Origin of the sequence: Actinoplanes xinjiangensis (genome assembly GCF_003148685.1) — a bacterium.
GTDB lineage: Bacteria > Actinomycetota > Actinomycetes > Mycobacteriales > Micromonosporaceae > Actinoplanes > Actinoplanes xinjiangensis.
Genome location: NZ_QGGR01000006.1, coordinates 168,186 through 225,856 on the forward strand (window position 1 = coordinate 168,186; position 57,671 = coordinate 225,856).

General features: G+C 71.6%; 45 protein-coding genes and 3 tRNA genes (2 of these 48 cut by a window edge). 21 read left to right on the forward strand and 27 right to left on the reverse strand.

Features of this window, described 5'->3' with window-relative positions; translation table 11 throughout:
* From BC793_RS15415 to BC793_RS15430, 4 genes are all read left to right on the forward strand, one after another.
* Positions 1 to 235, forward strand: the end of a protein-coding gene (locus BC793_RS15415; RefSeq protein WP_109593209.1) for an RCC1 domain-containing protein. The gene continues 1,115 nt to the left of window position 1, outside the view; the window shows 235 of its 1,350 coding nt (coding positions 1,116-1,350); its start codon lies off the left edge, out of view; its stop codon occupies positions 233 to 235.
* A 35-nt stretch (positions 236 to 270) separates the two neighbouring features.
* Entirely contained in the window at positions 271 to 2,616 is a 2,346-nt protein-coding gene (locus BC793_RS15420) for a glycoside hydrolase family 65 protein (RefSeq protein WP_109593210.1), read from the forward strand.
* Positions 2,617 to 2,680: 64 nt separating this feature from the next.
* Entirely contained in the window at positions 2,681 to 3,604 is a 924-nt protein-coding gene (locus BC793_RS15425) for a hypothetical protein (RefSeq protein ID WP_109593211.1), read from the forward strand.
* A 9-nt stretch (positions 3,605 to 3,613) separates the two neighbouring features.
* Positions 3,614 to 4,828, forward strand: a complete 1,215-nt coding sequence (locus BC793_RS15430) for an alpha-amylase family protein (RefSeq protein WP_109593212.1) — start codon at positions 3,614 to 3,616, stop codon at positions 4,826 to 4,828.
* Here BC793_RS15430 and BC793_RS15435 read toward each other — a convergent pair.
* The 3 genes from BC793_RS15435 to BC793_RS15445 form a co-directional block, all read right to left on the reverse strand.
* Positions 4,749 to 6,437 carry a sensor histidine kinase gene (locus BC793_RS15435; protein WP_109593213.1) on the reverse strand — a complete coding sequence of 563 codons (1,689 nt, stop codon included), beginning with the start codon at positions 6,435 to 6,437 and terminating at the stop codon, positions 4,749 to 4,751. The genes BC793_RS15430 and BC793_RS15435 overlap by 80 nt on opposite strands.
* Positions 6,438 to 6,548: 111 nt before the next feature.
* On the reverse strand, positions 6,549 to 8,780 hold the full coding sequence (katG, locus tag BC793_RS15440; RefSeq protein ID WP_109593214.1) for a catalase/peroxidase HPI: 2,232 nt from the start codon (positions 8,778 to 8,780) through the stop codon (positions 6,549 to 6,551).
* Positions 8,777 to 9,211, reverse strand: coding sequence for a Fur family transcriptional regulator (locus BC793_RS15445; protein ID WP_109593215.1), 435 nt, complete (start codon positions 9,209 to 9,211; stop codon positions 8,777 to 8,779). The genes katG and BC793_RS15445 overlap by 4 nt, the downstream gene beginning before the upstream one ends.
* Before the next feature lie 195 nt (positions 9,212 to 9,406).
* Between BC793_RS15445 and BC793_RS48815 the strand changes: the two genes are divergently transcribed.
* Positions 9,407 to 9,598, forward strand: a complete 192-nt coding sequence (locus BC793_RS48815; protein ID WP_146246295.1) for a hypothetical protein — start codon at positions 9,407 to 9,409, stop codon at positions 9,596 to 9,598.
* Here BC793_RS48815 and BC793_RS15450 read toward each other — a convergent pair.
* Both BC793_RS15450 and BC793_RS15455 read right to left on the reverse strand, forming a co-directional pair.
* Positions 9,595 to 10,254, reverse strand: a complete 660-nt coding sequence (locus BC793_RS15450; RefSeq protein ID WP_109593216.1) for a DivIVA domain-containing protein — start codon at positions 10,252 to 10,254, stop codon at positions 9,595 to 9,597. The genes BC793_RS48815 and BC793_RS15450 overlap by 4 nt on opposite strands.
* A gap of 109 nt (positions 10,255 to 10,363) precedes the next feature.
* Positions 10,364 to 11,284, reverse strand: coding sequence for an AEC family transporter (locus BC793_RS15455; RefSeq protein ID WP_109593217.1), 921 nt, complete (start codon positions 11,282 to 11,284; stop codon positions 10,364 to 10,366).
* Between the two features lie 179 nt (positions 11,285 to 11,463).
* Here BC793_RS15455 and BC793_RS15460 point away from each other — a divergent pair, with 179 nt between their 5' ends.
* Positions 11,464 to 11,889 (forward strand): DUF6188 family protein, encoded by a 426-nt coding sequence (locus tag BC793_RS15460; protein WP_158319265.1) that lies wholly within the window; start codon positions 11,464 to 11,466, stop codon positions 11,887 to 11,889.
* An 84-nt stretch (positions 11,890 to 11,973) separates the two neighbouring features.
* Here BC793_RS15460 and BC793_RS15465 read toward each other — a convergent pair whose 3' ends face one another.
* From BC793_RS15465 to BC793_RS15470, 3 genes are all read right to left on the reverse strand, one after another.
* The gene (locus tag BC793_RS15465; protein ID WP_109593485.1) at positions 11,974 to 14,778 is read right to left on the reverse strand and encodes a S8 family serine peptidase; all 2,805 of its coding nucleotides are present in this window, start codon (positions 14,776 to 14,778) and stop codon (positions 11,974 to 11,976) included.
* A 139-nt stretch (positions 14,779 to 14,917) separates the two neighbouring features.
* The gene (locus BC793_RS52665; protein WP_307784573.1) at positions 14,918 to 15,187 is read right to left on the reverse strand and encodes an MFS transporter; all 270 of its coding nucleotides are present in this window, start codon (positions 15,185 to 15,187) and stop codon (positions 14,918 to 14,920) included.
* Positions 15,132 to 16,520 carry an MFS transporter gene (locus BC793_RS15470; protein WP_307784572.1) on the reverse strand — a complete coding sequence of 463 codons (1,389 nt, stop codon included), beginning with the start codon at positions 16,518 to 16,520 and terminating at the stop codon, positions 15,132 to 15,134. Before BC793_RS15470 ends, BC793_RS52665 begins: the two co-directional genes overlap by 56 nt.
* A 46-nt stretch (positions 16,521 to 16,566) precedes the next feature.
* Between BC793_RS15470 and BC793_RS15475 the strand changes: the two genes are divergently transcribed.
* The 5 genes from BC793_RS15475 to BC793_RS15495 all read left to right on the forward strand — a co-directional run bounded on the left by BC793_RS15475 (position 16,567) and on the right by BC793_RS15495 (position 19,864).
* Complete coding sequence (locus tag BC793_RS15475) at positions 16,567 to 17,214, forward strand: hypothetical protein (RefSeq protein ID WP_211340639.1); 648 nt, start codon at positions 16,567 to 16,569, stop codon at positions 17,212 to 17,214.
* A 67-nt stretch (positions 17,215 to 17,281) separates the two neighbouring features.
* Entirely contained in the window at positions 17,282 to 17,473 is a 192-nt protein-coding gene (locus BC793_RS15480) for a hypothetical protein (RefSeq protein WP_239170039.1), read from the forward strand.
* Positions 17,460 to 17,927, forward strand: coding sequence for a hypothetical protein (locus BC793_RS15485; RefSeq protein ID WP_239170038.1), 468 nt, complete (start codon positions 17,460 to 17,462; stop codon positions 17,925 to 17,927). Before BC793_RS15480 ends, BC793_RS15485 begins: the two co-directional genes overlap by 14 nt.
* 168 nt (positions 17,928 to 18,095) lie before the next feature.
* Positions 18,096 to 19,199 (forward strand): sensor histidine kinase, encoded by a 1,104-nt coding sequence (locus BC793_RS15490; RefSeq protein ID WP_109593220.1) that lies wholly within the window; start codon positions 18,096 to 18,098, stop codon positions 19,197 to 19,199.
* Positions 19,196 to 19,864: a response regulator gene (locus tag BC793_RS15495; protein WP_109593221.1), complete on the forward strand. Its 669-nt coding sequence runs from the start codon at positions 19,196 to 19,198 to the stop codon at positions 19,862 to 19,864. Before BC793_RS15490 ends, BC793_RS15495 begins: the two co-directional genes overlap by 4 nt.
* Positions 19,865 to 19,903: 39 nt before the next feature.
* Here the strand turns inward: BC793_RS15495 and BC793_RS15500 are convergent, their stop codons facing one another.
* Positions 19,904 to 20,725: a patatin-like phospholipase family protein gene (locus BC793_RS15500; RefSeq protein WP_109593222.1), complete on the reverse strand. Its 822-nt coding sequence runs from the start codon at positions 20,723 to 20,725 to the stop codon at positions 19,904 to 19,906.
* A gap of 208 nt (positions 20,726 to 20,933) precedes the next feature.
* On the opposite strand from BC793_RS15500, the gene BC793_RS15505 reads away from it, so the two are divergent.
* Positions 20,934 to 22,112, forward strand: coding sequence for a glycosyltransferase family 4 protein (locus tag BC793_RS15505; RefSeq protein WP_109593223.1), 1,179 nt, complete (start codon positions 20,934 to 20,936; stop codon positions 22,110 to 22,112).
* A gap of 206 nt (positions 22,113 to 22,318) precedes the next feature.
* Positions 22,319 to 23,893 carry a glucuronyl esterase domain-containing protein gene (locus BC793_RS15510; protein WP_275416183.1) on the forward strand — a complete coding sequence of 525 codons (1,575 nt, stop codon included), beginning with the start codon at positions 22,319 to 22,321 and terminating at the stop codon, positions 23,891 to 23,893.
* A gap of 53 nt (positions 23,894 to 23,946) precedes the next feature.
* Here the strand turns inward: BC793_RS15510 and BC793_RS15515 are convergent, their stop codons facing one another.
* From BC793_RS15515 to BC793_RS15545, 6 genes are all read right to left on the reverse strand, one after another.
* A complete protein-coding gene (locus BC793_RS15515) occupies positions 23,947 to 24,927 on the reverse strand; it encodes a glycosyl hydrolase (RefSeq protein WP_170167241.1) in 981 nt (326 codons plus the stop codon).
* 18 nt (positions 24,928 to 24,945) lie between these two features.
* Positions 24,946 to 27,612: a glycoside hydrolase family 2 protein gene (locus BC793_RS15520; RefSeq protein ID WP_239170036.1), complete on the reverse strand. Its 2,667-nt coding sequence runs from the start codon at positions 27,610 to 27,612 to the stop codon at positions 24,946 to 24,948.
* Positions 27,609 to 28,421 carry a carbohydrate ABC transporter permease gene (locus BC793_RS15530; protein WP_109593225.1) on the reverse strand — a complete coding sequence of 271 codons (813 nt, stop codon included), beginning with the start codon at positions 28,419 to 28,421 and terminating at the stop codon, positions 27,609 to 27,611. The genes BC793_RS15520 and BC793_RS15530 overlap by 4 nt, the downstream gene beginning before the upstream one ends.
* On the reverse strand, positions 28,418 to 29,290 hold the full coding sequence (locus BC793_RS15535; protein ID WP_239170035.1) for a carbohydrate ABC transporter permease: 873 nt from the start codon (positions 29,288 to 29,290) through the stop codon (positions 28,418 to 28,420). The genes BC793_RS15530 and BC793_RS15535 overlap by 4 nt, the downstream gene beginning before the upstream one ends.
* On the reverse strand, positions 29,287 to 30,594 hold the full coding sequence (locus BC793_RS15540; RefSeq protein WP_109593489.1) for an ABC transporter substrate-binding protein: 1,308 nt from the start codon (positions 30,592 to 30,594) through the stop codon (positions 29,287 to 29,289). Before BC793_RS15540 ends, BC793_RS15535 begins: the two co-directional genes overlap by 4 nt.
* 152 nt (positions 30,595 to 30,746) lie before the next feature.
* Positions 30,747 to 31,595 (reverse strand): LacI family DNA-binding transcriptional regulator, encoded by an 849-nt coding sequence (locus tag BC793_RS15545; protein ID WP_239170034.1) that lies wholly within the window; start codon positions 31,593 to 31,595, stop codon positions 30,747 to 30,749.
* A 79-nt stretch (positions 31,596 to 31,674) separates the two neighbouring features.
* Here BC793_RS15545 and BC793_RS15550 point away from each other — a divergent pair, with 79 nt between their 5' ends.
* Positions 31,675 to 32,835: an ROK family transcriptional regulator gene (locus tag BC793_RS15550; protein ID WP_109593228.1), complete on the forward strand. Its 1,161-nt coding sequence runs from the start codon at positions 31,675 to 31,677 to the stop codon at positions 32,833 to 32,835.
* Positions 32,836 to 32,894: 59 nt separating this feature from the next.
* Positions 32,895 to 33,602 (forward strand): DUF4190 domain-containing protein, encoded by a 708-nt coding sequence (locus BC793_RS15555; protein WP_146246296.1) that lies wholly within the window; start codon positions 32,895 to 32,897, stop codon positions 33,600 to 33,602.
* A gap of 82 nt (positions 33,603 to 33,684) precedes the next feature.
* Here BC793_RS15555 and BC793_RS15560 read toward each other — a convergent pair.
* The 4 genes from BC793_RS15560 to BC793_RS15575 all read right to left on the reverse strand — a co-directional run bounded on the left by BC793_RS15560 (position 33,685) and on the right by BC793_RS15575 (position 38,234).
* Positions 33,685 to 33,768: transfer RNA gene (locus BC793_RS15560), tRNA-Tyr, on the reverse strand.
* 22 nt (positions 33,769 to 33,790) lie between these two features.
* Positions 33,791 to 33,863: transfer RNA gene (locus BC793_RS15565), tRNA-Gln, on the reverse strand.
* Between the two features lie 9 nt (positions 33,864 to 33,872).
* Positions 33,873 to 33,946, reverse strand: a tRNA-Trp gene (locus tag BC793_RS15570).
* Positions 33,947 to 34,163: 217 nt separating this feature from the next.
* Complete coding sequence (locus BC793_RS15575) at positions 34,164 to 38,234, reverse strand: PAS domain S-box protein (RefSeq protein ID WP_109593230.1); 4,071 nt, start codon at positions 38,232 to 38,234, stop codon at positions 34,164 to 34,166.
* Between the two features lie 72 nt (positions 38,235 to 38,306).
* Here BC793_RS15575 and BC793_RS15580 point away from each other — a divergent pair, with 72 nt between their 5' ends.
* The gene (locus BC793_RS15580) at positions 38,307 to 40,394 is read left to right on the forward strand and encodes an ATP-binding response regulator (RefSeq protein ID WP_109593231.1); all 2,088 of its coding nucleotides are present in this window, start codon (positions 38,307 to 38,309) and stop codon (positions 40,392 to 40,394) included.
* A gap of 77 nt (positions 40,395 to 40,471) precedes the next feature.
* Here BC793_RS15580 and BC793_RS15585 read toward each other — a convergent pair whose 3' ends face one another.
* Positions 40,472 to 42,502 (reverse strand): cellulose binding domain-containing protein, encoded by a 2,031-nt coding sequence (locus BC793_RS15585; RefSeq protein WP_109593232.1) that lies wholly within the window; start codon positions 42,500 to 42,502, stop codon positions 40,472 to 40,474.
* A gap of 140 nt (positions 42,503 to 42,642) precedes the next feature.
* Positions 42,643 to 44,100 carry an MFS transporter gene (locus BC793_RS15590; RefSeq protein ID WP_109593233.1) on the reverse strand — a complete coding sequence of 486 codons (1,458 nt, stop codon included), beginning with the start codon at positions 44,098 to 44,100 and terminating at the stop codon, positions 42,643 to 42,645.
* 97 nt (positions 44,101 to 44,197) lie between these two features.
* Between BC793_RS15590 and BC793_RS15595 the strand changes: the two genes are divergently transcribed.
* Together BC793_RS15595 and BC793_RS15600 are read left to right on the forward strand one after the other, a co-directional pair.
* Positions 44,198 to 44,824: a TetR/AcrR family transcriptional regulator gene (locus tag BC793_RS15595; RefSeq protein WP_109593234.1), complete on the forward strand. Its 627-nt coding sequence runs from the start codon at positions 44,198 to 44,200 to the stop codon at positions 44,822 to 44,824.
* Positions 44,825 to 44,898: 74 nt separating this feature from the next.
* Positions 44,899 to 45,939 (forward strand): helix-turn-helix domain-containing protein, encoded by a 1,041-nt coding sequence (locus BC793_RS15600; protein ID WP_239170033.1) that lies wholly within the window; start codon positions 44,899 to 44,901, stop codon positions 45,937 to 45,939.
* Positions 45,940 to 46,039: 100 nt separating this feature from the next.
* On the opposite strand, the gene BC793_RS15605 is transcribed toward BC793_RS15600, so the two are convergent.
* Positions 46,040 to 46,609: a pyridoxamine 5'-phosphate oxidase family protein gene (locus tag BC793_RS15605; RefSeq protein WP_109593490.1), complete on the reverse strand. Its 570-nt coding sequence runs from the start codon at positions 46,607 to 46,609 to the stop codon at positions 46,040 to 46,042.
* Between the two features lie 128 nt (positions 46,610 to 46,737).
* On the opposite strand from BC793_RS15605, the gene BC793_RS15610 reads away from it, so the two are divergent.
* Positions 46,738 to 47,280 carry a hypothetical protein gene (locus BC793_RS15610; RefSeq protein WP_109593235.1) on the forward strand — a complete coding sequence of 181 codons (543 nt, stop codon included), beginning with the start codon at positions 46,738 to 46,740 and terminating at the stop codon, positions 47,278 to 47,280.
* Here BC793_RS15610 and BC793_RS15615 read toward each other — a convergent pair.
* From BC793_RS15615 to BC793_RS15635, 5 genes are read right to left on the reverse strand one after another with little or no spacing between them, the layout of a single operon-like run.
* On the reverse strand, positions 47,247 to 48,059 hold the full coding sequence (locus BC793_RS15615) for a class I SAM-dependent methyltransferase (RefSeq protein ID WP_109593236.1): 813 nt from the start codon (positions 48,057 to 48,059) through the stop codon (positions 47,247 to 47,249). The two genes, BC793_RS15610 and BC793_RS15615, sit on opposite strands and share 34 nt — an antisense overlap.
* Before the next feature lie 56 nt (positions 48,060 to 48,115).
* Positions 48,116 to 48,778, reverse strand: a complete 663-nt coding sequence (locus tag BC793_RS15620; RefSeq protein ID WP_109593237.1) for a response regulator — start codon at positions 48,776 to 48,778, stop codon at positions 48,116 to 48,118.
* On the reverse strand, positions 48,775 to 50,016 hold the full coding sequence (locus tag BC793_RS15625; protein ID WP_109593238.1) for a sensor histidine kinase: 1,242 nt from the start codon (positions 50,014 to 50,016) through the stop codon (positions 48,775 to 48,777). The genes BC793_RS15620 and BC793_RS15625 overlap by 4 nt, the downstream gene beginning before the upstream one ends.
* A gap of 19 nt (positions 50,017 to 50,035) precedes the next feature.
* Positions 50,036 to 52,297, reverse strand: a complete 2,262-nt coding sequence (locus BC793_RS15630; RefSeq protein ID WP_109593239.1) for an FtsX-like permease family protein — start codon at positions 52,295 to 52,297, stop codon at positions 50,036 to 50,038.
* Positions 52,294 to 52,977: an ABC transporter ATP-binding protein gene (locus tag BC793_RS15635; protein ID WP_109593240.1), complete on the reverse strand. Its 684-nt coding sequence runs from the start codon at positions 52,975 to 52,977 to the stop codon at positions 52,294 to 52,296. The genes BC793_RS15630 and BC793_RS15635 overlap by 4 nt, the downstream gene beginning before the upstream one ends.
* A 307-nt stretch (positions 52,978 to 53,284) precedes the next feature.
* On the opposite strand from BC793_RS15635, the gene BC793_RS15640 reads away from it, so the two are divergent.
* Positions 53,285 to 57,055 carry a GTPase gene (locus BC793_RS15640; protein ID WP_109593241.1) on the forward strand — a complete coding sequence of 1,257 codons (3,771 nt, stop codon included), beginning with the start codon at positions 53,285 to 53,287 and terminating at the stop codon, positions 57,053 to 57,055.
* On the forward strand, positions 57,052 to 57,671 hold the 5' end (the start) of the coding sequence (locus BC793_RS15645) for a GTPase (protein ID WP_109593242.1). Its footprint extends 955 nt past the window's final position; 620 of the gene's 1,575 nt are visible here — the first part of the coding sequence; its start codon is at positions 57,052 to 57,054; its stop codon lies beyond the right edge, outside the window. The genes BC793_RS15640 and BC793_RS15645 overlap by 4 nt, the downstream gene beginning before the upstream one ends.

Consider the following 57,671-nt stretch of genomic DNA (forward strand, 5'->3'; position numbering starts at 1 on the left):
CGGTGACGGCGGCACGGCGGACCGGCACACGCCGGTGCGGGTCGGGTCGAAGGCCGGGTGGATCGGTGTGAGCGCCGGCCTGGAGCACACCTGCGGCATCCGAAGTGATCACAGTCTGTGGTGCTGGGGATCCGACGCCGCCGCGCAGCTGGGCGCGACCTTCCCGGTCCGGCGGCTGGTCCGGATGCCGGGGCGTACAGCAACTTCGCAGTTTCCCGGGGGTGTTCAGCGGTAATCGAGGGAGGTCATGAACAGCACGGGCCGTACCGCATGATCGATGAAGAGATCTGTCCCGCCGATCCGTGGCAGGTCCGGGAGACGCGCCTGGAGACCTCGCTGCTGGGGCCGATGGAGTCGGTGTTCTCGCTGGCCAACGGCTATCTGGGGCTGCGCGGGAACCTGGACGAGGGCGAACCCTACGAGATCTCCGGCACCTACCTGAACTCGTTCTACGAACAACGGCCGCTGCCCTACCCGGAGGGCGGCTACGGGTATCCGGAGCAGGGCCAGACCGTCGTGAACGTGACCGACGGCAAGCTGGTGCGCCTGATGGTCGACGACGAGCAGTTCCACGTCGAGCGCGGCGTGCTGCTGCGGCACGAGCGGGTTCTGGACCTGCGGGCCGGCACGCTGCGGCGCGACGTCGAGTGGGAGTCCCCGGCCGGGAAACGGGTCACCGTCCGCAGCCGGCGACTGGTGTCGTTCACCCAGCGTGCGGTGGCCGCTATCGCGTACGAGGTCGAGGCCGGTGACCAGGAGGTGCGGATCACCGTGCAGTCCTGCCTGGCCGCCGACGAGGAGCAGGTCAAGGTCTCCGACGATCCGCGGGTGGCGGCGGCGCTGAGTGATCCGCTGCAGGCGGTCGAGCAGGACACCGAGCAGCACGGTGCGGTGCTGCTGCACCGTACCCGCCGTAGTGGGCTGCTGCTGGCCGCCGGCATGGACCACATCGTCGAGGTCGACGGTGACCACCGGGAGGAGACCGACGTCCGCGAGGACTGGGCGCGGACCACCGTGGTCACCGTGCTGCCGCCGGGCGGACGGCTGCGGATCGTCAAGTTCCTCGGGTACGGCTGGAGCACCTCCCGGTCCACCGAGGCGCTGCGTGACCAGGTCGCCGCCGCACTGAACGGCGCCCGCTACGCCGGCTGGGACGGTCTCGTGGCCGAGCAGCGCGCCTATCTCGACGACTTCTGGGACTCCGCCGACGTGGAGATCGACGGCGACGCCAACCTCCAGCAGGCGGTCCGGTTCGGGCTGTTCCACGTGTTGCAGGCCGGTGCCCGGACCGAGCGCCGGGCGATCCCGGGCAAGGGCCTCACCGGCCCGGGCTACGACGGGCACGCGTTCTGGGACACCGAGGGCTACGTCCTGCCGCTGCTCATGTACACGACCCCAAGGGCCGCGGCGGACGCGATCCGGTGGCGGCACGCGATCCTGCCGGAGGCGCGGGACCGGGCCCGGACCCTGGGCCTTGCGGGCGCGGCGTTCCCGTGGCGGACCATCGGCGGGCAGGAGTGCTCGGCCTACTGGCCGGCCGGTACGGCCGCGCTGCACCTCAACGCGGTGATCGCCCGCGCGGTCGACCGGTACCGTCTGGTCACCGGCGACGACACCCTGGAACGGGAGTGCGGGCTGGAGATCCTGGTCGAGACGGCCCGGCTGTGGGTGTCGCACGGCCACCACGACGCGTCGGGGGTGTGGCACGTCGACGGGGTGACCGGGCCCGACGAGTACAGCGCCGTCGCCGACGACAACGTGTTCACCAACCTGATGGCGGCGCGGAACCTGCGTGCCGCCGCCGACGCCTGCCACCGCCACCCGGAACTGGCCGCCCGGCTGGGGGTGTCGCCGGAGGAGCCGGATGTGTGGCGGGCCTGCGCGCACGCCGTACACATCCCCTACGACGAACGGCTCGGCGTGCACTCCCAGTCGGAGGGCTTCACCCGCTACGCCGCGTGGGACTTCCCGGAGAAACGGCCCGACGATCCGCTGATGATGCACGCCCCCTACTTCCAGCTCTACCGGCGGCAGGTGTGCAAGCAGGCCGACCTGGTCCTGGCCATGCACTGGTGCCCGGACGCGTTCACCGACGAGCAGAAGGCCCGCAACGTCGACTACTACGAGCGGATCACCGTGCGGGACTCGTCGCTGTCGGCGTGCACGCAGGCGGTCATGTGCGCCGAGGTCGGCCATCTGGAGACGGCACACGACTACGCGTGGGAGGCCGCCATGGTGGACCTGCGCGATCTGCACGGCAACACCCGCGACGGGCTGCACATCGCGTCGCTGGCCGGGGCGTGGTCGGCGATCGTCGAAGGCTTCGGCGGGCTGCGCGAATGCGAGAGCGGCCCGGTGCTGTCCCTGGCGCCGCGACTGCCGTCCGGCATCAGCCGGTTGCGGTTCAACCTGCGGCACAGCGGCGTGCGCCTGGAGGTCGAGGCCGACCACGAGGCGGTCCGGCTGCGGCTTCGCGAGGGGCGGATGACCCTCATGCTGTACGGCGAACGCGTCGACGTCTCCGCGCAAGAGGTGGTGTCGCGTCCCGTCGTACCGCTGGAACCGGCTCTGCCCCCACCCCGTCAGCCACCCGGCTACGCGCCCCGCCGATCGTAGGCGGCGCGACAGGCCGACCGGTGCCGGCGGGCGACGGGGCACCGCGGCGGCTAACGTGCCTGGTGTGTCGATGCCCGACCGGCTGCGCCTGCACGCCGCACATCTGGACGAACTGCGCGTCCGGCTGGGACGGGTGCGGCTCCTGGTCCAGCGGTTCGAGAAGGATCAGGCGGCTTTCGGGGCGCTCTGCGGCTGGGTCCTCACCGGACTGGGTGAACGGCACCTCCGCCACGACGAGTTGATCGCCTATGTGGAGGAGACGTTCGTCATCACGGTGGCCGGGTTACGCGACGTCGCCGACGGACGGCAGAGCCTGGCCCGGTTCGTCGGTGAACCGGACGACGGCCCACGGTCGGCGACCGAGATCGTCGACGGAGTGCTGGCCACCGTGGCGAGCCGCGAGTGGGTGGAGCCGCTGCTGGCCGGGTCGGCTCCGGTCGCCGAGTTCGCGGTGCCGCTCGACGACACCGAGGCGGCGCTGCGGGCCGCCGGGCTGGCCGTGGCGATGGCCCGGATCCCGCCGCTGCGCCGGATGGTCGACGACCTGGCCGGGATGCCGGACGTGGTGGCCGAGCAGGCCCGGCTGTGGGCGGACATGGCCGGTGATCTACGGGCGATCGGCGGGGACCTGCAACGCCGCCTGGACGACGACCTCCGCGGTGCCGACGGCGCGGACGTGCGGGCGTACCTGACGTTGATGGGCAACAACGTCGAAGCGCTACGAGGCCTGGTCGCCACCTGCACGGCGATGACGGTGATCACGAAGGCGGCCGGCGACCTGATCCTGCTGGCCCGCGACATCGTCCGCGGTCTGATCGGCGACCTGGTGGCCCGGGTGAGCGGCTGGGTGGCCGACCCGGCGGTGGTGCCGCTGCCGGTGCTGGTGTCGCGGCTGGGCACGGTGGTCGCGACGACGTGGCGCATCGACGCCTACCTGACCGCCCTGGTGACGAGCATCGCGAACCTGTCGCGCACCATCGACGGATAGGGTCGGATCATGCGCAACGACTGGGTCGGGCACGTCATCTGGTGGCATGTGTACCCGCTGGGGTTCGTCGGGGCGGAGCCGGAGGCCGGGCCGTCGACCGGGGTCAGCCACCGGCTCGGGCATCTGGAGCAGTGGCTCGACCACCTGATCGGGCTCGGCTGCAACGGTCTGGCCCTGGGGCCGGTGTTCGCGTCCGGCACCCACGGCTACGACACCGTCGACTACCGGCGGATCGATCCGCGGCTCGGTGACGACGCCGACTTCACGGCGCTGGTGACGGCCTGCCGCCGGCGGGGCATCCGGGTGCTGCTGGACGGAGTGTTCAACCACGCCGGCCGGGAGTTCGCGCCGGTGCGGGCGGCGCTGGACGGCACCGGGCCACGCGAGTGGGTGCGGTGGAGCGGGGAGTATCCGTACCTGTTCGAGGGCCATGACCGGCTGATCACTCTGGACCACTCGTCGGCCGTGGTGCGCGACCTCGTCGTCGAGGTGATGTGCCACTGGCTGGAGCGCGGTGCGGACGGCTGGCGGCTGGACGCCGCCTATGCGATCGACCCGGAGTTCTGGGCCGCGGTCCTGCCCCGGGTGCGGGAGCGGTTCCCGGACGCCTGGTTCGTCGGCGAGATGATCCACGGCGACTACGGCGACTATGTGAAACGGTCCGGCCTGGACGCCGTCACCCAGTACGAGTTGTGGAAGGCGATCTGGTCGTCGCTGAACGACCGGAACCTCTTCGAGCTGGCCTGGGCGCTGGACCGGCACCGGGCGTGGGCCGCGGACTTCCTGCCGCTGACGTTCCTCGGCAACCACGACGTCACCCGGATCGCCAGTCAGGTCACCGACTCCCGGCACCTGGGTCACGCGGTGGCGCTGCTGTTCTTCCTGCCCGGGGTGCCGAGCGTCTACTACGGCGACGAGTTCGGCCTCCGGGCGGTCAAGGAGGACCGGCCCGGCGGTGACGACGCGATCCGCCCGCCGATGCCGCCCACCCCGGGCGACGGCGGCGACGACTACCGGCGGCTGATCGGCATCCGCCGCCGCCACCCGTGGCTCACCGGTGCCCGGATCGGCACCGACGGCCTGACCAACGAGACCCTGGCCGTCGTCGCCGAGGGTCCCGCCGGTGAGCGTCTGTCGCTGCTGCTCAACCTGGCCGACAAGCCGTTCGCGCACGGCCCGCACGACCCGGTCGCGCCGCACTCGTGGGCGATCGTGGAGGGCTGACGGCCGGCGGCAGCCGGATCTCGAAGGTGGCGCCGGCGCCCTCGGTGCTGTGTGCCGACACGTCGCCGCCGTGGTCGCGGACGATCTGCCGGACGATCGCCAGGCCCAGCCCGCTGCCGCCGCCGCGGCCACGCGACGGTTCGGCCCGCCACAGCCGGTCGAAGACCAGCGGCAGGTGCTCGGCGGCGATGCCGGTGCCGGTGTCGGTCACCCGCAGCACCGCCCGGTCACCGTCGAGGCCCGCGGTCAGCGTGATCGACCCGCCGGCCGGGGTGGCCCGCAGCGCGTTGCCGACCAGGTTGCCGACGACCTGCCGGATCCGGTCCGGATCCACGTCCGCGATCACCGGTGCGCCGGCGGTCACGATCAGCTCGACGCCAGCGGTGTCGGCGGCGGCCCGGTGCGCGGTCCGGGCGGTCTCCATCAGCTCGGCCAGGTCGGTCGGGGACCGGTGGTAGATCAGGGCCCCGGCCTCGGCCAGCGCCAGCTCCTGAAGGTCGCCGACGATCCGCTGGTTGAGGATCACCTCGTCGTGCAGGGACGCGAACAGGTCCGGGGACGGCTCCACCACACCGTCCTGAAGCGCCTCCAGGTAGCCGCGCACATTGGACAGCGGGTTACGCAGCTCGTGGGCCACGTCGGCGATGAGACGCCGCTGATCGTCCTGGGCGGCCCGCACCGACTCGGCCATCTGGTTGAAGGCGCGGGCCAGCTCGGCCAGTTCGTCGCGGCCGTCGTCGGGTACCCGGCCGTCGCGGTCGCCGCTGCCCAGCCGCCGGGCGGCGGCGGTCAGGGTGCCGATCGGGCGCAGCACCCGGCGGCTGATCAGGAGAGACCCTCCGGTCGCCAGGGCCGCGACCACGAGGGTGATCAGCAGGACCGGGCCGGCGTCGAGGGTGCGTACCGGCTCATTGCCCGCACCGATGGTGAGCAGCAGCGGCGCGGGGGCGACGTCGCCGGTGGTGATCTGCCGCCGGAAGGCGGCCTGGAGGCAGTCGGCCTGTACCGGACCGCACTGCCGGACCTGCGCCAGGTCGTCGGCGCGCTGCCAGAGGGCCGGTGGCGCCGGACGGCACCGCCCGGTGCCGGTGGGCACGCCGCCGTCCGCGAGCGAGTGCCGGTGCACGCCGTCGAGTCCGGGCGTGACCACCAGCTCGTAGCCGTGGCGGTACAGGCAGGCCGCCCGCAGCGTCTCGGCCCGGTAGACGTCGATGGCGGCGATCGTCGCCTGCCGCCGATCGCCGTGGTCGGCCACGATCAGCTCGGGCAGCGGGTCGACGAACACCGCGACCGATCCGGGTGGCCGGGCCTCCCGGCGGTCCATGTGGTCGGTGTCGGCGATCACCTCGCCGTACGGGTCGACGAGCCGGAGCCGCTGCCCGGTCATCCCGCGCAGCCGCCGCAGTGTCTGGTCGACGCCCTCCCAGGTGCCGTTGCGCAGCGCCTGCTCCCGGAGCTCCCGCTGGATCAGCTCGGTGGTCTCCCGCGACGCCGACGCCGCCTCGCTGACCTGGTCACGGGCCTGCCACCAGGTCAGCGCCACGGTGGCGCCGGTCGCGCCGAGCGCCACCAGCGCCATCAGGACGAAGACACGGATCCGGAAACTCACGAGGACTCCGTGAGGCGGGGGCCGTGGCCGTGGACGATGTGCACCCGGTGATCCAAACATCGGCCGGCAACCCGTCAGACGGGTCGCCGGCCGATGGGCACATTATGGGGATCAGTCCAGGTCGAACCGGTCCAGCTCGGTGACCTTCGTCCATGCCTTGACGAAGTCGTGCACGAACTTCTCCCGGGCGTCGGCGCTGGCGTAGACCTCGCTGAGAGCGCGCAGCTGCGAGTTCGAGCCGAAGATCAGGTCGACCGCGGTGGCGGTGAACTTCACCTGGTCGGTGGCGAGGTCGCGGATCTCGTACACGTGCTCGCGGTCCTTCGACGCCGCCCACCGGGTGCCCGGGGAGAGCAGGTTGACGAAGAAGTCGTTGGTGAGCACGCCCGGCTTATCGGTGAGCACGCCGTGCTCGGCACCGGCGACCACCCGCAGGCCGCCGATCAGCACGGTCATCTCCGGGGCGGTCAGGTTCAGCATGTACGCCCGGTCGACGAGCAGCACCTCCGGCTGGGTCTTCTCGCCCGGCCGCAGGTAGTTGCGGAACCCGTCGGCACGCGGCTCCAGGACGGCGAACGACTCGACGTCGGTCTGGTCCTGGGTGGCGTCGGTGCGGCCCGGGTGGAACGGCACGGTCACCTCGACGCCGGCGTCCTTCGCGGCCTTCTCCACCGCGGCGTTACCGGCCAGCACGATCAGGTCGGCCAGCGAGATCTTCGTGTCACTGGACGCGTTGAACTCCTGCTGGATCTTCTCCAGCGTGTCGATCACCGGGATGACCGGCTGGTTGACCTCCCACGAACGCTGCGGTTCGAGGCGGATCCGGGCGCCGTTCGCCCCGCCGCGCTTGTCGGTGGACCGGTACGTCGCGGCCGACGCCCAGGTGGCCTGCACCAGCTGCGCGACGCTCAGACCCGAGTCCAGTACCTTCGCCTTCAGCGCGGCGATCTCGGTGTCGCCGACCAGCGGGTGGTCGACGGCCGGGACCGGGTCCTGCCAGAGCTGGGCCTCCGGCACCCACGGGCCGAGGAACCGGCGGACCGGGCCCATGTCGCGGTGCAGCAGCTTGTACCAGGCCTTCGCGAACGCCAGCGCGAACGCGTCCGGGTCGGCCAGGAAACGGCGCGAGATCTTCTCGTACGCCGGGTCGACGCGCAGCGACAGGTCGGTCGTCAGCATCGTCGGCTTGTGCTTCTTCGACGGGTCGTGCGCGTCCGGGATGATCGCCTCGGCGTCCTTGGCGACCCACTGCTTGGCGCCACCCGGGCTGGTGGTGAGCTCCCACTCGTAGCCGAAGAGGATCTCGAAGAACCGGTTGCTCCACTGGGTCGGCTTGTCGGTCCAGGTGACCTCCAGGCCGGACGTGATCGTGTCCGGGCCCTTGCCGGTGCCGTGGGTGTTCAGCCAGCCGAGGCCCTGCGCCTCCAGCGGCGCGCCCTCCGGCTCCGGGCCGATGTGGTTGTCGGCGACGGCGGCGCCGTGCGTCTTGCCGAAGGTGTGACCGCCGGCGATCAGCGCCACGGTCTCCTCGTCGTTCATCGCCATCCGGGCGAAGGTCTCCCGGATGAAGTGGGCCGCCGCGAGCGGGTCGGCGTTACCGCGCGGGCCCTCCGGGTTGACGTAGATCAGACCCATCTCGGTCGCGCCGACGCCCTCGGCCATCGACTTCTCCGAGGCGTACCGCTCGTCGCCGAGCCAGGTGTCCTCCGGGCCCCAGAAGATCTCCTCCGGCTCCCACACGTCGACCCGGCCGAAACCGAAGCCGAACGTCTTGAAGCCCATCGACTCCAGTGCCACGTTGCCGGCCAGCACCAGCAGGTCGGCCCAGGAGATCTTCTGCCCGTACTTGGCCTTCACCGGCCACAGCAGGCGGCGCGCCTTGTCCAGGTTCGCGTTGTCCGGCCAGCTGTTCAGCGGGGCGAACCGCTGACCACCGTCGCCGGCGCCACCCCGGCCGTCCTGGATCCGGTACGTACCGGCGGCGTGCCAGCTCAGCCGGATCATCAGGCCGCCGTAGTGACCGAAGTCGGCCGGCCACCAGTCCTGCGAGGTGGTCAGCACCGTGACGATGTCGGCCTTGAGCGCCTCGACGTCGAGCTTCTTGAACTCCTCGGCGTAGTCGAAGTCCGGCGCGAGCGGGTTGCCCTTCGACGAGTGGGCGTGCAGCACGTTGAGGTCGAGCTGGTTGGGCCACCAGTCGCGGTTGGTGCGCGGGCGCCCGCCCGTCTTCGGCGTCGGCGAGTCGATCGCCGGGTTCTCGCTCTCACTGCCGTTCGCGGTCACCGAATCGTGGGCGACCGGGCATTTCTCGGCGATGGTGTTGTGGTCCTGAGCGTCGCTCATTGATTTCCTTCCGAACGGGTGCTCACGCAGGAGGGGCAGGTGCCCCAATAGACGACCTCGGCCTCGTCGATCACGAACCCGTGATCGTCGGAGGCGGTCAGGCAGGGGGCGTTTCCGGTCGCGCAGTCGACGTCGGCGATCGCTCCGCACGAACGGCACACGACGTGATGGTGGTTGTCCCGCACCCGCATCTCGTAGCGGGCCGTCGCACCGGCGGGCTGGATGCGCCGCACCAGACCGGTGTCGGTCAGCGCACGCAGCACATCGTAGACCGCCTGGTGGGAGACGGTGGGGAGTTCCGAACGCACCAGTCCGAGCACCCTGTCGGTGTCGACATGCGGGTGGTCGGTCAGCGCGGCCATCACGGCCAGCCGGGGTTTGGTCACGCGCAACGAGACCGCCCGGAGCCGAGTCTCGAAGTCGGACGTCATGCCCCCGACCTTAGACCCCTTTTCTGGAATAGTTCCAGTTTTCAGTGCGGTGATCACACACAAGTGGCCCCCAGGGGTCAGTGTCGTCGCGGGGCGCCGCCTCGTCGCCGGGATCGTCCGGGCCGGTGGTCCAATGGATCGACGACGTGACGTCTCCGGCGGTGACCGCCGGGCGGTCGAGACGGGAGCAGGGGCATGGCCACTTGCAATCTGTGCCCGCCGGGGCAGCGGGACATTCCGGACGCGGAGATGCCGGCGCACCTGCGCGCGGTTCACCCGGACGTGGCCGCCGACGGCACCCGTGCGGGGGACGGCAGCACGATCGTGCACGACGCCTCGCTCGAACCCTCGGCGGACGCTCCCGCCGAGGAAGGGGAGTGGCGCTAACCCAGGCGGGGCATACCCTCGGTGCCCTCCAACTGGCGGTCCACGTGGCGGCTGAGCGCGTCCCGGTAGTGCATCGCCAGGCCGGTGAGCTGCTCGACCTGTTCGACGAGCTCCGCGCGGCGCCCGGCGATCCCGTCCATCGCCGCGGCATGCCGCCGCCGGGCGTCGTTCTCGATGTCCGCCGCTCTCGCCCGCGCCTCGGCGGCCAGTTGCTCCGCCTTGTCCCGGGCGACCGCGATGACGTCCTCGGCCTCACGGCGGGCGTCGTTCAGATGCTCGTCGGCGGTCCGCTGAGCCATCGCCAGCACCCGCAGATGCCGGCTGTCGTCCACCGGCGCGATCTCCGCCCGGCGGGCCTGCTCGACCTGGGCGGCCAGCTCACGGGCATGCTGTTCGGCCCGGTCCCGGGCCTGTTCCAGCATGCGCAGCCGGGCGGCCAGTTCGCGGATCTCGTCGTAGTCGACATCGACGTCGTAGTCGTCCTCGACGCCACCGCGGACCCGGCCCTTGAGGGCCGTGTTCTCGGCCATGAGCCGGGCCAGTTCGCGTTCCACCTCGTCCAGGAACGCGTCGACCTCCTCCTCGACGTATCCGCCCCGGCCGACGGCCGGTTTGGTGAACGAAACGTTGTGAACGTCAGCAGGGGTGAGCGGCATGCTGCTCCCTAGAAACGCCGTCGCGAGTGCGCACACGTTACGCCGTTTCCGCGGTTCTCCTCTACGGCTCCAAGGGGTGTCTTCACCATTACTCAAAGACAGATCCGGGTCATGTCAGGAACAGCGCGGCGACGATCATGGCCAGGGCGGATGCCAGGGTGGAGAGCATCACGACGTCGCGGGCCAGCGCCTCGGACTCCCGGTAGCGCAACGCGAACACGAACACGTTCTGGGCGGCCGGCAGCGCCGACGTCACCACCGCGGCGAACAGCTCGTGCCCGTCGAGGCCGATCATCCGGCCGATCAGGTACGCCAGCAGCGGCTGCACCACGATCTTCAGCGTCACCGCGAGATAGCGGTCCGGCGCGTCCGGCCCGGTCCGCAGGGGCCGCGCACCGGGCAGCGACATCCCGAACGCGAGCAGTGCGGCCGGCACCGCGGCGGCGCCGACCAGGGACAACGGTTCGAGGAGCAGCACCGGCGGCGTCCATCCGGAGGCCGCGACGACGACCCCGGCCCCGGACGCGATCATCAGCGGATTGCGGGCCGGCACCAGCGCCAGCCGGCGCAGCGACGGCCGCCCCTGCCCGCCGGCCAGATCCAGGACGGTCAGCGCGAACGGCCCGGCGAGCAGGACCTGGAAGATCAGCACGGGTACGACGAGCGAGACGTCCCCGAGCACGTAGGCCGCGACGGCGAGCCCCATGTTGCCGGCGTTGACGTACGACGCCCCGAGCGCCCCGATCGTGGTGGCACCGGTGCTCCGCTTCCAGGCCAGTTTCGCGACCAGCACATACACCGCCGCGACCAGAACCGTGGACGCGACGAAGGCGAGCAGTGCCCCGGTGAGGATCCGGTCCAGGCTGGTGTGGCTCAACGTCACGAACAGCAGGGCGGGCGCCGCCACCGAGAACACCAACCGGGCGAGCACCTGCGGCGCGTGCTCGCCGAGAACCCGGCCGCGCGCCAGTAGGTAACCGAGGGCGGCGATCGCCCAGATCGTCGTGAACCCGCTGAGCACCCCGGCCATGCCGAAGATCCTCCGTCACCGGGCCGCGCCGTGCAGCGACGGTGACCGGTCCGTCAGAAACCGGCGGGCTCAGCGGGAACCCCGATCCTTGCGAAGCCGCCCGGATTTAAGGCCCTCTTAGGAAAGTGTTGGCTACGGTCCTGCCGTCAGTTGTCCGACGTGCCGGATCGGAGTGGTTCATGGTGCCGGTAATGGTGGCCGACAACGGCGCTGGAAGGCGTCCGCGGCAGGGGCGGTCGCTCGACCTTCTGGTCGGGCGCCGGTTGGAGTACGTGTGGCTGGGCCACGCCGTCGTGCTGGGATTCGCCGGCGGGTGCCAGGTGCTGATGGAGGCGGTGGCCCATCTCGACGGCCCGGCCGGTCCGGCGGATGTGGAGCCGGGCGACGATCCGTCGGATGCGATCGCGACGCTGCTCAGCGATGTGGTGCGGTCGGCGCGGACCCGGGAGACCGGAGAACTGGAGATCACCTTCGTCAGCGGGGCCGGCCTGCTGGTCGACGCCGACGCGGACGCCGAGTCCTGGGCGGTGACCGGCCCCGACGGCTACCTGATCGTCTGCCTGGCCCGCGGCGAACTGGCCGTCTGGGGCGACGCGGCGGCGTGACCCGCCCGCACCGGTGACACGGCGGTGAGCTGGGCGGAGCGGTGATGGCCGGCCGGGGCGCGGATGCACCCCGGCCGGCGATCGTCAGGCCGGCTCGAATCCGGTCAGGTGCAGGGAGAACGCCCGGATGGTGCCGGTGTCGGTGCCGGCCCGGTCGGCGACGTGCAGGCTCCACGTGCCGTCCGCCGGGGACAACCGCAGCGAGCCCAGCGGGTCGTTCGGTTTCCAGGATCCGGTGAACGGTGCGTTCGCCGACAGGGCCGACGCGAACGGTGTCGCGGCGGCGTCGTCGAAGACCACCTGGCACAGGTTGTTGCCGCCTCCGCCGGTACGGGAGAACAGCGTGGCCTTGCGCCCGTCCGGTGCGGTGAGTGTGCCGACCAGGTCACCGACGAACGTGTGGTCGACGCCCACGGTCGTCGCGCCGGCCGTGGTGTTGCACTCGGTGCCGTCGATGGAGAAGGTGAGTGACGACGCGTACCCGACGCCGGTGACGTCCACGGTGGCGCTGACGCCGGTGGGGTCGTTGTCCGGGATCGGCAGGGGCGCGCCGGCGTAGGCGAAGTCCCGCACCGTCGCCGACGGCCGGCCGGTCGCCACCGTCACGCTGCCGGTGGTGGGCGACAGGGTACCGGCGAAGGTGGCCCGCACCTTCAGCCCGACCGGCCGTCCGAGCGGGTAACCGGCAGCCAGTTTCAGGGTGTAGTCCCTGGTCTTGGAGGCGCCGGCGGCGATGGTGCCGTACGAACGGGAGCGCGGCGTGACGGTCGCGAGCGGATGGTCGGAGTCCACGACGACGCTGACGCCGGTGGCCGTACCGTCGCCGACGTTGTTCGCCGGGAGGGCGACGGTGGCCTGTTCGCCGGGTTCCAGGTAGGCGTCGCCGTCCCCGGTGGTCGGGGTGATCGCCGGCGTGCCGGGCTGGACCAGCGGTTGCGGGGTGGCGCCGGTGTTGCGCAGCACCAGATCGGCGCGGATCACGCCGCTGCCGGTCCGGTTGTCGTAACCCGACGGGGTGAGGTCCAGGGCGGTGCCGGTGAGGGCGGCCCGGATCTCGTCGCCGCTCAGACCCGGGTTGCCGGAGAGGGCGAGGGCGGCGATCGCGGCGGCGTGCGGGGCGGCCGCCGACGTGCCGTAGAAGGGCTGGAAGTCCGGCACCGAGGTGCTCACACCGTCGGCCGCGGTGATGTCCGGTTTGGCCCGGGCGAATCCACCGGTGGACGAGAAGTCGCCGGGCGTGACGGCCGTGCCGTCGGCGTTGAAGAACACCCGCCGCGGCCCGTCGGAGGTGAACCGTTCCGGCAGGGTCTGCCGGGTGAACACGTTCGGGTACGGGCCGGCCGGGTTCGCCGGGTCACCGTCCTCGAGATCGAACGGCAGTGCGTCCTTGGCCGGGGCGGCGGCCACCGAGAAGGCGTTCACGGCCGAGTTGTGCCCACGGGTGATGCCGGGGGTGGAGAAGCCCTTGAGGGCGCCGTCGGCCGAGTCGGTGAAGCGCCCCCGGAACACGGACAGCTGGAGGTAGCGGTCGGCGCCGGCGAACTTGACGGCGGCCAGCCGCTGGCCGTTGCTGTTCGCCGTCTGGAGGATCTCCCACGGGTCGTCGTCGCCGTCCTGGACGTCCTGGGAGAACGAGGTGACGTTGCCCAGCGAGTTGATCAGGTACAGGTCGTAGTCGTTCGCCGAGGACACCAGGGCGTCGGCCCACCACAGCGTGACGACCCGGCCGGCGCTGTTCGGCGACAGCGGGTTGAACTCCTGCACGCCCGGCCCGGGGTCGAAGTCGTGCGCGTCGCCGGCGAACTTGCCGATGCCCCGGCCGGAGTCGGCGAAGTCGCCCTCCCAGTTGCCGGAGGTGCCGTCGATCTTGTTGCCCTCGTTGCCGGCGGAGCTGAAGAAGTAGGCGCCGTCGGCGGTGACGGCATTGACGGCCTGCGCGATGACGCCGTCCTGGAAGGGGCTCTCGTGGTAGTAGACGACGTCGTCGACGATGATGTCGCAGCCGGCCGTGGAGCGCAGGGCGCGGATGTTCTCGGCGAAGCTGGCCTCGCTGGTGAACGCGGTCGCGAACCCGAGCTTCGCGTTGGGCACCAGGTCGTGGATGATCTCCAGCATCGCGGTGCCCTCGTCGCCGTCACCCTCCTGGCCGGGCAGCACGTCGACGTCGGCGGGCAGGTCGCCGCTGGCCTGGGAGTCGGCGAGCGAGTCCACCCCGTCGGACAGGGCGCACACCTTCACCCCGGTTCCGGTCACCTTGTACCGGGTGCGGGCGGTGTCGGCGGCGTGCGTGCGGTCTCCCTCGGAGAGCACCGAACCCTGGGCGGCGGTGACCGCCGGGGTCTTCGGTGCCGCCGTCGCCGCGCGCAGGGCCGACTCGATCCGGGCCGTCTTCGCCGTCTTCGACTCGGTTCGGGGTTTGGCGTTCGGGTCGGTCTGCCGGGCGGTGATCGCGCCGTGTCTGAGGTTGACGCCGGTGACGTCCTTCCATCCGGCGATCTCCGGCAGGGCGGTGAGCGGCGCCTCGACCAGCACGGTGCCGGTCGCCGGGGACGGGAAGCGGATACCGGCGCCGGCGTCGCGCAGCCGGTCGAGCAGTTCGTCGCCCACCTTGTCGGCGTGGACCTCGACCTCGGTGGTGCCGGATTTGCTGACCGGCACGCCCGTCCCGAGTGCGGGCAGGGCGTTGGTCATGGCCTGACCCGTGCGTTTGCGCAGCTCGATGGCGAGCCGGCTGTCGAGTTTGCGTTCGGCCGGGGTGAGTGACTTCTTGATGTCCTGGAGTGCGGCGATCTGTTGGTAGGCCCGCTCGGACGGGCTGTCCGGAGCCTTCGCCGCTGCGCCCGGTGCCGTGAGGCCCAGGACGGTCGCTCCGATCGCGAGGACCGTCACCGAGCGGCGGAGGTTACCTTGACTGAAGATGTGCAATTCTCAGTCCCCCATAGAGATCAGTAAATCTCAATGTCAGGGACTCTATAGGCCACAGTCGATGTAGGACAGATGCGCGACCCGCACCGGGTGGACCGCCGGGTCAGTGCCGCACCGACAGCAGGTGGGTCACCTCGGCCGGGCCGTCGGCCAGCGCCAGCGCCCGCTCCTCGGTGTCCCGGTCGGCACCGGTCAGCCGGCCGGTGTGCTGGCGCAGGTGCTCGTCCCAGCTCGGGACCACGTACACCTCGACGAGGCGGCCGGCGCGTTCACCGTCGTGGAACAGCCCCCAGCGGATCGCGCCGGTACGCAGGCGGCTACGGCGTACCCCCTGCATGGCCTCGGTGAACGCCTCCTCCCGGTCGGCGCTCACCGGATAGCTCGCGACGACCACCACCGGGCCGTCGTGGTCGTCGGGGGTCCAGTTCCAGATGCGGCTCCGGCCAGAAGACGGCCGGGTCCCGGTCCAGGCCGCTGGTGTCGCGCAACGGCCACCAGCGCAGCGTCACCGCACCGGCGAGCATCAGCGCGACCGCGACCAGATGGGCCGCGGTCAGACCCCACACGTCCGACAGCACACCCCACACGAGGGCGCCCACGGCCTGGGTTCCGGCGAACACGATCTGGTAGACGGCCAGGCCGCGGGCGCGGACCCAGTTCGGCAGGAACAGCTGCATGGCCGCGTTCACGCTGGACAGCACCATCACCCAGGCCACCCCGGCGGGCAGCAGCGCCACCACGATCGTGACCGTGGACCGGCCCGTCGCCAGCACCGCCAGGATCCCGGCGAACAACAGGCTCGCGACGAGCAGCAACCGGTTCAGCGACCACCGTGCCCGCAGCTTCGGCAGCAGCACCGCACCGGCCACCGCGCCGATCCCGACCGCGCCGAGCAGCACACCGTAGCCACCCGAACCGAGACCCAGGCCCCGGCTGGCGACCAGCGGCAACAGCGCCCACAACGCGCTGCCCGGCACCAGGAACAGGCCGGCCCGCAGCAGGATCCGCCGCACCACCGGCGAATGCCGTACATACCGGCCACCGGACCGTACCGCGGCCGCGAACCGCTCCGGCGCACCCGACGCCGAGGAGGAGGCCGGCCGCCACCGCCACAGGACCAGAGCGAACACGGCGAACGACAGCGTGTTCAGAGCGAACACGACACCCGTTCCGGTCCGGGCGATCAACACCCCGGCCACCGCCGGGCCGACGGCACGGGCCAGGTTCATGCTGATCGCGCCCAGCGCCGACGCCGACGCCAGCTGCGGTCGCGGCACCAGCTCCGGAATCACCGACTGCCACGCCGGCGCGGTCACCGCCTGCCCGGCGCCGAGCGCGAACGTCAACGTCAGCAGCAGCGTCGGCGGCATGTTCCCGGTCAGCGTCAACGTGGTGAGCAGCGCGCCGATCCCGGTCAGGAACACCTGCACGGCGATCAGCAGCCGCCGCCGGTCGAAGAGGTCGGCCAGCGCCCCCGCGGGCAGCGCCAGCAGCACGATCGGCAGGGTGCTGGCCGTCTGCACGACGGCGACCAGCGTGTCCGTCCCGGACTCCTCGACGAGCAGCCACTGCGCCCCGACGGTCTGCATCCAGGTGCCGATGTTGCTGGCCAGCAGCGCCAGCCACAGACTACGGAACGCCGCGACACGCAACGGCGCCCACGCCGACGGCGGCGCGGCGGGAACGGCAGACGTTTCGGCACTCACCCGCTGAGGGCTACCCCGGGCAGGCGCCTCCCTACCGTCCGATCCGGTGGTCGTACGATCACCGGGCGCCATGGGCGAGGATCGGGTCATGATCGGTTACTGGGATCCCCTGCCCACCGCCCGGCGTGTGCTGGACGACCGCGCCCTGATCGCCGCGGACCTGTTCCAAGGGCTCTGGGAGCAGCGCAACTGGCGCAACGTTCCCGGTCCCTTCTACGCGGCCGAGACCGACATCATGGCCCTGGGACGGGGCGAGGCGCCGAACAACATCTGCTACGACGGCGACCGTGGCGACGGAACCGTGTCGGAGTTCGTCCACCGGCAGCCGGTGACCGAGGGCGAGACCGCCGCCCTGATCGGCGCCGCCCAGGTCGAGCACTGGCGGGGCTACCAGTGGGACGGCGACGACCACTGGACCGTGGACGGGGTCCGCGAGTGGTGGCGCGAGCGGGGCCGGGTGCGGGAGTGGGCGGTGCGGATCGCCGCCGACTGGGCGGCGGACGGTCATCCGGAGTGGGGCTTCGCCGGCGGCCCCGAGTACGCCGGGCTCTATCAGGACGCCGCCCGGGGGCACCGGGACTTCGTCGCCTACCTCGACGGCGGCCTGGAGGCCTACCTGCGTGGTTATCTGTTCTGGCTGGATCGGCGGCGTGAGCCCCGGCCCGGTGAGGCGCTGCCGATCCTGGGCAGCTGACGGCCGGACCGGGGATTCGGCGCCGATCCGGCGGGTATCGCAGGGGTCCGACCGGAAGGAGATCGTCGTGGACGAGAAACCGGGCACCGACGCGGGTTCCAGCACCGACCAGCACGTCACCGGTGCCGACGAGACGGAGGACATGCCGGTGGACGCCGAGCCCACCGCGGACACGCCGGCGCACGGCAGCAGCAACGCCGTGTTCAACGCCGCCCGTGACTCGGTCGCCCGTGACGCGGCCGCCCGTGAGCGTGGCTGACCGGGCCCAGTTGATCACCGCGGACGATCTCGGGGCGTGGCTGATCAAAGGCAACGCCGACCACGCCGATCTGGGTGGCCGGTTCGCCCGGCAGCCGCGGGTGGACCGGTGGTGTGTGCGGCGCAGCTACCGGCTGGAGCTGATGGCGGCCGGCCAGCCGGTGCTGTTCTGGGGCAGCGGGAGCCGGCGGCGCGACGTGGCCTACGGCCTCTGGGGCTGCGGGCGGCTGCTCGGCCCGGCGCGGCGGCAGGCGGACGGTGCGGGCTGGGAACTGCCGCTGGACCTGACGATCGCCGACCCGTCGGCGTGGATCGGCCGGGCGGAACTCCGTGCCCACGACGAGCTGGCGGGGCTCGAGGTGCTGCGGCAGCCGCAGGCCGCGAATCCGTCGTATCTGTCGAAACGGCAGTTCGCGGCGTTGCGCCGGGATTTCCGGGACGCGTTCGCATGGTGAGTGGGCAACCGGCCCGGCGGCCGCGTCGCGGCCTTGACCCAACTGCCGCCGGCGGGGTGCGGGCGGGGCGGTGAGGGTGCGGTCGAGGACTTCTCCGATCGTACGATCACCGGCTTCTACTGCATTTGCGGTACATTTTTTCGCCCTGACCGGCGTTAGGGTGCGTTTATGCGGACGGCGAACTGGTTGATCGCGATCGGGGTCACCGGCGTGGTGCTGACCTCCGTGCTCACCCAGCAGCGTCCGGCTACCGTCCGGGACGTGCTCGCCTGCCTGTTGGTGGTGACGAGTGGGCTGGCGCTGGCCGCGTTGCGCCGGGCGCCGATCGTGGTGCTGGTCGTCACCGGGGTCTGCGTCGTCGGGTACACCGTGGCCGGGTTCGCGGTGCCGGCGCTCGCGTTCCTGGTCGCGGTCTACGGCGGTTTCCGGGCCGGGCATCGGGCGGTCACCGTCGGGGCGGGTGTCGGGATGCTGGCCGCGCTGCCGCTCGCGTTCCTGGCGTCGCCGGCCGAGCCGGCGGTCACCGAGGCGCTCGCGCAGGCCCGTGGGGTGCTGGAGCTGGCCTGGCTGGTCGCCGCCGGTTTCGCCGGGGAGGCGCTGCGGCAGGCCGAGCGGCGCGCCGACGAGGCGGAGCGCACCCGCGAGGAGACGGCCCGGCTGCGGGCCACGCAGGAGCGGCTGCACATCGCCCGCGAGCTGCACGATTCGCTGACCCACCAGATCTCGATCATCAAGGTGCAGGCGGAGGTCGCGGTGCATCTGGCGCGTAAGCGGGGTGAGCAGGTGCCGGAGGCGCTGGTGGCGATCCGGGAGGCGGGCCGGGCCGCGACGCGGGAGCTGCGGGCCACGCTGGACACGCTGCGGCAGGACGGTGACGCGCCGCCGCACGGCCTCGACCAGCTGGCGGAACTGCTGGCCGGGGTGGAGGGCATCGGGTTGCGCACCGAGTTGACGATCGCGGGGGAGCGGGCCGACGTGCCGGACGCGGTGGGGCGGACCGCGTACCGGATCGTGCAGGAGTCGCTGACGAACACCGCCCGGCACGCCGCGGCGTCGACCGCGTCCGTCCGCATCGACTACCGGCCGGATGCGCTGGCCATCCGGGTCGACGACGACGGCGCCGCGAGACCGGGGGTGACACCGGTGCCGGGGATCGGATTGCAGGGCATGCGGGAGCGGGTGACCGCGCTCGGCGGCCGGTTGCTCGCCGGCCCGCGCAGTGAGGGCGGCTTCACCGTTCAGGCGGAGCTGCCGCTGGAGCGGGTCGGATGATCCGGGTGCTGCTGGTCGACGACCAGCCGTTGCTGCGCAGCGGCTTCCGGGCGCTGCTCGACGCGGAGGACGACATCGAGGTGGTCGCCGAGGCCGGCGACGGCAGGCAGGGCGTCGACCTGGCCCGGATGCGGCTGCCGGACCTGGCGCTCGTCGACATCCGGATGCCGGTGATGGACGGCATCGAGACGACCCGGCAGATCGCCGCGGATCCCGCTCTCGCCGGGGTCCGCGTGGTGATCCTCACCAACTACGGCGACGACGAGCACGTCTTCCAGGCGTTGCGGGCCGGTGCGGCCGGCTTCCTGGTCAAGGACATCACCCCCGACGACTTCCTGCATGCGGTACGCGTGGCCGCCCGCGGCGACGCACTGCTCGCCCCGTCGATCACCCGGATGCTGATCAGCCGGTACGTCAGTGAGCCCCCGGGCGGTGGGGTGAACCGGTTCGTGGCCGAGCTGACCAACCGGGAACGGGAGGCGGTCGTCCTCGCCGCGCGCGGCCTGTCCAACGACGAGATCGCCGCCGCCATGGTGATCAGCCCGTTGACGGCGAAGACCCACGTGAACCGGGCGATGACCAAGTTGCGGGCCCGTGACCGGGCGCAGCTGGTGGTGTTCGCCTACGAGTCGGGGCTGCTCAGCCCGCGGACCCGGAGTCACTGAACCGGTGCCGGGCCCGACCCGCGCGGTCTGCGGCCCCGGTCATGACCAGACGGCCCGTACCGCCTCGGCGAGGGTCTCGCCCTGACGCAGGCCGGCCAGCACCGCGGCGGGACGCCGGGACGCGTCCATGAAGTTCGGGCCGAACGCGGTGAGCGACTCCTGGTCCGGTTCGATGAGCAGGGTCTTCCCGGCACCGGTCGCGGCGATCTCCTCGACGATCCGCTCCCGGCCCAGCATCGCCAGCGGGGCGATCACCACGAGCCGTTCGGCACCGGCGGCCAGGTCGGCCCCGGCACCGAGGCGCACCCCACCGTCGATGTAGCGGCGGTCACCGATGGTCACCGGGGGCATCAGACCGGGTACGGCACAACTGGCCGCCACCGCCTGCAACAGCGGCACACCCGCCCCGGAGTCCAGCACGACGTCGCGTCCGTCGGCCGCGTCGACGACCACGATCCGCAGGTCACCGGCCGGCCACTCGGTCACCGGCAGGAGCTCGGCGATCCGGGCCAGATAGCGTGTCTCGTCCAGGCCGGCGGCCAGGGCCATCGCCCCGACCTGCGCGCGGGCCTGCTGTGCCGGGACCGAGGGGTCGAGCAGCACGGCCATCGCGGTCAGCCACTCACCACCACGGCCGGGCCCGGTGCGGGCCGGTTCGGCGGGTACCTGCTGCCGGGTGACGGCCGCCTCGACGTCGGCGCCGGCGGCCAGGAGGGTGCCGACGACCGACCCGGCGGACGTGCCGATGATCGTGTCGGCGTCGCCGAGCGGCACCCCGGCCCGGTGCAGGCCGCAGAGCAGCCCGAGATGCCACGCGATGCCGGTCACACCGCCGCCACCGAGAACGAGAATCCTGCTCACGGATCCGTACCGTAACGGCGGACCGGGCCGGTGTCGATGCCCGGCCGGGGGGTGACGGCGGCGACTCGGGCGATGGCCGGGCGCGGTGAACATGAATAGGGTTCTGCGGTCGGTGGTGAACGTGCTTGCGGAGATCGATGGGGTGAGGATGCGCGGGGGCGAATGGTCCGGGGCACAGCTGATTGACAGCGGTATCTAGGTTGTGCGCGTGAAGATCAGGTACCTACTCCACAACGCGTACGGGGTCGGCGGCACGATCCGTACGGTCTTCAATCAGGCCAACGCGTTGTGTGCCACCCACGACGTCGAGATCGCCAGCGTGTACCGGACCGCTGAGACCCCGGCGTTCCCGCTGGATCCGCGGGTGCGGCTGGTCTCGGTGACCGGCCTTCGTAACGACGGTTCCCGATGGACCGGTAAGCCGGAACGCCGCCGCCGGCTGTTGCGCCGGACGCGGATGCTGCCCAACCCGCTGCCGCACGGCAACGACTTCCGGTACAACCGCTGGGACCCGATGGTCGACCTCAAGATCATCCGCTACATGCGCTCCCAGCGCGACGGGATCCTGATCAGCACCCGGCCCGCGCTGAACCTGTTGTCCGCCTGGTTCGGGCCGCGCAGGCTGATCCGGATCGGTCAGGACCACATGAACTTCAACAGCTACAAGCCGAATCTGAAGGCCCAGATCGTCCGCGCCTACCCCCGGCTGGACGCGGTGACCGTGCTGACCCACGCGGACCTTGCGTCCTACCGCGCGGCGGTGGGCGACACGGTGAACCTGACCCGCATCCCGAACGGCATCCCGCCCCGCGAGGCGGCCCCCGGCGGCGAGCGGGCGAAGGTCGTGGTGGCCGCCGGCCGACTGTTCCAGCAGAAGGGCTTCGACCTGCTGATCGAGGCCTGGGTGCAGGTCCATCGCCGGCACCCGGACTGGCGGTTGTACATCTTCGGCGAGGGCAAACTGCGCAAGACGCTGACCGAGCAGATCGCCGGGCACGGCCTCGGTGACGTGGTCAAGCTGCGGGGCCTGTCGCGCACTCTGGACACCGAGTTCGCCAAGGCGTCGGTGTTCGTGCTCTCCTCCCGCAAGGAGGGCCTGCCGATGGTGCTTCTCGAGGCGATGGGTGCCGGGCTGCCGGTGGTGTCGTACGACTGCCCGACCGGCCCGGCCGACGTGGTCGAGGACGGGGTGAACGGCCTGCTCATCCCGGCCGAAGACGTGCCCGGCCTGGCCGCCGGCCTGTCCCGCCTGATCGACAGCCCGCAGGACCGGGCGGCCTTCGGCGCGGCGGCCCGGGTGACCGCCTCCGATTACGGGATGCCGGTCGTGGCCGCCCGGTGGGAGGACCTGTTCCAGCGGGTGTCGAGGGAACTCGCCGCCCGGTAGTCCCGCTCTCCCGTGATCAGCGCCGGCCCGAACGGGTCCGGCGCTGATCTTTTGTGCTCCGGAGCGGCCTTGGAACTTCTGCCGAATGGCGAAAGTTTCAGTTGAGGCTTCCGGGAGGTGAACTCATTTACGCACTTGAATTCACCGATACATCTTCGTAACGTCACGGCCATCGCTCTCACCGTCCCCAGGAAGGAGCTTCCCCAGTGCCACAGCTCCGTACGAGAGCCACCATGATCGCGGTGTCGGTCCTCGCCGCCGCCGCGGCCGTCCTCGCCGTCCCCACCACCGCCCGCGCCGCCGCCGTCGAGGACGACGGCGCCGACTGTCCCGTCGCCGCCTCACCCGCCGTCAGCACCGCCCAGCTGCCCGACCCGTTCACCCGCATCGACGGCACCCGGATCACCACCACCGCCGACTGGCGCTGCCGCCGCGCCGAGATCCGCGAGATGGCCGAACGCCACGTCTACGGCCAGAAACCCGCCCGCCCGGCCACCGTCTCCGGCACGGTCACCGGCTCCGCCGTCACCGCCACCGTCACCGACCAGGGCCGCACCGCCAGTTTCTCGGCGAGCGTGCAGCTGCCCACCACCGGCACCGCGCCCTACCCGGCGGTCGTGGTCCTCGGCGGCCTCGGCGCCGACACCACCACCATCCGCAACGCCGGGGCCGCGGTGATCAGCTTCGACCCGCTCGCCGTCGGCCGTGAGGGCACCGGCCGCGCCGCCAAGCAGGGTGCCTTCTACACCCTCCACGGCTCGACCAGCACCACCGGCATCCTGATGGCCTGGGCGTGGGGCGTCAGCCGGCTCATCGACGTCGTCGAACAGTCCGGCGGCGGCATCCTGCGCGCCGACGCGCTCGGTGTCACCGGCTGCTCCCGCTACGGCAAGGGCGCCTTCGCCGCCGGCGCGTTCGACCAGCGGCTCGCCCTCACCATGCCGATCGAATCGGGCACCGCCGGCGTGCCGATCCTGCGCGGCGTACCCGGCGAATCCGGTGCCCAGCCACTGAGCAGCGCCTACGGCGAGCAGCCGTGGCTCGGCGACGCGTTCGGCTCCTACACCGGCAACCCGAACAGCCTGCCCGTCGACACCCACGAACTGGTCGGCCTGGTCGCGCCCCGCGGACTGTTCATCATGGAGAACCCGCACGTCGACTGGCTCGCCGCCCGGTCCGGCAGCGTGGCGGCACTCGGCGGGGCCGAGATCTACAAGGCACTCGGCGCCGGCGGCGCCATCAGCTACTGGTCCGACGTCAGCGACGGCACCCACTGCGCCGCACGCACCGAGTGGCGCGGCCCGCTCCAGCAGAACATCCAGAAGTTCCTTCTCAAGACCGGGAGCAGCACGGGTACGTTCCGCATCGCCGCCCGCAAGCAGGGGGACCTGGCGCAGTGGCGCTCCTGGCAGACCCCGATCCTGAGCGGCGGCCCGTCCTCACCGCCGCCGTCGTCACCGTCCTCGCCCCCGCCGTCCTCACCGCCGCCGTCCTCGCCCCCGCCGTCCTCCGGCTCCTGCACGGCGACGATCACTCCGGGCACGGTCTGGGGCGATCGCTACAACACCACCGTCACGATCGCCGGTGGTACGAACTGGACGGTGGCCGTCGCGGTCACCGCGCCGCAGCAGGTCACGACCACCTGGAGCGGCTCCTTCACGTCGAACGGCGGCACGCTGACCGTCCGTCCCAACGGCAGCGGCAACACGTTCGGCTTCACGACGATGATGAACGGGAGCAGCTCCGCCCGCCCGCGCATCGTCTCCTGCATTACCGGGTAGAGGGGGCCGGTGCGGCCGGGTGACCCCCGGCCGCACCGGCGTTACCACCGGCGTCAGCCGAACCTGATCTCACCCTGGTTCAGCACCCGCGGATGGAAGTACGCCGCCTGGATCTCGGCGTTGGTGTTACTGCCGCGCAACTGCTCCGACCAGACCATGAAGTACGCCCACCGCGTCTGCGACGTCAGCAGAGCAGCGTTCGGCACCTTCCCCATCTCGGCGATCGCGATCGGCTTACCCGCCGCGATCGTCTGGATCTGCTGGTAGTCACCCGCCGACGGATGGCCCTTGTACCAGACGTCGAGCGACACCACGTCGGCGTAGCCGGCGCCCGGGTAGTAACCCGACCATCCGCCGGCCGGATTGTCCTGCACGTTCCACACCCAGATCAGGTTGGTCAGGCCCTGACTGTCGAAGTAGTCGCGCATCTGCTGGTAGATCTTCGCGCCGCCGTTCGCGCCGGGCCGGCCGCCCCACCAGTTCCACGTCTCGTTCATCTCGTGGAACGGCCGCCACAGCACCGGCACCCCGGCGTCGCGCAGCTGCCGCAGATAGGGCACCACCTCGGCCATCCGGCTGCGCCACGTCTGGTTGAGCGCGGTGCCGCCGGTGACGATCTGCTGGAACTGGGTGTTCGAGATCTGCGTCTTCACGCCACCCTCGAACTCGCACGTCCGCCCGACCGTGGGGGAGCAGGCGTGCCAGGTCAGTGCCACCAGTGAACCGTTGGCCCACTCCTGCCGGGCCTGGTCGACGACGCGCTGCCGGTTGGCGACGTCGTCGGCGCGGAACATCATGTCGCCGCCCCACAGGCCCGGCCACTGCCCGGTCACGTCGTAGACCTGCCGGGTGTACTGGCCGGGGGAGCCGGCCGGTTCCTTGTTGTGCTGGCCGGAGACGATGCCGGTGCCGGTGATCGACCGCAGGTGGTTGAGGACGGTCGCCTTGCTCGTCGCCGGAAAGGCGGTGGCGGGGACGGGGAGGAGTGCGGCGCCGAGCAGCAGCGCCGCGCCGATCGCCAGGGGGACTCGCACGGGTGTTACCTCCTTGCGTCAGTCATGCCTTCGTTCGTCGTGCTGTTGTGCCTCGTGCTTTCGTTCCTCGTGCCTTTGTTCTTCGTGCTTCTCTTCCTCGTGCCGGAGTGCCGACCAGAGGTCGGTCAGCGCCCACGGCGACTTGATCGAGCCCGGGTCGAGTTCGACGGGGGCCCGCACGGCGAAGACGGTGGACTCGCCGGGCAGCAGGGTGGTGAAGCCGCGATCGACGACGGCTTCGGGATGGATCCGGTCCGGTTGCAGGAGCACGTCCCGGGCCAGGCCGGTGGCGTGCACATGAACGTCCAGCCCGCCGGGAACGACCTCGGCGGTGACGGTCAGGCCGGGATCGGTCAGGCCGCCGCGCACCGTCACCCCAGCCTGACCCGGGATGACGGGACCGGCCGAGGGCGCCGGGACGTCGCCGGCGAACCAGAGCGCCCGCACGCCGTCCATCTCGGCGACGACCAGATCGCCGCCGGGTACCGGGACGAGCGCTACCGAGCGGGGTGGCGCCGAAACCTCGATGCCGGCCTCGTTGACCTGGAGGAGACCGGTCCACGGGCGCGGCGAATCGTTGAGGACCGCCACCACCAGACCCCCGTCACGCGGCTGGATCGTCAGGGCGCGGTCGGCGTACATCTCGCGGAGCGCGAAATAGAGCGGCTTGTACCGGCCGGCACCGTCGATCGCCGCCCACGAGGTGACCGGCCACAGATCGTTGAGCTGCCACACGATCGTCCCGGCCGTGTGTGGCCAGTGCGACCGCCAGTGCTCGATCCCGGTACGCACCGCCCGCACCTGGTTCAACTGGGTCAGGTAGTGCCAGCCCTCCACCGTGGACGGCGCCGGGAAATGCGGGGCCAGCCCGCGGGCGAGTTTGCCGTTGCCGTCCTCGGCCTTCTGGTGATGCAGCACCCCCGGGGAATCCGGGCGCATCGGCTCGTCGGAGACCGCGTCGCGCAGCGTGCGCCACGCCGGAGGTCCCTGCCAGCCGAACTCGGCGACGAACCGCGGCGCGCTGTCGCGATAGTGCAGGTAGTCCTGCCGGTTCCAGACCTCCCACGAGTGGAACGTCTGGTGCGCGGGATCGTTCGGCTCGTGCTCCCATGACCCGGACCACGGACTGCCCGCCTGATAGGGACGGGACGGGTCACCTTCGGACACGATCCCGGGCAGCAGAACCAGGTAGTACGCCTCGCCCCAACTCTGATCGCCGCCCGGGTCGCCGGCCCAGCCGTGGGCGTCACGCAGCCACAGGTTCTCGTTGTTGCCGTTCCAGGTGATCAGGCTCGGGTGCGGGGACAACCGGAGCACGTTCTCACGAGCCTCGGCGATCACCTCGGAGCGGATCGGCTCCTCCTCCGGATAGCAGGCGCACGCGAACAGGAAGTCCTGCCAGACCATCAAGCCGAGTCGGTCGCACAGCTCGTAGAAGTCACGATCCTCGTAGATACCGCCGCCCCAGACCCGGATCAGGTTGACGCCGGCGGCCGCGGCTTCACGCAAACGCCGTTCATAGCGAGCCCGGGTCATCCGGGACGGGAAGATGTCATCCGGGATCCAGTTGACCCCCTTGACCAGGACCGGTGCACCGTTGACCTGGACGACGAACCGGGTGCCCGCCTCATCTTGACTGCAATCAATGTTGACGCTGCGGAATCCAGTCAACTGTTGATAGCGATCAAGTTCAGTACCGTCGTCAACATCGGTCAAGATGACCGTCAACATGTACAGCGCGGGTTCGCCGTAGCCGGTCGGGTTCCACGGCGTCACGCCGGGCACGTCGATCTCGGCTTGCACACCGTCCACTTCGGCGGGCACATCCAGGACGGCGATCTCACGGTCGTCCAGCAGGACCTGCGCGCGCAGAACGCGATCGCGGGTGCGCTCGATGCCGGCGGCCAGGTCCAGCCTTCCGGCATCGCCGTCGTAGGTGGCGAGTGGACGGACCGTGGCGAGCCGCGCGGTGCTCCATCCCTCGAGACGGACCGGTCGCCAGATGCCGGCCGTCACCAGGGTCGGTCCCCAGTCCCACCCGAAGCTGCACGCCATCTTGCGGATGAACTGGAACGGCTCCGGATACGCGTTCGGCCGCGGCCCGACCAGGCTCTCCACCCGCTGCGCCTCGGTATAGGCGGACGTGAAGTGCACGCTCAACTCCCGCTCACCGCCCGACCGGTCACAGCCGTTCCCGGCGGCGGCCGGCTGCGCGGCGGGGGGTAGGGCGGCGGCCGGCTGCGCGGCGGGGGATAGGGCGGCGTCTGGGTGCGCGGTGGGGGGTTGGGTGGCAGCCGACTTCGCGGCGGGCCGCGGCGTGACGGTCGGCTGCGCGGCCGGGGATGGCGCGGCGGTGAGCAGGGCGGTCACGTCGAAGCGGTAGGAGCGGTGCATGTTGCGCGTCTCGCCGACCAGCCGACCGTCGATCTCGATGCGCGCGACCGTGTCGAGGCCGTCGAAGACCAGGTCGATGCGGTCGTGGGCCGGGCCGTCCCAGCTGATCGGGCGGCTGTAGGTCCAGTCGGTGCGGCCGACCCAGGCGACCTTCAGCTCGTTGTCGTCGAGGAACGGGTCCGGGATCAGGCCGGCGTCGAGCAGGTCGGTGTGGACACAGCCGGGAACGGTCGCCGGGGCGTCCACGTCGGTGGAGCGCAGGTTCCACGTACCGCCGAGGTCTTTGATCATTTGGTGGCTCCCGCCGTGATGCCGTTGTAGATCAGCCGCTGAAGCAACAGGAAGATCACCACCGTGGGCAGGATGACGATCATGGTGCAGGCGGCGATGGTCTCCCACTGCGCTCCGTACGGCCCCTTGAAACGGAACAGGGCCGTCGATATCACCCCGAGTTCGGGCGAGCGCAGATAGAGGAAGGGAATGTAGAACTCGTTGTAGATCGCGATGCCTTTGATGATCGCCACGGTCGCGATCGCCGGTTTCATCAGCGGCAGCACGATCCGCCGGTAGACGGTGAACCGGGAGGCGCCGTCCATCATCGCGGCCTGGTCGAGGCTCGGCGGAATGGACTGCATGAACTGCAGGAAGATGTAGACCGAGATGATGTCGGTGCCGAGGAACAGCACGATCGCCGAGCCCGGGGTGTTGACCAGGCCCATCGATTTCACGATCTGATAGGTCGCGACCTGCGTGGTCACACCCGGAACGAGAGCCGCGACCAGGAACGACCCGAGGACGAGACGCTTGAACGGGAACTCGAACCGGTTGATGGCGTAGGCGGCGAGCGTGCCGACCAGGATCGTGCCGGTCAGCGAGATCGCCAGGATGACCGTGGTGTTCCAGAATCCGAGCAGCATCCGCCCTTCCGACCAGGCGGTCACGAAGTTGTCGAAGTTGAACCAGTTCTCCGGCGGGGTGAGCGGCCCGGACGTGCTGTATTCGGCGCGGGTCTTGAATGCCGCGAAGAACACCACCGTCAGCGGCAGCAGCACCACGATCGACGCTGCCACCAGGGACAGATACTTGGCGAAGGCCTTCATGTCAGGGTCACCTCGTCGTCGGGGACGAGCCGGCGCTGGATCCAGGTCACGAGCAGCACGATCAGCAGCAGCACCACGGCCATCGCGGACGCGAGACCGATCTGGCGGAACTGGAACGCGGTCTCGTAGGCCTGGACGACGAACGTGCGGGTGCCGTTCGCGCCGCCGGTCATGATGAACGGGATCTCGAAGACCGACAGGCTTCCGGAGATCGCGAGAATGAACGAGAGGCTGATGATCCGGCGGATGCCCGGCACGATGATGTGCCGGAACTGGTGCCACCGGCCGGCGCCGTCGATCTCCGCGGCCTCGTAGATCTCGCCGGGAATCGACTGGATGGCGCCGAGGAACAGCACGAAACTGAGCCCGGTGAACCGCCACACCGACGTGCCGGCCAGCGAGATGTTCGCGATGTCCGGGTCACCGAGCCAGAAGCGGGTGTGCTCGCCCAGCCCGGCCCAGCCGAGAACCGTGTCGAGGGTGCCGCCCGGCTGGAAGAGGAAGAGGAACACGAAACCGACGGCGACACCATTGAGGAGGTACGGGAAGAACAGGATCCCTTTGAACAGGTTCCGGAAGCGGGTCTGGAAGGACAGGATGACCGCGAAGTACAGGGCGATCGCGATCTGCACGAACGAGGCGGCGAAGTAGTAGCCGCTGACCAGGAACACCCGCCAGTAGCGTTCGTCGGTGAACACCCGCACGTAGTTGTCGAAGCCGGCCGGCTCCATGGTGACGTCCAGGCCGTCCCACGACGTGAAGCTGTAGACCAGCATGTTGCCGACCGGTACGTACGTGAAGGTGATCAGCAGCCCCAGCGCCGGGAGCAGGTAGAGCCAGGGCATCCAGCGGCGTTGCGCGAGTGTCACTTCATGACCTGCGACTGCGCCTCGCTCCACCGCTTGTTCAGTTCGGCGAAGTAGGACTCCTTGTCGCCCTTCGCGGCGCCGCGGGCGATGTCGACGAGTTTCTGCCGGTAGATGTTGCCGGCCAGGTCGATCTCGGAGGCCTTGATGATCTGGTCCTCTTTGCCGCTGGTGGCGACCGCGGCCGGGAGTTCGAGCAGTTCGACGCCGGTGGCCTGGAAGTCCTTGAGGGTGGTGGGCAACTCCTGGCCGACGGCCGGCGGGATGGACTGCTGGTCGGCGGCGAACCCGGAGTCGGTGACGAACCATTCCAGCCACGCCTTGGCGGTCGCCTTGTTCTTGCTGTTCCTACTGACGGCGCCCTTGTAGTCGCCCTCGATGCGGGCGTGGAACTTCCCGCCGGTCTGGTAGGGGAACGGCCAGAACACGATGTCGTCGGGGTTCGCGCCGGCGGACTTCGCCGCTTCCTTCATCTGGGGTACGGCCCAGGAGCCGAGCAGCATCGAGCCGACCTTGCCGGTGCCGAGCATCGGCTTGGAGCCCTCCCAGTTGGTGGTGAGCGGGTCGGGCTCGCTGAGTTTGCCGTCGACGATGTCGAAGAGCAGGCCGTCGGTGATGTGCTGGATCTTGCCGGGCTGCCAGGGGTTCGCGTCGGCCGGGAACGTCTCGTTGACGTCGGTGCCGCCGAGGATCGCGCGCTGGCTGTTCCAGAAGCTGAGCGGCCAGCCGTCCTTGTAGTTGGTGTAGAACGGGATCGCGTCGGTCTTCTCGTCGACGGCCCGGAGCCCGGCCAGGAACTCCTCGGGCGTCTTCGGCGGCGTGGTGATCCCGGCCTGCGCCCAGACCCGCCGGTTGACGACGAAACCGTTGGCGACGCCGCCGAGGGACAGACCGAAGACCTTGCCGTCGTACGCCTTCTCGTCGGCGAACCGGTATCTCGCGCGGATCTCGTCGACCGTGCCGAGCGGCTCGAAGAACTGGCCCAGCTGGTCGACGGCGACGGTGTTGGGGATGAGCAGGACGTCGCCGTAGTCACCGGAGCTGAGCTGGGTGGTCACGTCGCCCTCGTAGTTGGTGACCGGCTCGAAGGTCACCCGGGTTCCGGGGTATTTGGCCTGGAACTTCTTCGCGTACTCCGGCAGCGCGGTGGTGGCCAGGTCGGTGCGGTTGGTCAGCACCGTGATGTCGCCGGTGATCTGGCCGGAGAAGTCGGCGGGGCCCTCCTCGGACGCGCCGCCGGTGCAGCCGGTCGCCAGCGCCAGCACGGCCGCCGCGCCGAATCCGAGGAATCGCCTTCTATGGGTCATCGTGCTCATCCGTTCGTGAGGTGATCGATCCGAGCGGATGTGACGGCCGCCCGTTGAGGGCCCAGCTTGGTGCCCGTGTTGCGGTCACGTCAAGGTTAAATTAATAATTTATGTAGTCGGTGGGCGTGAGTCGGCCACGCTGGGATGCGAGGTCAGGAGGCGGGGGCTTGCGTGCTCGACCGGACCACGATGTGCGCGGGAGGTGCCTGGTAGACCTCGACGGGGGCGCCGGCCATCGTCGCCAGGACCGCCCGCGCGGCCAACTCCCCGATCCGCTCCACGTCGTGGCTCATCGCCGACAGGGCCGGCATCGCGAGCTGACACTGTGGGGAGTCGTCCCACGCCACCACGGACAGATCGGCCGGCACCCGCAGCCCGCACGCGGCTGCCGCGTCCAGGCCGCCGAGCGCCATCACGTCGTTGTCGAAGACGATCGCGGTCGGGCGTACCCCACGGGTCTCGAGCAGTTCGAGCGCGGCGGCGCGGCCTCCGTCGTACGAATAATCGCCCTCGGCCACCAGCAACGTCATGCCGCGCTCGGCCGCCTCGGCCTGGAGCCCGCCGCGCCGCAGTTGGGTGTGCGCGAACGCCGGCGGCCCGGTGACGTGCCCGGCCACCCGGTGCCCCAGCCCGGCGAGGAAATCGACCGCCTCCCGGGCGAACCCGGCGTCATCGGTCCACACCGTCGGCAGGCCCTGGGCCGTCGACGGGTCGCCGAGCACCACCGCCGGCAGGCCGAGCCGCGCCACCAGGCCGACCCGTTCGTCGTCCGGCCCCAGATCGACGAGCACCACACCGTCCACCCGCGCCTGTGCCGACCACCGCTCGTAGGTCGCGATCTCCGCCGCCCGGTCCGTCACCACCTGCACCAGCACCGACACCCCGGCCGGCGCCAGCACCCGCTCCAGACCCTCCAGGAACTCGTGGTAATACGCCTCCTCGCCCAGCACGTGGGACGCGCGCTCCAGCACCAGACCGACCCGCCGGGACGCCTGAGTCACCGATTCCTCCAGGTCCGATGCACCGGTTCCTCCAGGGTAGGGTGTCGCTGTCGGCACGAGACTCGGAGACACTACCTCGATGGCACGTCGCGAAACGCCCGCCGCCGGACCGGGCAGCCGGGCCCTCGTCGTCGACGTCATCCGCTCCGCGGCGGCGATCAGCCGGGTCGAGATCGCCGACCTGACCGGCCTCACCCAGCCGTCGATCTCCAACATCGTCCGCGACCTGATCGCCGACGGGATCATCCACGAGGTGGGTTCGGCCGACTCGATCCGCGGCAAGCCCCGCAAGCTGATCTCGATCAAGCCCGCCAACCGGTTCGGGATCGGGTTCCATCTCGGGCCGGACACGGTCACCTGCGTGGCGGTCGACCTCACCGGCGGGGTCGTCGGGCGTGAGGTGGTGCCGCGGCAGCCCGCCGACCGGCTCGCCGGCCAGTTCGACGACTTCACCGCCGGGCTCGACCTGCCCCGCGACCGGGTCGAAGGGCTCGCCATCGTGGCGCCCACGCCGTACCCGGGCAGCCCGGACACCCCTGGCCTGTACACCCTGCGTGCCGAGCTGGCCGACCGGCTCGGGCTGCCGGTAATGGTGGAGAACGACGCCGCGGCCGCCGCCCTCGGTGAGTTCTGGACCCGGCGGGTCTCCCGCGAGCAGGCGTTCGGCTGCGTCTACCTGTCCACCGGGATCGGCGCCGGGCTGGTCTTCGGCGGTGCCCTGTTCCGTGGCGCCAGCTTCGACGCGGGCGAACTCGGGCACATGTCGATCGACTACGACGGGCTGCCCTGCCCGTGCGGCAACCGGGGCTGCGTCGAACGGTATGCGTCGATGGCGGCCGTGGTCGAGGCGGCCCGCGCGGACGGCCGGCTCGGTCTCGACCCCGCGGCGAGCATCTCCACCGCGTACGACACGGTGGCCCGCGCCGCCGTCCACGGTGACGCCGCCGCCCACGAGCTGCTCGACCGGGCCGCCGGCCGTCTGGCCGTCGCCGTCACCTCGATGGTCAACCTGCTCGACCTGGGCCGGGTCGTGCTCACCGGCCCCGGCGTGGCCCTGGCCGGCGCCATCCACGCCCGCAAGCTGCGCGCCCACCTGGAACGCACCGCCCACGCCCGCCAGCGCCACCCGGTCCTGGTCGAACTGTCCGCCCAGCCCCGCGACGCCGCCAGCATCGGCGCCGCCGCCCTCGTGGTCCAGGCCTCGGTCGCCCCCGGCCACACGAACACCCTGCCCACCTGACGTCAAGTCGAGATCGATCAGGCCGTGACGTGGGCGGTGCCCGCCACTAGCGTGCGACCGTGCACAACCAGGTTCCTCCCGATCCCGTCCAGCAGCCGGCCGCGCCGGACGCTGTACCCGCTTACGCGGCCCCGATGGCGTACCCACCGTTCCCCGGCTATCCGCCGCCCGTGCGGAGCGGCCCGAACGGGCTCGCGATCGGTGCTCTGGTGGCCAGTATCTGCGGTGGACCCGGCCTCGGCACCCTCCTCGGTTTCGCGCTCGGCATCCCGGCGCTCGTGCAGATCAGACGGCGACGGCAGCAGGGGTTCGGGCTCGCCGTCGCGGCGCTGGTCATCTCCGGCATCACCCTGGTGATCGGCGTCGTCGCGGTGACCGGCTTCATCCTCGACGAGATGCGTGACCGGGTCGCCGGGATCGAGGACACCGGCACCACCGAACTCGAGGCGGGCGACTGCATCAGCAGCCTCGACGACTCGTCCAGGGTCCACGACATGCCGGTGGTGCCGTGCACCCGGCCGCACAAGGCCGAGGTCTACCACGTCTTCCAGTTCCCGGCCGGCGCGTACCCCGGCCAGACGGTGGTCGAGGAGCAGAGCGACGAGCGATGTGCCACAGCGTTCGAGCCGTACGACACCCCGGAGAACGAGGACCTGGAGATCTACTACCTGTTCCCCGAGGACGAGACCGGCTGGGAGCAGGACCGCAGTGTCCTCTGCATCGCCTCGGCGCCGCTCGAACCCCGTACCCGCTCCCTGGTCGGATAGCCGCGATCAGGCCCGGCTGGCCCTCACCGCTGTCTCAGCGCGGCTGAGACAGCGGTGGGAGCCAGCCGGACTTTCGGCCGGGTGGTGCGGGAGGCGGGATTCGAACCCGCTCAGCGATGCAACCGGTTTACAGCCGGTCCCGACTCTCCAGCGTCGGCGCTCCCGCTCAGCTATCCGGGACGGAACAGCTCTCTCGCCAGGATTCGAACCTGGATCTCCCGGTCCAGAGCCGGGTGTCGCTGCCAGTTGGACGACGAGAGAATGGAAAAGCAGGGGTGACAGGACTCGAACCTGCAACCTTCGGATTTGGAAGCCGCTGCGCTACCGAATTGCGCCACACCCCTGTGTGGGAAATGAAAAAAGCCGCCGTCCCGGGAATCGGGAGGCGGCATCGATGCCGGGCGCTAGCTGCGCCTCCCGGTGGCTACGGTCTGCTGATACTGCCAGCGCTGCATCGGAGATCCCCCTGGTCGGTGTGGCTTGTGAAAGAGACAGTAATGACTGTCGTGCGCTAGCGGCAAACCATTTTCCGACCTGCGGTTCTGGACTTACCGGCCCCTTTCACCGGGGCGCGGCCGGGCCATGAGCCGCGCGATTGCCCGACAGGTCGCCGGTGATGTCGCGGACCGCGGCGAGGGTCCGGTCGGCGGCGGCGCGCAGCGCGGTGACCGTGACCACCGCGGTGTCCAGGTCGCCGGCGAGGGCGGCCTGCTCGACCCGGTCGGCGACGTCGGCCAGTTCCTGGGCCCCGAGGTTACCGGCGGCGCCTTTGAGCTGGTGGGCGGTGTTGCGCAGGGCGGTGGTGTCGTCCATCGCGAGGGCGTGGAAGGCGTCGTCGACCAGAGCCGGTACCTGGGCGGTCAGGCGTCGCAGCAGGCCGGTGAGCGCGGTGTCGTCGAGGTTGGGTGCGGCGGCGCGCAGCAGGTCGAGGCGTTGTTCGATCTGCCGGCGGGTGGCCGGTTCGGGCGCCGGCGCGCGGTCGGCGGCGCAGCGTTGCAGAGCGTCGGCGATGTCCTGCGGCATGACGGGTTTGGCGACGTGGTCGTCCATACCGGCGTCGAGGCAGCGGGCCCGGTCCTCGGGCATGGCACCGGCGGTCATCGCGATGATCGGGATGTGCTGTCCGGATGGCTCGCGGCGGCGGATCTCGGCGGTCGCCGTGTAGCCGTCCATCTCCGGCATCAGGCAGTCCATGAAGATCGCCAGATAGTCGTGGCTGGTGGCCATGGCGACGGCGACCCGGCCGTCCGGGGCGACGTCGGCGCTGTAGCCGAGACGGGCGAGGATGCCGACGGCGACGGTCTGGTTGATGGCGTTGTCCTCGACGAGCAGCACGTGGCCCTGCTTCTCCAGACTGGCCGGCAGATCGAGGGTCTGCTCGGTGACCGGGGCGACGACGTCGACCAGGACGTCGTAGAGCTGCGACTGGCGGATCGGCCGGGTGAGGGACGGGCCGCCGGCCGGTGGCGGGTTGCCGGGGGCGACGAGCCGGACGATCTTGGGCGCGGGGGTGACGCCCGCACCGGCGATCGCGGCGGCCGTGCCGGTGTCGCAGAGGGTGAGGTCGAAGGGCCGGCCGGCGGCCGCGGCCCGGATCAGCAGACGGGCGGCGGCGTCGCCGTCCTCGGCGGCGACCGCGGCCATCGACCAGCCGCCGAGTTTGTCGAGCAGTTCCCGCCGCTCGTCGTCGTCGGCGGTGACGACGAGGACCCGCAGACCTTCGAGCACCGGACGGTGCAGGGGGCCGGCGTCCTGCGGCGGGCCCAGCGGAATGGTGAAGGCGAAGGTGCTGCCCTGGCCGGGCCGGCTGGTGAGAGTGATCGCGCCGCCCATCACGGCGACCAGCTCCCGGCAGATGGCCAGGCCGAGCCCGGTGCCGCCGAAGCGCCGGGTGGTGCTGGCGTCGGCCTGGGTGAACGGCTCGAACAGCTGGCGCTGTTTGTCCTGGTCGATGCCGATACCGGTGTCGGTGACGGCGAACCGCACCGCGAGGTCCGGGCCGGTGGTGTCCGCGACCGGGACGGCGGTGACCTCGATCCGGCCCTGCTGGGTGAATTTGATCGCGTTGCCGAGCAGGTTGAGCAGCACCTGGCGCAGCTTGCCGGCGTCACCGCTGACCGGCTGGGACAGCTCGGAGTCGCAGTGCGCCACGAGGGTCAGGTCGCGACCGCCGGTGGTGTCGGCGACCAGGGCGACGACCTCGTCGAGCAGCCGCCACACCTCGAAGTCGATGCGTTCGGGGACGACCTTGCCCGCTTCGAGCTTGGAGAAGTCGAGGATGTCATTGATCACCGACAGCAGGCCGAGCCCGGCGTTGCGGATGCCCTCGGCGTAGCGGCGCTGGGTGCCCTCGAGGGTGGTGTCGAGCAGGAGGCCGCTGAGACCGATGACGCCGTTCATCGGGGTCCGGATCTCGTGGCTCATCGACGCCAGGAACTGCGACTTCAGCCGGGCCATCTCGATCGCCTGGTCCCGGGCCTGTTCGAGGGCGAGCTCGGTCTGCCGGCGGGCGGTGATGTCGCGGCCGAAGGCGTGGAACGTGGTCCGGCCGTCGCGTTCGATGCGCCAGAGGGTCAGTTCAATCGGGACTTCGACGCCGTCGCAGCGCAGCGCGAAGATCTCGGTGGGACGGTCGAGCAGCCAGTCCCAGCGGCCGTCGAGGACCCGGCCCAGGCCCTCGGCGTAGCGAACCGGCAGGATCATGTCCAGGACGGGCAGGCCGATCACCTCGTCGCGCTGCCAGCCGGACAGGCGTTCGGCCTGGCCGTTGAACTCGGTGATGCGGCCCCGGGCGTCGATGCTGACGAACGGGTCACTGGCCGCCGTCATGATCATCTGGAACTGTTCGCGTTCCACCCGCAGGCGCTGCTCGGCCTCGACCGCGGCGGTGATGTCGTGCGAGATGGTGGAGGCGCCGATGATCGCGCCGAGCGGGTCACGCAGGGGCCCCATGCTCAGCGAGACGTAGATGGTCTGCCCGTCCTTGCGTACCCGCTGGGTCTCGTGATGCCGGATCAGTTCGCCGCGCCGGACCCGGGCGAGCATGTTCTGCTCCTCGCCGGGCCGGTCGGCCGGCAGCAGCAGGGTGACGTCACGGCCGATCATCTCGGCGGCGGCGTAGCCGTAGAGGCGTTCCGCGCCGGGATTCCAGGTGAGGATGACGCCGTCGAGATCCTTGCTGACGATGGCGTCGTTGGACGCCTCGACGATCGCCGCGAGCTGCGCGTCCGTCCGGGCCTGGGCGAGGCGGTCGGTGATGTCCTGAACGGCGGCGAAGACGACGGTGCCGTTGTCGCCGTCGACGGCCGCGAGGCTGATCTCGACGGGGATCTCGGTGCCGTCCTTGCGGACGGCGGTCAACCGGGCGCCGTTGCCCATCCGGTGCGGGGACGGGTCCGCCGTGTACCCGCGCCGATGGCCGATGTGCCGGGCCCGCAGGGCGGCGGGGACCAGGGACTCGACCGCGGCGCCGATGAGTTCGTGCCGCTCGTACTGGAAGAGCTTCAGCGCGCGGGTGTTGGCCAGCACGACGCGGCCCTCGGCGTTGACGCACAGCATGGCCTCGGGGGAAGCGTCGAGCAGACCCTTGAACTTGCTCTCGGCGATGCGTACCTCGGTGATCTCGGTGATGGCGTTGCAGATGGCGATGACGGTGCCGTCGTCGTCGCGCATCGGGAAGATCGAGGTGACGAAGGTACGGGAGCCGATCTCGTCCTCGTAGGTCATGGCCTGACCGCGGTCGAGGACCGCCCGGTCACGGCGGACGATCTCGGCCAGTTCCTCCGGCGAGTGCAGATCGTGGTCGGCGAGCCCGAGGACCTCGCCCTCCGCCCTGTCGTGCAGTTTCTCGAAGGCGGTGGAGGCGAGCAGGTAGCGGCCGTCGAGTCCCTTGACCGAGAACGCGGTGGGGGTGTGGTGCAGGATGTTGCCCATCTCCTGGCGCTGGCGGAGCTGGCGCTGGGCGGCGGCGGTGGTGGCCTCCATCCGGGCGCCGGTGAACAGTCCGATGAGGGTCACCAGGGTGACGTTGGCGGCGACCATGAGCGCGAACCGGGTGGACACGGGATACCAGCCGGCGTCCTGGCCGCGGATCAGCAGGAGACCGATCAGCGGCAGGGCGATCAGCGCGGCTCCCACCAGCCGCCGGGTCAGCACCGCACTGACCGACCTGTCGAAGAGCAGGCGGGCGAACGCGGTCTCCCGCCCGGCGGCGAGGGTCGCCAGGGACAGCAGGAACGTCGTGACGGTCAGGGCGAGCGGGGCCGCTTGCGGATCGCTGAAGAGCACCGCGTAGCACTCGACCACGCTGAGGCCGGAGGCGGCGAGCGCGCACCACTGGCTCGCCAGCCGGGTCCACCGCCCGGGCGGGGTGGCGAGCAGCAGAGCCTGCGCGACGGCGAGCGGGAGCAGTGGGGCGGTCGGGCCGGTGCCCGCGCCCGCCACGGTGAGCAGCGGGAACAGCAGGGCGATGCGGCGTGACCAGGGCCGCCTGAGGTGGGCGATGGCGATCATCGCGGCGCCCGCCGGGGCCAGGCCCCACCCGGCGGGATGGAAGGACCCCAGAGCCAGAGCGAGCACTCCGGCTGCCAACTGGTACATCGCGGGTGTACGCCGTGCAGCGAACGGAGGCATTTCTTTGAGTTACCACCTTCGAACCGGTTTGAGAGGAAGATTCTGAATAGCGTTACTCACGAGGAGGCCGTCATGGCAACCGTCCTGGTCGTCGACGACGTCGCCGAGAACCGTGACCTGGTCACCATGCTGCTCAGCTGCCGCGGCCACGATGTTCTGGAAGCCAGCGACGGGGTCGGCGCACTGGACGTGGTGCGCGCCCAGCATCCGGACATCGTCGTCTCGGACGTCCTGATGCCCGGCATCGACGGCCTCGAACTGGTGCACCGGCTGCGCTCCGACGCCGACCCGGTGACGGCCAGTTCCCCGGTCATCTTCTACACCGCCAACTATCTGGAGCCGGAGACCCGGCCGATCGCCGACGCCTGCGGAGTGTCCCGGGTGGTGCTGCGCGGCGCCGACCCGCGGGAGCTGCTGGACGCCGTCGACGAGGTGCTGGCCGCCGGGCCGGTGGACGTCAACGTCGGCTCCGCGGCCGACTTCGCCCGGGTGCACAGCCAGGCGGTGAACGCCAAACTGGTCGAGAAGGACCGCGCGCTGCGGCACCGGGAACGGCAGTTCGAGGCGATGGCGACCGCGTCACCGGTCGGGATCGCCCTGCTCGGCGCGGACGGCTCCGCCACGTACGTGAACCCGCGGCTCGCCGAGATCACCGGACAGCCGGCCGGCCGGCTGTCCGGGGTCGGCTGGCTGATCTGCCTGGACGCGGCCGTACGCGGCGAGGCCGTCGACGCGGTCCGCACCACCTCGGCCGCCGCGATCGAGCACCGGTACCGCACCCACCTGATCCGTGAGGACCTGACCGACCGCTGGCTGCGGGTGCACCTGCGCCCGTTTCCGGACACCAGTAGCGACGTGGCCGGCGCCGTCGTCATTGTCGACGACATCTCCGACGTGGTGGCGGCCGAGGAACGGATCGCCCACGAGGCCCGGCAGCGGCAGGAGGAGGCGGCCGGCCACGACGCCGAACGCCTGGACAGTCTGCGCCGGATGGCCGGCGGCATCGCGCACGACTTCAACAACCTGCTCGGCTCGATGCTCGGATTCACCCAGCTGGTCAGCGACGCCATCACCGACGAGAAGGACCGCGGCGGCGTCGCGGGCGCGGCCGCGACCATCATGCTGGAGGACCTGGAGCAGGTGACGCTGGGCGGCCGGCGGGCCACCAAACTGACCGAGCAGCTGCTGGCGTTCGGCCGCCGGGAGATCAACGAGCCGGTCGTCGTCGAGCTGAAGGCGTTCATCACCGCGTTCGCGCGGGAGCTGACCGGGGAGAACGTCAGCGTCACCGTGTGGCTGTCCGAGGACACGCCGTCGGCCCGGATCGACCGGCGCGGCCTGGACCGGCTGCTGCACCTCCTGCTTCGCAACGCAGGCGAGGCGATGCCCGGCGGCGGCGTGGTCACCATCAGCGCCCGGAAGGACCCGGTGCTCGGTGCGGCGGTGATCGAGGTGACCGACACCGGTTGCGGGATGACGCCGGAGGTCCAGCGGCGCGCGTTCGAGCCGTTCTTCTCCACCAAGCAGGACGTACGGACCGCCGGTCTGGGTCTGTCCACAGCGCACGGGATCGTCACGCAGGCCGGTGGCGAGATCACACTGACCTCGCAGCGTGAGACCGGTACGACGGTGCGGGTCTGTCTGCCGGCCGTGACACCCGCCGGGCCGGGGGAGCAGTCCGGCCTGCCGGCGACCGGGACCCGCGACCGGGCCGGCGACGTCACCGTGCTGCTGGTCGACGACGACGAGCCGCTGCGCCGGGCCGCCGAACGGTTCATCACCAAGGGCGGCTACCGGGTGCTGGCCGCCGCCGACGGACCGGCCGCGCTGGCGCTGGCCGAGGCGCACCCCGGCCCGATCCACTGCCTGGTCACCGATGTGGTGATGCCCGGGATGGACGGCCGGCAGTTGGCGCACCACCTGCTCGGCGTACGGCCCCAGCTGAAGGTCGTCTTCATCTCCGGATTCGCCGAGGCGCTGATCGCCGAGGACGGCACCTCGCTGGAGCCCGGCGGCAGGATCATCGCGAAGCCGTTCACCGGCGCCGAGCTGCGGGAGGCGATCGGCGCGGCGCTCCTCACCGGTCCGCTGGCGGCGGGCTCGTCGGCGGCCGGGCCGGTGGCGGCCGTTTCGGTGGAGACCGGCACTACCCGCCGATGATCGTGCGATCCCGGCTCACCCCGGACCCGGCCGCCCCGCCGATCGTGTCGATCACGAACGGCGGAGCGGCCGCCCGCTCAGGCGCTGGTGCAGACCGTGCCGTTGAGGGTGAACGCGGTCGGCAGCACGTTCGGACCGCTGTAGTTGCCGACGAAGCCGACGTTGGCGGTCGCGCCGGCGGCCAGTGCGGCGTCACTCGTCACCCGGACCGTCCGGCCGTCCTGGTCCCAGGTGGCGCTCCACCCGCTGCTGACGTTCTGCCAGCCGGTCGGCCAGGTGAACGCCAGAGTCCACCCGTTGACCGGGTCGGTCCCGTTGTTGGTGACGTCGATCGTGCCGACGTACCCGTTGCCCCAGTCGTTGCTGTCGCGGAATTTGACCGTGCAGGAGGCGTCCGCCGGGGTGCCGGTGGTGAAGGTGAGCGGCGGCGACGCCTGCGACAGCCGGCCGGACCCGTCCCGGGCCAGCACGTTGACCGTGTACCGGCGGCCCGGCTCCAGGTTGCCGACGGTCAGCGACGTGCCGCCGGTCTCGCCGAGCTGCTCGCTGACGCCGCCGTTCTGCCGGTACACCTCGTATTTCAGCCCGGCCGCGCCGGCCGGCCAGGAGATCGTCGCGGTCCGGTCGGTCACCGTCGCCGACGGCCGGCCGGGCGCCTTCGGCGATCCTGATCCGGTACGCCCGGAGCGAACCGTGACCAGCGAGACCGAGTACGGCGCCAGCGTCTGCACCGAGGCGCTGCCACCCGTCCCGGTCTGCACCCGATCGTCGCCGTTGCCGAACGACGCGACCGTGGGTGCCCCCGCGGCCGGCTCGAAGCCCTGGTAGTTCAGTGCGACCGTGTGCGCCGCGTCCGGATCCTTGTTGACCAGCAGCACCGCGAGGTCGCCGTTGGCCCGCCGTACCGCATGGGCGCTGACCAGAGCGTTGTCACTGCCGGTCCCGACGAACCGGTCCCCGGCCCGGGCGAGGTCCCCGACCAGGGAGAGCGCGTGATAGGGCGCGAACGGTGTGTTCAGCGGCGGCTGGCAGACCGTGTCGTCGGCGTTGCAGTTGCCGCTGGACAGCAGCCCGTAGTCGCCGTAGTCGGTCTCGCCGGCCACCTCGGTGACGGTGCCGAGGCCGTTGTGGACGTTCCACCACTGGACGGTGAACACACCCTGGGCGAGCAGGCCGCTGTAGACGTCGGCGAGGAACAGCGCGCCGGGCTGGGTGGTGCGGCCGACCTCGACGTTGGTCTCGGTCATGCTGATCCGGATGCGGTCGGCGTTCGTCCCCGCGTACTGGCTGATCTGCCCGCGCAGCAGGTGGACGGCGTCCTGGATGTGCGCGGTCCGGGTGAGGGTCTCGGCGGGGGTGCCGCCGCCCGGATACCAGTGCACGTCCACGAAGTCGATGGCCGACCCGGCGCGGGTCAGGACCTCCTGGTTCCAGGTGCCGGTGTCGCCGGTGCCGACGATGCCGTCCGGCCAGTTCCCGGGCATGGTCAGCACCGCGCCGACCTTGATCGTCGGGTCGACGGCCTTCATCGCCGCCGAGTAGGCGACGACGTTCGCGGCGTACTCCCTCGGGCTCTTGTCGGCGTGGTCGTCGGCCTCCCAGGCCGCACCGTAGTGGCCGTTGCCGTAGTTCTCGTTGCCGATGGTCCACCAGGTCGCGCCGTAGCCCTTGGTGATGTTGGCGTACCGCACCCAGTCGGCGGCCTCCTGCGCGGTGCCGGTGCCGTAGTTCGCGATGATCATCGGCTGGGCGCCGGTACGCCGTGCACCGGCCATGAACGTGTCGAAGTCGGTGTCCGGGGCGACGTAACCGCCGGGCGCGGTGTGGTCGCGCCAGTGGTAGATGTCGGCGTAGGAGCCGCCCGGGTAGCGCACCATGTTCACGCCGGCGTCGGCGAGCAGGTCGGCGACGGCGGGGGTGCCGAGCTGGGAGTCCCAGATGGCGTGGTTGACGCCGACGGCGGTGCTGCCGATGGTGGCGAGGCCGGCGCGCACGTCGATGTCGATCCGGGTGTCGGCGGCCGCGACGGCGGAAGCGCCGCTGGGCAGGGGGAGGACGGCGGTCACGGCGGCGAGCAGGACGGCGCCGGCCAGGGAGTGGATCTTCACGGGGTCTCCACGAACGAGGGGGATGTTGGGAGCGCTCCCATCTTCGACGTACCAAAAGAAGGATGTCAATGAAACCCGCGTCGCCGCCACCGCACCGCAGGCGTCACACGATGGCGGCGTCCCGCCGGATCCCGGCCCGGTCAGCGGCGGACCGGCACGTCCAGCCCGGCCGCACCGAGGACGTCGTCGGTCTCCACCTCGGCCACCGTGAGCCTCGGCTGCCGCACGTGGGGCAGGAGCCGGCCGACGGTGACGGCGGCGATCCCGGCCAGCACGGCACCGGCGGCGAAGACCGCCACGAGCTGTGACTCCCGCGGCAGCGGCAGCGGGCCCGGGATCGGGTTGCGCGTCATCATGGTGACGACGAACGCGGTACCCAGCGACATGCCGACCGAGCGGGCGATCGAGTTCACGCTGTTCGCGATACCGGTCTCGGCCGGCTCGACGTGGGCGATCAGCAGGGCGGGCAGCGCGGCGTAGCCGAAGGTGACCGCCGTGTTGACCGCCAGCGCCCCGACGATGACCTGCCACGTGGCCGCGTGCAGCACCGCCAGCCACGCGAAGCCCGCACCGGCGAGCACCGCCGCGATCACCAGCGTCGCCTTGGCGCCCAACCGGGCGACCAGCCGTCCGCCGAGCGGCGCGGTGATCACCCCGCTGGCCGTGCCGGGCAGCAGGTAGATCAGGCTGGTGGCGAGCACCGAGGCGCCGAAGCCGTAGCCGGCCACCGCGGGCGGCGTCTGCACCAGCGCGGAGACGGCGAGGAACACGGCGAACATCGCGAAGCCGAGGAACAGGCCGGCCGCGTTGGCCACCACGATCGGGCGGTGGCTGAGCATCCGGATGCTGACCAGCGGATGCGTGACCCGGCGTTCGAACAGGACGAACCCGGTCAGTACGACGGCGGCGGCGCCCAGCAGCCCCAGCACCCGGGCCGAGCCCCAGCCCCAGCCGTTGCCCTCCGCCAGGGGCAGGAGCAGCAGCACCAGGCCCAGCCCGAGCAGGCCGGCGCCCGCCCAGTCGAGGGTGCCGGTGGCCGCTGCCGGGCGGGCCGGCAGCAGCCACGCCCCGGCCAGTCCGATCACGGTCAGCGCGGCGGCCAGCCAGAACAGCCGGTGATAGTCGCCGCCCTCGCGCATCAGCAGGCCGGTGATCACCAGCCCGAACCCGGCACCGACCGAGAGCATGCCGCTGACCAGGGCCATCGCGCCGGTCAGGCGGTACGGCGGCAGCTCCTCCCGGAGCACGCCGATGGCCAGCGGGAAGAGCCCGAAGCTGGCGGCCTGCGCGATCCGGCCGACGAGCAGCAGCGGAAGGCTGGAGGTGGTGGCGGCGAGCACCGAGCCGAGCAGGACCGCGGTCAGCACGCCGAGCATCACGGTGCGACGGCCGTACAGGTCGCCGAGACGGCCGAGCATCGGGGTGAGCACCGCCGCGGCCAGCAGGTTGGCGGTCACCACCCAGCCGGCCGCGCTCGTCGTGACGTCCAGGTCGGCCCGGATGTCGGCGACGACCGGGACGACCAGGGTCTGGAGTGCGGAGACGAGCAGGACGACGTACGAGGCGACGGGCAGCGCCAGACGCGTTCGGAAGGACATGAGCCGAACGTAGACCCGTCGCCGAAGATTTTCAACGCGGTGTCAAAAGCCAAAGATGCGTCGTCAATTACATTCGATGGGCTGTAGAGTCGGCGCCGTGTCAGCCATCAGAAGCCGCCGGGCCCCCACGAAAGGCGACCAGCGGGAGCAGGCCCTCGTCGACGCCGCACGGGCGGTCTTCCGCGACAAGCCGATCAGCCAGGTCACGATCGACGAGCTCGCCGGGGCGGCCGGCATCACCCGGTCCGGCTTCTACTTCTACTTCGAGTCCAAGCAGGCGCTGCTCGCCGCGCTCGTCGACCAGGGGATCGCCGAGGCCGACCTGGAGATGGCCGAGTGGCTCGCCTCCGACGGGCTCGACCGCGACGCGCTGCGCCGCAGCCTGGCCGCCGGACTGGCCCGGTGGAAGGTCGACGGGCGGTGGCTGCGGGAGGCCTTCCTCGCCCCCGACCCCGGGCCCGACGTGATGCAGGTCCGCGACCGGCTCGTCGACAAGGGATGCACGCTGTTCAGCACCCGCATCCAGCGCGACGCCCGCGCCGGGCTCACCGTCGGCGGACCACCCGCGCTGCTCGCCAGAATGGCCGTCAACCTGCGCAGCACGATGTTCGCCGAGGTGTATGCCGACCCGGCCGCCTTCGACGAGGACGAGGTCCTGGACACCCTCACCGACGCCATCCTCCGCCTGGTCTACGGCGTGAGCCCCGCCCCCACCCCCCGCTGACCGGCCGCACGGGGCCGTCCGGGGTGGTACAGGCATGTACCGGCACCGCCCGGAACGCGGGTTACGGTCCGGGCATGACACCACGACCGAGCGGTGACCCCGGCATCGGGGAACGCATCAGGGCGCGCCGGCTGCTCCGCGGATGGAGCATGCGGTACGCCGCCAGCCGGGCCGGGATCTCACACGCCACCTGGAGCCGGATCGAGCGGGGCAGGCAGGCGGCCGACAACAGGTTCACGCTGGCCGACATCGCGGCGGCACTGGACTGTGCACCGGCCGAACTGACCGGTCTCGCGGTGCCGGCCGGGGACCGGGACGTCGTCGCCGCGCATGCGCACGTACACGCGATCCGGCAGGCGCTCGTCGACATCGACCTGTCCGAACCGCCGGCACCGACACCGGTCGCGGTGCCGGAACTGACCCGCACCGTCGCGCTGGCCGACACGCTGCGGCAGGCGTGTGACTACGCCGGCGCCGCACGCCTCCTCCCTGTGCTGCTGCGTGACGTGCACGCGGGAACCGCCGGCCCAGACCGGGCGACCGCCCTGCGGTTGCTCTGCGACGTCACGTTCATCGCCTCGTCGGTGCTGCGCAACCTCGGGCGGCCGGCGGACGCCTGGCTGGGTGCCGAGCGCTGCCGTGACGCGGCAGCCGCCGCCGGCGACGTCGTCCTGACCGGGTACGCCGCATACGCCCGTGTCTGCGCCGCCACCGGGTGCGGCTCCTACCAGCGCGGGCTCACCCTGGCCGAACGCGCCGTCGACGACCTGCGCCCGCACACCGGGCGGCCGGCTGTCGCCGAGGTGCTCGGCTCCCTGTTGCTGATCTGCGCGTTGGCCGGTCGGGGTTGCGGGCGCCCGGACGACAGCCGCGCCTGGTCGGCCGAGGCTGCCGACCTGGCGGCCCGCACCGGGGAGACGTCCACGATGGGCCTGTACTTCGGCCCGACCAACGTGTCGATCTGGCAGATCGGCATCGAGGTCGACGGCGGCGACCCGGGCCGTGCCGCCGCGATCGCCCGCGCGACGAACCCGGCCGCCCTGCCGGGGAGGCGGTCCGTCTCCTGCTGGCCGCCGAACGGCTGGCGCCCCAGCACGTGCACACCTCCGCCCTGACCCGCGAGACCGCCCGTACCCTGCTGGACCGCTCGAACCGCAGCGCCGGCGGGAGCGAACTGCGGGGCCTGGCCGGACGCCTTCAGGTCACGGCCTGACGTCAGCCGGCGGCGGTGGGCTCCGCGAAGATCGGCCGGCCGTCGATGCTGACGCCGTTCTTCACCCGGCGGTACTCGGCCAGGTCCGCCTCGGAGCGCCGCTCGTGGGCGCGCACCAGCAGGTCACGATCGCCCTCGTAGGACATCAGCGGCACCGCGTAGCCGCACGAGTCGCTGATCCGCTCGACGGCGACGTCGATCACCGACCGGACGCCGTGCGTGTCCGGTGGGGACGGGAACAGGGCCAGCAGGGCGGCGAACTCCGGTGAGGTGACCGGCACCGTACGCCCGTGACCGTGCAGCCGGACGATGTTCGGCGGGCCCTGGAAGGCGCAGAACATCAGGGTGATCCGCCCGTTCTCGTCGAGGTGGGCGGTCGTCTCCGCGCCGCTGCCGTGGTAGTCGAGGTAGGCGACCCGGTGCCCGCCGAGCACCACGAACGTGCCGGACATGCCCTTGGGGGAGACGTTGACGTGCCCGCCGGGGCCGGTCGGGGCGGTGGCCACGAAGAACATCGGCTGCGCCTCGATGAACGCCTGGAGCCGCCCGCTGATCTGATCATGCACCTTCATGTCCCCGATCCTGCCCCGCCGGTGCAACCGGTCGCCGATGGTGGGGCCGTCACGCGGACGGGCGAACCGGCGGCCCCGCCGGGTCGTGAAACGCCCGCCCGGCACCGCGGCGCGGTGATGATGAACCGGTGCCGTCCTATCTCGCTCTGGCCGCGACCGCCGCCGCACTGCTGACCACCCTGTCCGCGCCCGCACACAGCGCCACCGCCCCCGCCGTGCTGGCGCTGACCCCGACGGCGGTCGGGCGGATCCCGGTCGGCGGCCCGGCCGGCGCCGCGGAACGGATGCTGCGCCGGACCCTGGGCCCGCCGGACCGCGCGGTCGACGGCAAGGGCTGCGAACTGGATCCGTCGGCGGGCCCCCGCCGGACCCTGACCTGGGGCGCGCTGACGGTCAGCCTGGCACCGGCCGGTAAGGGCCGCCTGGTCGGCTGGACCATCGGCACGGGCCGGATCCCGCCGCGCGTGAGGCTGCCGCACGGCGTCACGAACACGACGACCGTCCGCGCGGCGGTACGCACGATCCCGGGCGCCACGACCCGATGGGACGAGGTGTTCCAGATGTACTGGATCACCGCCCCGGCCGAACCGGCGATGGTGTGGGCCGGTGACCACGAGGACGGCTCCGGCCGGATCGCCTACATCACCAACGCGTTCGAACCCTGTGAGTAGCCGATGCCGATCAGGGTGGTGGCGTCGAGTTCGGTGACCCCGGCCCGGCTGAGCGAATCGAGGTAGACCTCGCGTACCTCGGCGATCCGGGTCTCGTCCAGGCCGTCCAGCACGGTGACGAAACCCGACCCGGTGACCACCAGCCAGGCCAGGTCGGGGGTCAGGGGCAGGTGCAGCTCGTGGGTGGTCACGGTGACGTCGGTGAGGCCGCGGTCGGTCAGCCACGCGCGGTAGTCCGCGGCGACGTTGACGGCCTCCACCGGGCCGGTCGGCCGCGGCTCGGCGGGCCTGCCGGTGACCTGGCTGACGGCCTGCCGCAGGTGGGTGCCGGGGGCCACCATCGCGCCGCGCCGCCAGATGGTGAAACCGACCCGTCCGCCGGGCCGGGCGCGACTCACGAGGTGCTCGGTGCCGGCGGCCATGTCCGGGAAGAAGAAGATGCCGAGCACCGCCTGCACCACGTCGTATCCGCTGTCCGGCCAGGACGTGACGTCGGCGGCCCGGGCGTGCAGCGGGACCAGGCCGGTGGTCCGGGAACGCAGGTCCGCGATCAGCGCGGCGGACCGGTCGACGGCGTCGACCCGCCCCTGGTCACCGACCCGCAGCGCCGCCGGTACCGCGGAGGCGCCGTTGCCGCAGCAGGCGTCGAGGACACGGTCGCCGGGTGCCGGCGCCGTCCGGTCCACGGTGGCCTGCCCGATGGGTTTCCAGAGGTGTTCGCCCAGTCGTTCGAAGTCGGCGGCGGCCGTGTCGAAAGCCTTCAGGTAACGATCGGTCACGTCGGTCCTCCGTTGACGGTGGTCAGTCGCCCATGGATCCACCCTATCGGTGACGGTCAGCCGAGGTCGCCGGGGCGGACCAGGCCGGACTCGTAGGCGAAGACGACGGCCTGGACCCGGTCGCGCAGGCCCAGCTTGTTCAGGATCCGGCCGATGTGGGTCTTCACGGTGGTCTCGGCGACCTGCAGACGGACACTGATCTCCAGGTTCGACAGGCCCTGCGCGACCAGCAGCAGCACCTCCCGTTCCCGGTCGGTGAGACCGTGCGGACCGGGAACGGCCTGATCGCTCGCGGTCAGCCGGCCGGCGAAACGATCGAGCAGTCGTCGTGTCACGCGGGGCGCGACGACGGCCTCTCCGCCGGCCACCACCCGGATCGCCTTCAGCAGGTCCTCCGGGGGCACGCTCTTGAGCAGGAATCCGCTCGCCCCCGCCTGGAGCGCGGCGAACGCCTCCTCGTCGGTGTCGAACGTGGTCAGCACCAGCACCCGGGGGAGTGGCCCGGCGGCGCAGATCCGCCGGGTCGCGGTCACCCCGTCCATCACCGGCATCCGCAGGTCCATCACGACGACATCGGCCGGGGTGGTCCGCAGCAGGCGCAGCGCCTCCTCGCCGTCGCCCGCCTCGCCGACGACGGCCATGTCGTCCTGATAGTCCAGGACCATCCGGAACCCGGCCCGGACCAGGTGCTGGTCGTCGACGAGCGCGACCCGGATCATGCGGGCACCGGCCGGGCACCGGTCAGCGGCAGGACGGCGCGGACCCGCCAGCCGCCGTCCGGTCGCGGTCCGGCCTCGAACGTGCCGCCGTAGAGGGCGACCCGCTCGCGCATGCCGACGAGCCCGTGCCCGCCGGCGCCCGGAGCGTCCCGGCCGGCTGTCACCGCCGTTCCCGCGCCGCCGGAACGAAGCGGGGAGCCGGCCGGTGGGGTGTCGGTGACCTCGATGTCGATGCTGCCGGGGCGGTAGTCGATCGTCACGGCGGCGACCGGGCGCGGACCGGCGTGTCTCAGCGTGTTCGTCAGCGACTCCTGCACGATCCGGCAGACCGCCAGCGCCACGCCGCCGGGCACGTCCGGCGGCGTGCCGTGCACGGTCAGGGCGGCGGTCAGGCCCGCGTCGCGGGACCGCTGCACGACCGCTTCGACCTGGTCGAGAACGGCGGGGGTACGGTCGGCCGGGTCCCCGCCGTCACTGCGGAGCATCTCGACGAGCTGGCGGATCTCGTCCAGGGCGTCCGCTCCGGTGGCGCCGATGGTCCGCAGCGCCGCACGGGCCCGTTCCCGGTCGTGGTCGAACGCGTAGGCCGCGCCGTTGGCCTGAAGGATGATCACGGACAGCGAGTGGGCGACGATGTCGTGCAGTTCCCGGGCGATCCGGGCGCGCTCCTCGGCGACCGCGATCCGCGCGTTGTCCCGGCGCTCGCGTTCGGCGCTGAGCATCCGCTCGTTCGCGTTGGCCCGCAGCTGCCCGAGATAGCGCACGCTGAGGCCCACCGCCCAGATCACGCCGCCGTAGCCCACCACCAGCTCGGCACTGTCCGCGAGGTCGCGCAGGGACAAACTCATCAGGCCGGCCGCGCCGTTGTGCTGCAACGGCAGCATCAGCGCGGCGACCAGCGACGCGGCGATCCCGCCGGCCACCGCCCGCCGCAGGGTCGCCGCGTGGACGATCACCGCGTACATGGCGAGGGCGAGCGTGATCAGCAGCATGCCCTCGTGCAGTCGGGTGCCGTCGACCTCGATCGTCGCCGTCAGCATGGTCAGCACCGACACCGCGGCCAGCACGGTGAGCGGGTACCGGCGGCGCCACAGCAGCACCGTCCCGGCGAGCAGGCCGAAGGCCACCCCACCGGGCCGGAACTGGTGCCACCACCAGGTGGACAGGCCGGCCACCGCGACCGAGACCAGCAGGTCGACCGGTGAGATCCCGCCGACGGGGCGCATGCGAACCGGCATGCCGGTCAGCCTAGGACGTCTACTCACTGCGCAATTCCTGGACCTTCAGCAGGCGGAACAGCAGGGGAAGCCCGGCACCGGTCACCGCCATGATCATGGCGGCGACCGCGGCGGTCATCACGGCGACCGCCGGCCAGTCGAACGTGACCGGCGCACCGGTGGCCGCCAGCAGCACCGCCGACAGGGCGCTGCCGACTCCGACGGCCAGGAGCAGGCCGACCGACGCCGGGACGGCGACCTGGTAGAGCACCGACGCCGACAGGGTGCGCCGCCGGGTGCCGAAGGCGGCGAGCACCGCCAGCAGCCGCCGCCGCTCCCGCAGCTGCTCGGTGACGTTGACCAGCATGCTCGCGCCGATGAACAGCAGCAGCAGGACCGCGCAGGCCTGGGCCACCTGCCGGGCGCCGGCGAACTGGTCGCCGATCCGCTGGTCGCCGAAGAGCTGGAGGGGTGCGGCCGGGGCGAGCCGGGCCATCGTGTTGCGGACCCGTTCGATCGCGTCCGGGTCGGCGGGGTCCAGCCGGATCAGGTACCCGTCGGTGTGCAGGCCGCGCAGGTCGGGGCGGATCTTGAGTGCGGCGGGCGTCGCCAGGTACGACGACGGGCCGGCCGCACCGGGATAGAGCGTCACCTCGGGCAGTCCGGCCGGCACCGTCCACCGGGAGAGCGGAGCATCGTCGTCGGCGCCGTAGAAGGCGCTGCCGGGGGTCGCGACCGTCTTGTCCCAGCCGGGCATCACGGCCGCGAAGCTGTCGCCGTCGGTGCAGGAGGGCAGTGCCGCGTACTGTCGCAGCACCTCGCAGTCGCCCACCCGTACCGAAGCCCCGATCGGATCGCCGGCACCGGATCGCAGATAGCCGTAGCCGGACGTCCGCACCTCCGCCACTCCCGGCGTGCCCGTCAGGGCCGCCGCCCAGCCGGTGCCGTCGGCGCCGTTGGTGTGGACGACGGCCTGGAACCGTTCGGCCGGCGGCTGTGATCCGCCGGTGGCCGCGATCGAGGCGCCGAGCAGCCCCTGCACGGCGATGATGCCGGCCACCGACACCGCGATGCCGGAGACCGAGCGCACGGCGCTGTCGCTGTCCAGCTGCAGCCGCCGGATGCCCAGCTGCCAGCCGACACCGCCGCCACCGAGCCGTCGCACCAGCGCCTGTACGAGCCACGGCAGCAGGACGACGACCCCGGTCAGCAGCAGGATCGCCCCGGCGGCGAGCTGGGCGCGCGTGGCGTCGCCGATCTCGTCCGGCAGGCCGCCGAGCAGCGGATACAGCAGGGCCAGGCCGGCACCCGGCGGGATCAGCCGCCACCACAGCCGGCGGCGGCGGGTGACGCCCTGCCGGACCACGCCGAGCGGTTCGATGACGACGCGGCGCAGCGCGGCCAGCGTCACCAGGACCGCGCCGGCCGGCACGATCACCAGGATCACGACGAGCAGGATCGGCACCGGACGGAGATCCGCGGGGTACGGGCTGAAGTCCGCCGGAAGCAGCCCGCCGACCACCCGGCGCAGCCCGAGGAAGACCGCACCGCCGACGACAAGGCCGAGCAGCGCCCCGACCAGCGTGTCCCCGGAGGCGATCAGGCGGGTCATCCGGCTGTCGGCACCGACCAGCCGGATCGCGGCGAGCTGCCGTTCCCGGCTCTCACTGCCGAACCGCACGGCCGTGGTCACGAAGGCCAGCACCGGCATCAGCAGGATGACCGCGCCGATCACGGCGAGCACCACGATCACCGCGTCGGTCGTGGGCGGCCCGCCGGCCCCGAAGGCGGCGAACCGTTCGGCACCGTCCCCGGTGGTCAGCGTCTCCGAACCGGCGTAGAACCACATCTCGTCGGGCCCGGAGAGCCCGTCCGGCGCGATCGTGCCGGCGACCCGGGCGGACCACCGTTCGGCCAGCACCGAACCACCGGGACCGGCGATCAGAGCAGCCAGTGCCGGTGAGACGAACAGCTCCCCGGCCGCCGGCATCCGGTCCAGTCCCGGTGGTACCGGCGCGCGGTCACCGTCGGGACGCAGGATCCGGCCGCGTACCACCTCCTGGCGGAACCTGGTCTCCACGGTCAGGGCCAGCAGGGTCCCCGGGCCGGCCTGCTCGACGAACGCGCCGGTCGCCCGGTCGTTGCGCCGTTCCTCACGGGCCGCCACCGCGGTCGGGGTGGCCGCCAGCACCAGCAGCATCCCCACGCCGAGCCCGACCCCGACCGCGATCAGGGCGAGCCGCAGCCAGCCGGACCGCCCGCCCGCCACGCTCAGCCGCACCCCCAGCAGCAGCGACGTCATCGGGCCACCGCCGCCGGCACGGCCGCGCCGTCCTGGAACGCGACGATCCGGTCGGCGCACGCGGCGATCCGTTCCTCGTGGGTGACCAGGACGACCGCGCTGCCGCGTTCCTTCGCCGCCGCGACCAGCAGCCGGATCACCTGCTCACCGTTGCGGGAGTCGAGCGCGCCGGTCGGCTCGTCGGCGAAGATCACCCGGGGCGTGGTGATCAGGGCGCGGGCCACGGCGACGCGCTGGCCCTGCCCGCCGGACGCCTGCCCGGGACGTTTCGCGGCCACGTCGGACACGTGTAGCCGGGCGAGCAGTTCGCCGGCCAGCTGCTCGGCCGGCCGGCGGCGGGTGCCGGCGAGCCGCAGCGGCAGGGCGACGTTCTCCAGGCAGGTCAGTTCGGGCACCAGCTGGCCGAACTGGAAGACGAACCCGAACGCGCCGCGCCGCAGCGTGCTGCGCTCCCGGTCACCGAGCGCGCCCAGGTCACGGCCGTCGTAGCCGACCCGCCCCGAGTCGGGCATGAGGATCCCGGACAGGCAGTGCAGCAGCGTGGACTTGCCGGAGCCGGACGGCCCGGTCAGGGCGAGCACCTCGCCCGGGAAGACCTGCAACGACGCGCCGCTGAGGGCCTGGGTGGCACCGAACGACTTGCTGACGTCGTCGGCGACGAGAAGGGGTGGCGATGGCACGGACGGCTCCCGGCGGCATGGACGATCAAGGACATCCACGACGCTAGGCACGCGACGGGCCGCCGGCGTCCACCCCGATGATGAACCCGGGCGTACGACTTGAGTCGTACGCCCGGTCTGCGCATGATCGATCCGGGCCCGTCACCCGACGGCCTGTCCCGAACACGACCGGGCGTCCGGTGCTGCGGAATCCGGCGTCCGGCCAAACGTCTTACAAATCAGAAGGATGGGCACCGCAACGTCGCCACGGCAGCATGAGTCGACATGATCGCGTAACCGCCCGACGGCGAAGGAACAAGGGAACACGTTGACCACAGAGTCGGTGTCGCTCGAGGAGGCCGTCCGCTCGGCCGTCGAGCAGGGACACGCGGAACTGACGCGCCTGGACGCCATCACGGACGATCTGGCCGGGGCATTCGGGCCGGAGCAGCCCGCCGGCCCGTCCCCGTCCCGCCTGATCAGCCGGCTGGAGGGTTTCCTGCGCTGGTTCCCGGGGGACCTGCGGCGTCACCTCGACCGTGAGCGCGAGTCGCTCGGTACCTTCAACATCGCGTTCTTCGGGCGCACCGGCGTCGGCAAGAGCACCCTGCTGTCGGTCTTCGGCCGGCTCGACGGGGAGTACGTCTCACCCGGCGCCAGCGACTGGACGACCGAGGTGCGGCCCATCGAGTGGCGGGACTGCCGGCTGTTCGACACGCCGGGGATCAACGGCTGGGGGCGGACCCAGAGCCGTGACTCGCTGGAGGCCGAGGCCCGCAAGGCGGTCGAGATCGCCGACATCGTCCTGCTGTGCTTCGACAACCAGGCCCAGCAGGAGATGGAGTTCGCGAAGATCGCCGCCTGGATCCGGGACCACGGCAAACCGGCGGTGGCGGTCCTCAACGTCCGCAACGCGCGCTGGCGCCACCCGGCGATCGTCCCGGAGGCGCAGCGCCGGAATCCGTCCGAGGCGGTTCGTCAGCACGCCGACAACATCCGGACCCAGCTCGCCCAGATCGGGTTGCCGGACACCCCGGTCGTCGCGATCCACAGCCAGCGGGCCCTGTTCGCGCGGGCCGGCACCCCCTTCCACGGACCGGAGACGCTCCGGAAGGCGTTCGACCGGCAGCGCGAGGAGTTCGGCGAGGACTACCTCGAACGCTGGTCGAACTTCCCGGCCCTGGAGCGCCTCATCGTCACCTCGATCGCCGAGGGCAGCGCCGACCTCCGGCTGTCCGCTCTGCGGGAGGACCTCCGGTCGCGGTGCCGCCGGGGGATCGGCGAACTCGACGGCCTGGCAGCCGAGATGGAGCGGGAGGCGACCGCCCTCGAGAAGGAGGCCGAGTCGCTGTTCGACCTGGTGGGCTACCCGGAGGACGCCGAACGCGCCGAGTGGCTGCACGACGCCGCCCTCAGCGCGGACCTCGTCGAGGTGTCCGAGCGGGCGCGCGGCGTGCCGTACACGTCACCGCCGAAGGGATCGCTGGACCGGTTCGTCCGGCATCTCGCCGCCTCGCACCTGGCCGGATGCCGCCGGCAGGCGAAGGCCCGGGCGGACGATCTGATCCGGACGGCGTTCGACGAGCACAAGGCGATCGACGAGTCGGCGTTCGCGGAGGCCGTCTTCGATCAGGAGACCATCGCCGCCGCGGCGGAGGCCGTCCGCTCGGGCCGCCGGGAGTTCCTCGAACGGGAACGCAGGATCGCCGCGGACCAGAGGGCGGCCGACACCGGGTCGGCGGTGTCGCACGCCGTACGGATCCTGGGCGACGAGGGCGGCGGTGTCACCGGCGAGATCATCAGGGGCACCGGCATCGCCCTGGGCGCGAGCACCCTCGCGGCGGTCTTCTTCTGGAACCCGGCCGGCTGGGTCTTCGGTGCCGTCGCCGCCGGGATCGGGATCGCCGGCCAGGTCCAGCAGTACTTCGGCAAGAAGGTCAGCCGGGAGGCGACGGAGCGGGCACGTAAGGCGAAGGCCGAGGCGATCGCGGACTGCCATCGCGCGGTGGAGCAGACGTTCGCCGACTACGAGGACGCCCTCGTCCGGGACAGCCGGAAGGCGGCGTGGACAGCGGTGGCTCCCGCGCTCGGTGAGTCGCTGCGGACCGCGATCGAGCTCCGCGCGGCGCGGGGCCGGCTCGTCGGGCTGATCGACAGCCTGCGCGCCTACGCCGACGCGATCAGGCCCGCACCCGCGGCGGCCGATGTCCTTCGGCGGGCACAACGCCGGATGGGGGACTCACCGGCCGACGTGACCCGGGCCCTGCTCGGTGAGGACTGGCTCGGGTCCGGTGCGGGTCATCGGCCGGCGCGGATCGACCCGGCCGTCCACGACGCCTACGCGCGCCGCCGGCAGGAGGACGGCGACCGGCTGGCCCGGGCCCTGGCCGCCGCGTGGAGCGCACCGCCGGCAGCCGGCATCCACGCGTGGCGTGACGAACTGGAGGAGGCGGCCCGGCACGACCCGGCGCTGTTCGACGTCGTCAAGACGTTCTGGCGGGTCGACGGGGCCCGGCCGGTCCTGGCCGTCCTCGGTGACTACAACTCGGGCAAGTCGTCGCTGATCCGCCGGATCGTGGTGGACGACGGCCGGCAGCCCTCCACCACGTTCGACATCCGGGCGTCGCCGGCGACCGCGACGGCGAGCCGGTACCCGCTCGCCCGCGTCGACCTGGTGGACACGCCGGGTCTGCAGAGTGGACACGACGGGCACGACACCGCCGCGCTGGAGGCGGTCGCCGAGGCGGCCCTGGTGTTCGTCGTCGTCCACATCAACCTGCTGGTCGGCGACACCGCGCTGCTGGAGGAACTGTCGCGCGGCTCGGCATCGGCCGCCGCCAAGGGCGCGCGGATGGTGTTCCTCGTCAACCGGTGCGACGAACTGGGCGTGGACCCGCTGACCGCACCCGAGTCGTTCCTGCACCTCCAGGACCGCAAACGGGAGGAGCTGCGTACCGCCTTCGCCGCCCGTGGCGTCGACGTCGGCCCCGATCAGGTCCACTGCCTGTCCGGTGACCCGTTCGGGCTGGTGGGCGGCGACCCGGCGGCGCAAGCCGGAGACTTCGACGAGAACCGGCTGTGGGACGGGGTGGCGGCGCTGACCGGTGCCCTGGCGGGGCTGTCCGGCGCGCGGCTGTCCGCGGCGTCGTCGTCCGCGGCGTTCGACGCGGCGGTCACCGGCCTCGAGCGTCACCGGCACGCCCTGCTTCAGGTGCGGGCCGACGGCACGACGAGCCTGGACCGTACGGAATCGTTGATCGTCACGTTGCGGGCCGCGGTGAGTGACGCGGAGTTCCTCGGCGACTCGCTGCGGGAGGACGCCCGCCGGATGGTGGACCGGCACGCGGCCGCGGCGAAGTCCGCGGTCGCCGAAATCGACCGGAAGGACGCGGCGAAGATGGCCGACCTGGTCGACTCCTGGTGGAAGGCTCCGCAGGTCGCGGTCGACCTCGAAGGATTCCTGGCCGACGCGGCACGCAGACTCGACGAGTGGCACAGCGATCACATCGGCGCGATCGGCCGGGAGATGCGCGCCGCCGCGTTCTCGGTGACGCCCGAGTTCGCGGCTGAGTTCGAGGCCCACGGGCGGGCCTGGCACGAGAGCGTGACCGAGGGCGCCGGCACCGTCGCGGGCACGGCGGCGACGATGGCGGCGGCCCTGGCCAGCCGGGACGCGGTCTACGCGATCGGCAAATTCCTCGGCCACAACTTCAAGCCGTGGGGCGCGGTGAAGGGCGCCGGCAACGTGGCCCGGGGCGCGGCCGTCCTCGGGGCCGTCGCCGCCGTCGTCGATGCGGCGTCGATGGCCACCGACGTCAAGAAGGCCGGTGACCACAGGCGGCAGCAGGAGTCGGCGCTGGCGGTGATCGACGAATCGGCGGCCGGGCTGGTGGACCGGATCCTGCACGGTGAGCAGGGCGACGGCCCGGTCGGTGAACTCGAGCGGCGGGCCGCGACGATCGGTGAGCTGCTCGGCGAGCAGCACACCCTCGCCTCGTCGATCCGGGAACGGGTGGAGGCGGCGCGGGCGCGGGCCGAGGTGACCGGGGCCCTGATCGCGGCCGCGGAGAAGATCGTCACATCAGGGGGGAACGAGTGACCACGCTCGACATCGGTGCGGTGCGGGACTGGCTGGGACGGCTGCCCGGCGGTTCGCCGGCCGGGCGGTACGCCGACGACTGGGACGCCTTCGCGAAGCTGGACCGGCCGGTGGTGACCCTGTTCGGGTCGTACGACACCGGCAAGAGCTCCCTGCTGCGCCGGCTGCTCGCCGACGCGGGCAGCGAGGTTCCCGGGTGGCTGACGATCAGCGCACGCCACGAGACGTTCGAGGTCAACGACGTCGAGCTGGGTGGCTGCGTGCTCCGCGACACCCCCGGATTCGTGGTCGGCGCCTCCGACGTGCGGGCACAGAACAACTCACGCCGCGCGATGGCGGCGGTCGGGCTCACCGACGTCGGCATCGCGGTGCTGACCCCCCAGCTGGTGACCGCCGAACGTGACGTGCTGCGGGCGCTGTTCACCCGGGGATGGCCGGCCGGGACGATGTGGTTCGTCATCTCCCGGTTCGACGAGGCCGGCGTGGACCCGGAGTACGACCTCGACCAGTACCGCGAACTGGGCGCCCGCAAGATCCGCGAGCTGCGGGAACTGTTCGGCCTGGACGACGGCGTCCCGGTCTTCGTCGTCTCGCAGGACCCGTACCAGACGGCCGG

What these genes read in the sequence shown, in the direction of transcription:
- BC793_RS15420 (WP_109593210.1), top strand. Translation starts at nt 271, where the DNA reads ATGATCGATGAAGAGATCTGTCCCGCCGATCCGTGGCAGGTCCGGGAG.
- BC793_RS15430 (WP_109593212.1), top strand. Translation starts at nt 3,614, where the DNA reads ATGCGCAACGACTGGGTCGGGCACGTCATCTGGTGGCATGTGTACCCG.
- katG (WP_109593214.1), bottom strand. Translation starts at nt 8,780, where the DNA reads ATGAGCGACGCTCAGGACCACAACACCATCGCCGAGAAATGCCCGGTC.
- BC793_RS15445 (WP_109593215.1), bottom strand. Translation starts at nt 9,211, where the DNA reads ATGACGTCCGACTTCGAGACTCGGCTCCGGGCGGTCTCGTTGCGCGTG.
- BC793_RS48815 (WP_146246295.1), top strand. Translation starts at nt 9,407, where the DNA reads ATGGCCACTTGCAATCTGTGCCCGCCGGGGCAGCGGGACATTCCGGAC.
- BC793_RS15450 (WP_109593216.1), bottom strand. Translation starts at nt 10,254, where the DNA reads ATGCCGCTCACCCCTGCTGACGTTCACAACGTTTCGTTCACCAAACCG.
- BC793_RS15455 (WP_109593217.1), bottom strand. Translation starts at nt 11,284, where the DNA reads ATGGCCGGGGTGCTCAGCGGGTTCACGACGATCTGGGCGATCGCCGCC.
- BC793_RS15460 (WP_158319265.1), top strand. Translation starts at nt 11,464, where the DNA reads ATGGTGCCGGTAATGGTGGCCGACAACGGCGCTGGAAGGCGTCCGCGG.
- BC793_RS15490 (WP_109593220.1), top strand. Translation starts at nt 18,096, where the DNA reads ATGCGGACGGCGAACTGGTTGATCGCGATCGGGGTCACCGGCGTGGTG.
- BC793_RS15495 (WP_109593221.1), top strand. Translation starts at nt 19,196, where the DNA reads ATGATCCGGGTGCTGCTGGTCGACGACCAGCCGTTGCTGCGCAGCGGC.
- BC793_RS15520 (WP_239170036.1), bottom strand. Translation starts at nt 27,612, where the DNA reads ATGATCAAAGACCTCGGCGGTACGTGGAACCTGCGCTCCACCGACGTG.
- BC793_RS15530 (WP_109593225.1), bottom strand. Translation starts at nt 28,421, where the DNA reads ATGAAGGCCTTCGCCAAGTATCTGTCCCTGGTGGCAGCGTCGATCGTG.
- BC793_RS15540 (WP_109593489.1), bottom strand. Translation starts at nt 30,594, where the DNA reads ATGACCCATAGAAGGCGATTCCTCGGATTCGGCGCGGCGGCCGTGCTG.
- BC793_RS15550 (WP_109593228.1), top strand. Translation starts at nt 31,675, where the DNA reads ATGGCACGTCGCGAAACGCCCGCCGCCGGACCGGGCAGCCGGGCCCTC.
- BC793_RS15575 (WP_109593230.1), bottom strand. Translation starts at nt 38,234, where the DNA reads ATGCCTCCGTTCGCTGCACGGCGTACACCCGCGATGTACCAGTTGGCA.
- BC793_RS15580 (WP_109593231.1), top strand. Translation starts at nt 38,307, where the DNA reads ATGGCAACCGTCCTGGTCGTCGACGACGTCGCCGAGAACCGTGACCTG.
- BC793_RS15590 (WP_109593233.1), bottom strand. Translation starts at nt 44,100, where the DNA reads ATGTCCTTCCGAACGCGTCTGGCGCTGCCCGTCGCCTCGTACGTCGTC.
- BC793_RS15600 (WP_239170033.1), top strand. Translation starts at nt 44,899, where the DNA reads ATGACACCACGACCGAGCGGTGACCCCGGCATCGGGGAACGCATCAGG.
- BC793_RS15605 (WP_109593490.1), bottom strand. Translation starts at nt 46,609, where the DNA reads ATGAAGGTGCATGATCAGATCAGCGGGCGGCTCCAGGCGTTCATCGAG.
- BC793_RS15620 (WP_109593237.1), bottom strand. Translation starts at nt 48,778, where the DNA reads ATGATCCGGGTCGCGCTCGTCGACGACCAGCACCTGGTCCGGGCCGGG.
- BC793_RS15625 (WP_109593238.1), bottom strand. Translation starts at nt 50,016, where the DNA reads ATGCCGGTTCGCATGCGCCCCGTCGGCGGGATCTCACCGGTCGACCTG.
- BC793_RS15630 (WP_109593239.1), bottom strand. Translation starts at nt 52,297, where the DNA reads ATGACGTCGCTGCTGCTGGGGGTGCGGCTGAGCGTGGCGGGCGGGCGG.